The organism is Robiginitalea sp. (assembly GCF_982776155.1).
This window is the reverse complement of record NZ_CEXZKX010000012.1, coordinates 1-52,251: the sequence shown is the minus strand read 5'-3', so window position 1 is coordinate 52,251 and position 52,251 is coordinate 1. Positions and strand designations below refer to the sequence as shown.

Annotated in this window: 58 protein-coding genes and 1 pseudogene; 34 read left to right on the top strand and 25 right to left on the bottom strand. The window is 57.0% G+C overall.

The window, feature by feature from the left end; genetic code table 11:
• Positions 1–380 (top strand): annotated as a pseudogene (locus AC3DKS_RS14455) (hydrolase); the annotation flags it as partial.
• A 32-nt stretch (positions 381–412) separates the two neighbouring features.
• Here AC3DKS_RS14455 and AC3DKS_RS14450 read toward each other — a convergent pair.
• Entirely contained in the window at positions 413–574 is a 162-nt protein-coding gene (locus AC3DKS_RS14450; RefSeq protein ID WP_187289184.1) for a Rieske (2Fe-2S) protein, read from the bottom strand.
• Between AC3DKS_RS14450 and AC3DKS_RS14445 the strand changes: the two genes are divergently transcribed.
• The 5 genes from AC3DKS_RS14445 (at position 569) to AC3DKS_RS14425 (ending at position 2,974) form a co-directional block, all read left to right on the top strand.
• The gene (locus tag AC3DKS_RS14445) at positions 569–832 is read left to right on the top strand and encodes a hypothetical protein (RefSeq protein WP_394330204.1); all 264 of its coding nucleotides are present in this window, start codon (positions 569–571) and stop codon (positions 830–832) included. The two genes, AC3DKS_RS14450 and AC3DKS_RS14445, sit on opposite strands and share 6 nt — an antisense overlap.
• A gap of 151 nt (positions 833–983) precedes the next feature.
• Positions 984–1,457 (top strand): transcription elongation factor GreA, encoded by a 474-nt coding sequence (gene greA, locus AC3DKS_RS14440; protein ID WP_015753622.1) that lies wholly within the window; start codon positions 984–986, stop codon positions 1,455–1,457.
• Between the two features lie 106 nt (positions 1,458–1,563).
• Positions 1,564–1,818: an autorepressor SdpR family transcription factor gene (locus AC3DKS_RS14435; protein WP_474732197.1), complete on the top strand. Its 255-nt coding sequence runs from the start codon at positions 1,564–1,566 to the stop codon at positions 1,816–1,818.
• Between the two features lie 3 nt (positions 1,819–1,821).
• Complete coding sequence (locus tag AC3DKS_RS14430) at positions 1,822–2,472, top strand: SdpI family protein (RefSeq protein WP_015753624.1); 651 nt, start codon at positions 1,822–1,824, stop codon at positions 2,470–2,472.
• A 109-nt stretch (positions 2,473–2,581) separates the two neighbouring features.
• Positions 2,582–2,974 (top strand): HIT family protein, encoded by a 393-nt coding sequence (locus AC3DKS_RS14425; protein WP_272607064.1) that lies wholly within the window; start codon positions 2,582–2,584, stop codon positions 2,972–2,974.
• 128 nt (positions 2,975–3,102) lie between these two features.
• On the opposite strand, the gene AC3DKS_RS14420 is transcribed toward AC3DKS_RS14425, so the two are convergent.
• Together AC3DKS_RS14420 and AC3DKS_RS14415 are read right to left on the bottom strand one after the other, a co-directional pair.
• Entirely contained in the window at positions 3,103–3,453 is a 351-nt protein-coding gene (locus AC3DKS_RS14420) for a hypothetical protein (RefSeq protein ID WP_272607065.1), read from the bottom strand.
• Between the two features lie 2 nt (positions 3,454–3,455).
• The gene (locus AC3DKS_RS14415; protein WP_015753627.1) at positions 3,456–4,604 is read right to left on the bottom strand and encodes a sensor histidine kinase; all 1,149 of its coding nucleotides are present in this window, start codon (positions 4,602–4,604) and stop codon (positions 3,456–3,458) included.
• A 159-nt stretch (positions 4,605–4,763) separates the two neighbouring features.
• On the opposite strand from AC3DKS_RS14415, the gene AC3DKS_RS14410 reads away from it, so the two are divergent.
• The 4 genes from AC3DKS_RS14410 to aat all read left to right on the top strand — a co-directional run bounded on the left by AC3DKS_RS14410 (position 4,764) and on the right by aat (position 8,427).
• Positions 4,764–5,654: a flavin reductase family protein gene (locus AC3DKS_RS14410; protein WP_272607066.1), complete on the top strand. Its 891-nt coding sequence runs from the start codon at positions 4,764–4,766 to the stop codon at positions 5,652–5,654.
• A gap of 190 nt (positions 5,655–5,844) precedes the next feature.
• On the top strand, positions 5,845–6,222 hold the full coding sequence (locus tag AC3DKS_RS14405; RefSeq protein ID WP_015753629.1) for a DUF3127 domain-containing protein: 378 nt from the start codon (positions 5,845–5,847) through the stop codon (positions 6,220–6,222).
• Positions 6,223–6,255: 33 nt separating this feature from the next.
• Positions 6,256–7,635, top strand: a complete 1,380-nt coding sequence (locus AC3DKS_RS14400; protein ID WP_272607067.1) for a short-chain fatty acid transporter — start codon at positions 6,256–6,258, stop codon at positions 7,633–7,635.
• Between the two features lie 111 nt (positions 7,636–7,746).
• Positions 7,747–8,427 carry a leucyl/phenylalanyl-tRNA--protein transferase gene (gene aat / locus AC3DKS_RS14395; protein WP_272607068.1) on the top strand — a complete coding sequence of 227 codons (681 nt, stop codon included), beginning with the start codon at positions 7,747–7,749 and terminating at the stop codon, positions 8,425–8,427.
• Here aat and AC3DKS_RS14390 read toward each other — a convergent pair.
• From AC3DKS_RS14390 to AC3DKS_RS14375, 4 genes are read right to left on the bottom strand one after another with little or no spacing between them, the layout of a single operon-like run.
• Positions 8,392–9,105, bottom strand: a complete 714-nt coding sequence (locus AC3DKS_RS14390; RefSeq protein WP_272607069.1) for a DUF2490 domain-containing protein — start codon at positions 9,103–9,105, stop codon at positions 8,392–8,394. The two genes, aat and AC3DKS_RS14390, sit on opposite strands and share 36 nt — an antisense overlap.
• A 53-nt stretch (positions 9,106–9,158) precedes the next feature.
• Positions 9,159–9,761 carry a hypothetical protein gene (locus tag AC3DKS_RS14385; RefSeq protein WP_272607070.1) on the bottom strand — a complete coding sequence of 201 codons (603 nt, stop codon included), beginning with the start codon at positions 9,759–9,761 and terminating at the stop codon, positions 9,159–9,161.
• Positions 9,748–10,311 (bottom strand): DNA-3-methyladenine glycosylase I, encoded by a 564-nt coding sequence (locus tag AC3DKS_RS14380; protein ID WP_015753634.1) that lies wholly within the window; start codon positions 10,309–10,311, stop codon positions 9,748–9,750. The genes AC3DKS_RS14385 and AC3DKS_RS14380 overlap by 14 nt, the downstream gene beginning before the upstream one ends.
• 40 nt (positions 10,312–10,351) lie before the next feature.
• Positions 10,352–10,708 (bottom strand): hypothetical protein, encoded by a 357-nt coding sequence (locus tag AC3DKS_RS14375; protein WP_041326997.1) that lies wholly within the window; start codon positions 10,706–10,708, stop codon positions 10,352–10,354.
• 168 nt (positions 10,709–10,876) lie between these two features.
• On the opposite strand from AC3DKS_RS14375, the gene AC3DKS_RS14370 reads away from it, so the two are divergent.
• The 5 genes from AC3DKS_RS14370 (at position 10,877) to AC3DKS_RS14350 (ending at position 17,032) form a co-directional block, all read left to right on the top strand.
• Entirely contained in the window at positions 10,877–11,551 is a 675-nt protein-coding gene (locus tag AC3DKS_RS14370; protein ID WP_015753636.1) for a TetR/AcrR family transcriptional regulator, read from the top strand.
• A gap of 13 nt (positions 11,552–11,564) precedes the next feature.
• The gene (locus AC3DKS_RS14365; RefSeq protein WP_474732187.1) at positions 11,565–13,241 is read left to right on the top strand and encodes a peptidase domain-containing ABC transporter; all 1,677 of its coding nucleotides are present in this window, start codon (positions 11,565–11,567) and stop codon (positions 13,239–13,241) included.
• Positions 13,235–14,596: an HlyD family secretion protein gene (locus AC3DKS_RS14360; protein WP_272607072.1), complete on the top strand. Its 1,362-nt coding sequence runs from the start codon at positions 13,235–13,237 to the stop codon at positions 14,594–14,596. Before AC3DKS_RS14365 ends, AC3DKS_RS14360 begins: the two co-directional genes overlap by 7 nt.
• A complete protein-coding gene (locus tag AC3DKS_RS14355; RefSeq protein WP_015753639.1) occupies positions 14,593–16,050 on the top strand; it encodes a TolC family protein in 1,458 nt (485 codons plus the stop codon). Before AC3DKS_RS14360 ends, AC3DKS_RS14355 begins: the two co-directional genes overlap by 4 nt.
• Before the next feature lie 115 nt (positions 16,051–16,165).
• Positions 16,166–17,032, top strand: a complete 867-nt coding sequence (locus AC3DKS_RS14350) for a YitT family protein (RefSeq protein ID WP_015753640.1) — start codon at positions 16,166–16,168, stop codon at positions 17,030–17,032.
• A 50-nt stretch (positions 17,033–17,082) separates the two neighbouring features.
• Here AC3DKS_RS14350 and AC3DKS_RS14345 read toward each other — a convergent pair whose 3' ends face one another.
• The 5 genes from AC3DKS_RS14345 to AC3DKS_RS14325 form a co-directional block, all read right to left on the bottom strand.
• Positions 17,083–17,805, bottom strand: a complete 723-nt coding sequence (locus tag AC3DKS_RS14345) for a TonB family protein (protein ID WP_015753641.1) — start codon at positions 17,803–17,805, stop codon at positions 17,083–17,085.
• A gap of 88 nt (positions 17,806–17,893) precedes the next feature.
• Complete coding sequence (truB, locus tag AC3DKS_RS14340) at positions 17,894–18,604, bottom strand: tRNA pseudouridine(55) synthase TruB (protein ID WP_474732184.1); 711 nt, start codon at positions 18,602–18,604, stop codon at positions 17,894–17,896.
• A 24-nt stretch (positions 18,605–18,628) separates the two neighbouring features.
• A complete protein-coding gene (locus AC3DKS_RS14335; RefSeq protein ID WP_015753643.1) occupies positions 18,629–19,429 on the bottom strand; it encodes an undecaprenyl-diphosphate phosphatase in 801 nt (266 codons plus the stop codon).
• A gap of 5 nt (positions 19,430–19,434) precedes the next feature.
• Complete coding sequence (locus AC3DKS_RS14330; RefSeq protein WP_015753644.1) at positions 19,435–19,707, bottom strand: DUF3098 domain-containing protein; 273 nt, start codon at positions 19,705–19,707, stop codon at positions 19,435–19,437.
• Between the two features lie 18 nt (positions 19,708–19,725).
• Positions 19,726–20,604 carry a cell division protein FtsX gene (locus AC3DKS_RS14325; protein ID WP_015753645.1) on the bottom strand — a complete coding sequence of 293 codons (879 nt, stop codon included), beginning with the start codon at positions 20,602–20,604 and terminating at the stop codon, positions 19,726–19,728.
• Positions 20,605–20,786: 182 nt separating this feature from the next.
• On the opposite strand from AC3DKS_RS14325, the gene leuS reads away from it, so the two are divergent.
• From leuS to AC3DKS_RS14310, 3 genes are all read left to right on the top strand, one after another.
• Positions 20,787–23,624 (top strand): leucine--tRNA ligase, encoded by a 2,838-nt coding sequence (gene leuS / locus AC3DKS_RS14320; protein WP_474732181.1) that lies wholly within the window; start codon positions 20,787–20,789, stop codon positions 23,622–23,624.
• Between the two features lie 171 nt (positions 23,625–23,795).
• Positions 23,796–24,899 carry an alanine dehydrogenase gene (gene ald / locus AC3DKS_RS14315; RefSeq protein WP_272607074.1) on the top strand — a complete coding sequence of 368 codons (1,104 nt, stop codon included), beginning with the start codon at positions 23,796–23,798 and terminating at the stop codon, positions 24,897–24,899.
• A 113-nt stretch (positions 24,900–25,012) separates the two neighbouring features.
• On the top strand, positions 25,013–25,708 hold the full coding sequence (locus tag AC3DKS_RS14310) for a zinc metallopeptidase (protein WP_041326998.1): 696 nt from the start codon (positions 25,013–25,015) through the stop codon (positions 25,706–25,708).
• A gap of 10 nt (positions 25,709–25,718) precedes the next feature.
• Here the strand turns inward: AC3DKS_RS14310 and AC3DKS_RS14305 are convergent, their stop codons facing one another.
• Complete coding sequence (locus AC3DKS_RS14305; protein ID WP_015753650.1) at positions 25,719–26,189, bottom strand: Lrp/AsnC ligand binding domain-containing protein; 471 nt, start codon at positions 26,187–26,189, stop codon at positions 25,719–25,721.
• 80 nt (positions 26,190–26,269) lie between these two features.
• Complete coding sequence (locus AC3DKS_RS14300; protein WP_272607075.1) at positions 26,270–27,643, bottom strand: saccharopine dehydrogenase family protein; 1,374 nt, start codon at positions 27,641–27,643, stop codon at positions 26,270–26,272.
• Between the two features lie 75 nt (positions 27,644–27,718).
• Here AC3DKS_RS14300 and AC3DKS_RS14295 point away from each other — a divergent pair, with 75 nt between their 5' ends.
• Positions 27,719–28,108, top strand: a complete 390-nt coding sequence (locus tag AC3DKS_RS14295) for a DUF423 domain-containing protein (protein WP_015753652.1) — start codon at positions 27,719–27,721, stop codon at positions 28,106–28,108.
• A 65-nt stretch (positions 28,109–28,173) separates the two neighbouring features.
• Positions 28,174–29,790 carry a phosphoenolpyruvate carboxykinase (ATP) gene (gene pckA, locus AC3DKS_RS14290; RefSeq protein ID WP_015753653.1) on the top strand — a complete coding sequence of 539 codons (1,617 nt, stop codon included), beginning with the start codon at positions 28,174–28,176 and terminating at the stop codon, positions 29,788–29,790.
• 128 nt (positions 29,791–29,918) lie between these two features.
• On the opposite strand, the gene AC3DKS_RS14285 is transcribed toward pckA, so the two are convergent.
• The 3 genes from AC3DKS_RS14285 to AC3DKS_RS14275 are packed head-to-tail and all read right to left on the bottom strand — an operon-like array spanning position 29,919 to position 32,993.
• Entirely contained in the window at positions 29,919–30,665 is a 747-nt protein-coding gene (locus tag AC3DKS_RS14285) for a uroporphyrinogen-III synthase (RefSeq protein ID WP_015753654.1), read from the bottom strand.
• A 4-nt stretch (positions 30,666–30,669) separates the two neighbouring features.
• Positions 30,670–31,326 carry a DUF4271 domain-containing protein gene (locus AC3DKS_RS14280; RefSeq protein ID WP_015753655.1) on the bottom strand — a complete coding sequence of 219 codons (657 nt, stop codon included), beginning with the start codon at positions 31,324–31,326 and terminating at the stop codon, positions 30,670–30,672.
• The gene (locus tag AC3DKS_RS14275; RefSeq protein ID WP_272607076.1) at positions 31,326–32,993 is read right to left on the bottom strand and encodes an ArnT family glycosyltransferase; all 1,668 of its coding nucleotides are present in this window, start codon (positions 32,991–32,993) and stop codon (positions 31,326–31,328) included. The genes AC3DKS_RS14280 and AC3DKS_RS14275 overlap by 1 nt, the downstream gene beginning before the upstream one ends.
• Before the next feature lie 127 nt (positions 32,994–33,120).
• On the opposite strand from AC3DKS_RS14275, the gene AC3DKS_RS14270 reads away from it, so the two are divergent.
• The 3 genes from AC3DKS_RS14270 to AC3DKS_RS14260 are packed head-to-tail and all read left to right on the top strand — an operon-like array spanning position 33,121 to position 35,582.
• Positions 33,121–33,849 (top strand): polyprenol monophosphomannose synthase, encoded by a 729-nt coding sequence (locus tag AC3DKS_RS14270; protein WP_041327510.1) that lies wholly within the window; start codon positions 33,121–33,123, stop codon positions 33,847–33,849.
• Positions 33,850–35,184, top strand: a complete 1,335-nt coding sequence (locus tag AC3DKS_RS14265) for a dihydroorotase (RefSeq protein ID WP_272607077.1) — start codon at positions 33,850–33,852, stop codon at positions 35,182–35,184.
• Entirely contained in the window at positions 35,181–35,582 is a 402-nt protein-coding gene (locus AC3DKS_RS14260) for a DUF4296 domain-containing protein (RefSeq protein ID WP_272607078.1), read from the top strand. Before AC3DKS_RS14265 ends, AC3DKS_RS14260 begins: the two co-directional genes overlap by 4 nt.
• On the opposite strand, the gene AC3DKS_RS14255 is transcribed toward AC3DKS_RS14260, so the two are convergent.
• Positions 35,579–36,586: an NAD-dependent epimerase/dehydratase family protein gene (locus AC3DKS_RS14255; RefSeq protein ID WP_272607079.1), complete on the bottom strand. Its 1,008-nt coding sequence runs from the start codon at positions 36,584–36,586 to the stop codon at positions 35,579–35,581. The genes AC3DKS_RS14260 and AC3DKS_RS14255 overlap by 4 nt on opposite strands.
• Positions 36,587–36,678: 92 nt before the next feature.
• Between AC3DKS_RS14255 and tyrS the strand changes: the two genes are divergently transcribed.
• Complete coding sequence (gene tyrS / locus AC3DKS_RS14250; protein WP_015753661.1) at positions 36,679–37,980, top strand: tyrosine--tRNA ligase; 1,302 nt, start codon at positions 36,679–36,681, stop codon at positions 37,978–37,980.
• Positions 37,981–38,047: 67 nt separating this feature from the next.
• On the opposite strand, the gene AC3DKS_RS14245 is transcribed toward tyrS, so the two are convergent.
• From AC3DKS_RS14245 to AC3DKS_RS14235, 3 genes are all read right to left on the bottom strand, one after another.
• The gene (locus AC3DKS_RS14245) at positions 38,048–39,034 is read right to left on the bottom strand and encodes a long-chain-fatty-acid--protein ligase (RefSeq protein ID WP_272607080.1); all 987 of its coding nucleotides are present in this window, start codon (positions 39,032–39,034) and stop codon (positions 38,048–38,050) included.
• A gap of 85 nt (positions 39,035–39,119) precedes the next feature.
• Entirely contained in the window at positions 39,120–39,434 is a 315-nt protein-coding gene (locus tag AC3DKS_RS14240; protein ID WP_272607081.1) for a T9SS type A sorting domain-containing protein, read from the bottom strand.
• Between the two features lie 188 nt (positions 39,435–39,622).
• Positions 39,623–39,952 carry a T9SS type A sorting domain-containing protein gene (locus tag AC3DKS_RS14235; protein ID WP_488072991.1) on the bottom strand — a complete coding sequence of 110 codons (330 nt, stop codon included), beginning with the start codon at positions 39,950–39,952 and terminating at the stop codon, positions 39,623–39,625.
• A 213-nt stretch (positions 39,953–40,165) separates the two neighbouring features.
• Here AC3DKS_RS14235 and AC3DKS_RS14230 point away from each other — a divergent pair, with 213 nt between their 5' ends.
• From AC3DKS_RS14230 to AC3DKS_RS14185, 10 genes are all read left to right on the top strand, one after another.
• Positions 40,166–40,852 (top strand): response regulator transcription factor, encoded by a 687-nt coding sequence (locus AC3DKS_RS14230; protein ID WP_015753665.1) that lies wholly within the window; start codon positions 40,166–40,168, stop codon positions 40,850–40,852.
• Positions 40,852–41,919: a sensor histidine kinase gene (locus AC3DKS_RS14225; RefSeq protein WP_272607082.1), complete on the top strand. Its 1,068-nt coding sequence runs from the start codon at positions 40,852–40,854 to the stop codon at positions 41,917–41,919. The genes AC3DKS_RS14230 and AC3DKS_RS14225 overlap by 1 nt, the downstream gene beginning before the upstream one ends.
• 53 nt (positions 41,920–41,972) lie before the next feature.
• Positions 41,973–42,650, top strand: coding sequence for a tRNA (guanosine(46)-N7)-methyltransferase TrmB (gene trmB / locus AC3DKS_RS14220; RefSeq protein ID WP_272607083.1), 678 nt, complete (start codon positions 41,973–41,975; stop codon positions 42,648–42,650).
• On the top strand, positions 42,647–43,276 hold the full coding sequence (locus tag AC3DKS_RS14215) for a LysE family translocator (RefSeq protein ID WP_041326999.1): 630 nt from the start codon (positions 42,647–42,649) through the stop codon (positions 43,274–43,276). The genes trmB and AC3DKS_RS14215 overlap by 4 nt, the downstream gene beginning before the upstream one ends.
• Positions 43,277–43,280: 4 nt before the next feature.
• Positions 43,281–43,613: an MGMT family protein gene (locus AC3DKS_RS14210; RefSeq protein WP_015753669.1), complete on the top strand. Its 333-nt coding sequence runs from the start codon at positions 43,281–43,283 to the stop codon at positions 43,611–43,613.
• A 139-nt stretch (positions 43,614–43,752) separates the two neighbouring features.
• On the top strand, positions 43,753–44,901 hold the full coding sequence (locus tag AC3DKS_RS14205) for an Mrp/NBP35 family ATP-binding protein (RefSeq protein ID WP_272607084.1): 1,149 nt from the start codon (positions 43,753–43,755) through the stop codon (positions 44,899–44,901).
• A gap of 2 nt (positions 44,902–44,903) precedes the next feature.
• On the top strand, positions 44,904–45,143 hold the full coding sequence (locus AC3DKS_RS14200; protein ID WP_015753671.1) for a NifU family protein: 240 nt from the start codon (positions 44,904–44,906) through the stop codon (positions 45,141–45,143).
• On the top strand, positions 45,140–46,201 hold the full coding sequence (locus AC3DKS_RS14195; RefSeq protein ID WP_015753672.1) for an NAD(P)/FAD-dependent oxidoreductase: 1,062 nt from the start codon (positions 45,140–45,142) through the stop codon (positions 46,199–46,201). The genes AC3DKS_RS14200 and AC3DKS_RS14195 overlap by 4 nt, the downstream gene beginning before the upstream one ends.
• A 15-nt stretch (positions 46,202–46,216) precedes the next feature.
• Entirely contained in the window at positions 46,217–46,546 is a 330-nt protein-coding gene (locus tag AC3DKS_RS14190; RefSeq protein WP_272607085.1) for a 2Fe-2S iron-sulfur cluster-binding family protein, read from the top strand.
• 109 nt (positions 46,547–46,655) lie between these two features.
• A complete protein-coding gene (locus tag AC3DKS_RS14185; protein WP_272607086.1) occupies positions 46,656–48,893 on the top strand; it encodes a penicillin acylase family protein in 2,238 nt (745 codons plus the stop codon).
• Between the two features lie 2 nt (positions 48,894–48,895).
• On the opposite strand, the gene AC3DKS_RS14180 is transcribed toward AC3DKS_RS14185, so the two are convergent.
• The 4 genes from AC3DKS_RS14180 to AC3DKS_RS14165 form a co-directional block, all read right to left on the bottom strand.
• A complete protein-coding gene (locus AC3DKS_RS14180; protein WP_015753675.1) occupies positions 48,896–49,540 on the bottom strand; it encodes a hypothetical protein in 645 nt (214 codons plus the stop codon).
• Between the two features lie 87 nt (positions 49,541–49,627).
• Positions 49,628–50,689 carry a dipeptidase gene (locus tag AC3DKS_RS14175; RefSeq protein WP_015753676.1) on the bottom strand — a complete coding sequence of 354 codons (1,062 nt, stop codon included), beginning with the start codon at positions 50,687–50,689 and terminating at the stop codon, positions 49,628–49,630.
• Positions 50,690–50,691: 2 nt separating this feature from the next.
• Complete coding sequence (locus AC3DKS_RS14170; RefSeq protein WP_272607087.1) at positions 50,692–51,825, bottom strand: D-TA family PLP-dependent enzyme; 1,134 nt, start codon at positions 51,823–51,825, stop codon at positions 50,692–50,694.
• A 22-nt stretch (positions 51,826–51,847) separates the two neighbouring features.
• Positions 51,848–52,251 (bottom strand): RidA family protein (locus AC3DKS_RS14165; RefSeq protein WP_474732166.1); only part of this gene is annotated, 404 nt, incomplete at its 5' end.

Here is a 52,251-nt window from a genome sequence, read left to right as displayed (position 1 = left end):
AACTCGCCCTGCACGCCGAATTCCAGGGGGCCATTGGGGTGGTGCTCAACAAACCCGTGCCGGACCGCGTCGTGGCGCAGGTGAAGCGCAAGGTGGACATTCCCGTGGTAGTAACAGTGGTTTCTGCGGATGAGGACTTTCCCGCAAGGATCCGTGCCGGCGTGGATATCCTCAACGTGTCGGGGGCGGAGAACACCCCGGCGATCATTCGGAAAATCCGCCGGTTCGATCCGGATATCGCCATTATCGGCACCGGGGGCAAAACGGAACAAACCATCCGGGAGACCCTGGAGGCCGGGGCGAATGCCATCTCCTATACGCCCCCCTCCACGGCCGAGTTATTTAAGGAGGTGATGCAGCGGTATCGCGCCGGAGGGTAGTAAACCGGAGGGTAGTAAAGTCGATTAGCCGGTCAGTTGCTGACGGTGACGACATCCCCGCTTCGGGTTGCCCGGTATTCGAGCAGGTTGTAGTAGCGTGCCCCGTCGTCGGGGGGGTCAAACATCTGCCCGGTGAAGAGGCTGTAGGTGTAGTCTTCACAGGGGCAGACGGCGTTCTGCCCGTCGATTTGCATGGTGGAACACCCGTTGGGCGGATGGTTCGGGCAGCTGGCTTCAAAGGCGCGCATTTGGTCAAAGCCCGTATTCATCACAAAAAAGCCGCGGATACCCGCGCCCGCATTTCCGATATATACCGGGTTTCCCGTACTGGTAAGCGGGCTGTAGAGCGGGAGGTTGAGGTTCATCTCAAAGCGGAACCCCAGCTCCTGCAGGTTCGGGTTCCGGTTGCCTGCGTCGTTGCTGCATGCCAGGAGCAAAACGGACAGGAATAGCTTGTAAATTAAGCGGCTAGGGCGCATCGGGTTCGGGCTTCTGGCACAAAAATCAGTAAAAAATCCCTATATTTGCGTTAAATCCTCTCTAAATAACCTGTACGCAGCACAGGTTTTGCAGGGGATTTTCTCTTTATAAAATCCGGATGATATGAGTAAGGTATCCTATTATACGCCCGAAGGGATGAAGAAGCTGAAGGACGAGTTGAATCATCTGCGCGACGTGGAGCGGCCGAAAGCCTCCCAGGCCATAGCCGAAGCCCGCGACAAGGGCGACCTGTCCGAGAATGCCGAATACGATGCAGCCAAGGAGGCCCAGGGCCTGCTGGAGATGAAAATAGCCAAATTGGAAGAGGTGGTGGCAAATGCCCGACTGATTGATGAATCCCAGTTGGACACCTCCAAAGTCCTGGTCCTCTCCACCGTGAAACTGCGGAACCAGCAAAACGGCCAGGAACTCAGCTATACGCTGGTGGCCGAAAGCGAAGCCGACCTGAAGGCGGGAAAAATCTCCGTTACCTCTCCGATTGGCAAGGGCCTGTTGGGAAAGAAAGTGGGGGATACCGCTGAGATCCAGGTCCCGAACGGCACCTTGAAGTTCGATGTGCTCGAGATTACCCGTTAATTTATAACGCGCCTTCGGCCCGGGCACTCCCGGGTCCGAACCACCGAAACCTGACCCATTTGCACAATTGAAATAATAATTAGATATTTATCTAAATATATAATTATTGAATACCCTTTTTAAATCGCTGAACGACCCCACCCGGCGGGAAATCCTGCAACTGCTCAAGGAGCGCGACCTGAGTGCAGGGGAAATTGCGGACCAGTTCAATATCTCGAAACCCAGCATTTCCCACCACCTGGACCTCCTCAAGCGGGCGGGCCTGGTTTCCAGCAGGCGCCAGGGGCAGTTTATGCTATACTCACTGAATACCACCATTGTCGAGGACCTGTTGCAGTGGGTCCTGGACCTAAAAAAATAAACGATGAAAACTTCCCTGCGAACCGAATGGCCCATACTTCTGATTGTGGCCGCACCTTTTATTTACCTCGCCCTGCAATGGAATCAGCTGCCCGAGCGGGTGCCCCTGCACTGGAATATCCGCGGGGAAATCGACCGGTGGGGAGATAAATCCGAGTTGTGGCTGATACCGATTCTGACTACCGGGCTGGTCTATCTGATATTCCTGGCCGTACCGGCCATCGACCCCAAGAATAAAATCCGGGAGATGGGCGTGAAGTACACCCAACTGAAATATATCGTCACGGTCTGTATGGCGGCTCTGGCGGTGGTCATCATCCATATGACCCGGACGGAAGGCACCCTATCGCCCGCCCCGCTCCTGGCGGTAATCGGACTGCTTTTTGCGTTCCTGGGCAACTATTTCAAAACCGTCCGGCCGAATTACTTTATCGGGATCCGGACCCCGTGGACCCTGGAACACCCCGAAATCTGGAACAAGACACACCGCCTGGGCGGGGTGCTTTGGTTAATCGGCGGCCTGCTGATAGTGCTTGTGGCCGCCCTGGCAAACGGACCCTGGCTCATGTACCTGTTCTTTGGGGTGACATCCGTTATCGTCCTGGTGCCCCTGGTCTATTCCTACCTGCTTTACCGGAAACTGGACCTGGGCTGAAAGGGCCTGGAGGCAACGCCATGGCCTGCCCTTCAGGGTGCCGGCGCTGGAACGCCCACCCTTATACGCCCGGATTTTTCGTATCTTGGCGGGACAAAACCAACATCACATGCCCAGTATATTTACGCGGATCATCCGGGGCGAATTACCCAGCTACCAGGTAGCCGAGGATGAGGCCCACCTGGCCTTTCTCGATGTCAACCCGAACAGCCGGGGACATACGCTTTGCGTCCCCAAACAGGAAGTGGACAAGCTTACCGACCTGGACGCCGAGGCCTATGAAGCGTTGATGCGGTTTTCCCGCAAAGTAGCCCTGGGGATCGAAGCGGCCATCCCCTGTAAACGCGTGGGGCTCACCGTCATCGGCCTGGAGGTCCCGCACGTACACGTCCACTTGATCCCCCTCAACAGCATGGCGGATGCGACCTTTGGAAAAAAGGATAAGCTAACCGAATCGGAATTTGAGGAAACGGCAGCAGCCATTCGCCGCCAGATCGGTTAGTTGAAAGAAGGCTCCCCGGGCTTGGAAACCGCCCGCCCGGCTTCAGGTCTGGCCCCCCGGGCTTTAAAACAGATTCCCCAGGCATCAGGAAAAGCCCTTCCAGGGAATAGCCAGGCCCTGCCAAAGGATCAGAACAGGCCTTCCACATACATATACACCAGGGCGCCTACCAGGCAAATCCCCAGCAATACAAAGACGTAGAACGACGATTTGAAATGGATACGGGCCCGCTCCGGGCGGACCGCTTTTTCGTAGTATTCCACGCTCCTGTCAATATCCTCCGTCCATTTTACCGGGTAAATCACATTTTTACAGGTGTTACATTCCAGTTCCCGCGTGACTTCCGGGCTGATGCGGTGATACAGCCACCCAAATCGGTGTTTTTGGTAAAACCGCAGGGTCATATCCTGGTTAAAACACTCCGGGCAGTTGTTGCTCAGAGGCGCTTCCTTGATAACTACTTGCTCTTGTTTTCCCATAGCTAATTCTTTATGCGCAGCGAGATTTGCATTACGGTGCCTTCCTTGCCGGAAGACAGCACTTTCACTTTCCCCTGGTGGTACTCCTCTACAATCCTGCGCACCAGGGAAAGTCCGAGGCCCCAACCGCGTTTTTTACTGGTAACCCCCGGGTCGAAGATTGTATTCCAGCGGGTTTTCGGGATGCCGTGGCCTGAATCGGTGATGAGTACATGCACCAGGGGCGGGTCCGGGGCGATCTCCAGGGAGATGTCCCCCTTGCCCTTCATGGCATCGATACCGTTTTTTACAATATTCTCAATGGTCCAGTGATACAGCGAGCGATTCAACAGCACCGGCAGGGATTCCGCCCGGGAGTGGAAGCTGAACCGGACCAGTTTGGAACTCCGCACCCGCAGGTAATCAAACGCGTTGCGCGTTTCTTCCACAATGTCGAGCGTCTCCAGGCGGGGGGTCGAGCCGATCTGGGAAAACCGCTCGGTAATGGTTTGAAGCCGGCCGATGTCCTTCTCGATCTCCGCGGTAATCTTCGGGTTGAGTTCCTCGGACTTCAGCAACTCGTTCCAACCCAGCAGGGAGGTCAGGGGGGTCCCTATCTGATGGGCAGTTTCCTTGGCCATGCCCGCCCAGAGTTTATTCTGTTCCGATGCCTTATTGGTCTTGAAAAAGAAGAAAATAACCGCGCCGAACAGGAAGATGATCAGGAGCAGGGCCACCGGGTAATATTTCAGCTTGTTGAGTACCTCGGAATTCCCGTAGTAAAGCGTGGCGAGCAACTCGCCTTCGTACTCGATGCGGATGGGCGTGTTTTCCGACCGGAATGTCGCAATCCGGCCCGCGATTTCCTCCTCGTCTTCCGGGGAGACGTCCGGCATGTTGTTGATCCGGTAGGAACCGTCCGAATTGACGAGGATCATCGGCGTACTCGTATTGTTCTGGAACACCCGCAGGTGCAGGTTTCCGAGTTCTTGCTCTTCCGAAAGCCGCAGGAGTTCGGATTGGGCCGTGGCCCATATCTCCATCTTGTTGCGCTCTTCTTCTTTGAATTTCCTGAAAAAGCTATTTGTGTTCCAAAGGATCAGGCTGACGATCACAAAGGACGTGATCAGCAGGATGGCGTTCAGGATTTTCTTTGGCGGATTGAATCGCATGCCCCCTTGGCGGATTTTTTTTGGTTTTCCGGGCAGTCTGCCGGTTGGCAACTCCACGCGGACCATTCGGTTAAATATAACTCAATTTGGGCGGAAATGTTGTGGCGGGATCCCGGAGCGGGATTGCACATTCGATGTAATTTTACCTACCTTTGCCCCATGACCTCAGGCACCCTGTCACTCTTGCCGGAAGACTTGGAAACACGGGAGTTACACGCGTTTTTACTCGGTGCGGTAGCCCCGCGTCCCATCGCCTTTGCAAGCACGGTGGATGCCGGGGGAACCCCCAACCTGGCGCCGTTCAGTTATTTCAATGTTTTCGGGACCAACCCGCCGGTGCTCATCTTTTCGCCGGCCAGGCGCGTCCGGGACAATACGGTAAAACACACGTTGCTGAATGCCGAAAAGACCCGGGAGGTGGTCGTCAATATGGTGTCCTATGAAATGGTACAGCAGATGTCCCTGGCGAGCACGGAATACCCGGAAGGGGTGAACGAATTTGAAAAGGCGGGGTTTGGCATGGTGCCTTCCGATTTGGTGAAACCCTACCGGGTGGCCGAAGCCCCGGCCCAGTTTGAGTGCCGGGTAACCCGGATCATGCCGTTGGGTGAAGGGGGAGGCTCCGGGAACCTGATATTCTGCGAGGTGGTCAAAATCCACCTGAAAAAAAATATATTGTCCCCTCCGGGATTGCCCGATCCCAAGAAAATGGACCTGGTGGCCCGTTTGGGGGGAAACTGGTACAGCCGGGCAGCTGCCGGGCTTTTTGAAGTCCCGAAGCCGCTGTCGAGCCTCGGCATAGGGGTAGACGCCATCCCGGAACCCATACGGCTCAGCAAGGTGCTGACCGGCAACGACCTCGGAAGGCTTGGCAACGTGGAAAAACTGCCGGATACCGCCGAGGTCAGCGCCTTTGTTTCCGCGGACGTCAACGCCCGGAAAGTAATCAGCGCCCGGGATACCGAGGCGCTGCACCGCAGGGCACAGCAATACCTGGAAGGCGGGGACGTGCATACCGCGTGGAAGTTGTTGTTGGCTGGACTGGAATGAAGCAGGCAGGGCTGGAATAGACGCAGGCAGGGCTGGAATAGGTTCAGGCAAAGCTGCAACAGGCAAAGCTGCCACAGGGACGGACTAGGTTATAACAGGTGTAAGCAGGGACATAAAGCGGAAGAATACCGGGTTTGGTACCCGGCCCATTAAATCGAATAGAAATTTACAATTAATACAAGCGAGACGCATGGAGATTCAAGGAACCATCAAAGTAATCGAGGAAACCAAAACATACGGAAGCAATGGCTTCCGCAAGCGGGAAATGGTAGTAACCACGGACGAACAGTACCCGCAGCACCTGCTGGTGGAATTTGTACAGGACAAGACCAACCTGCTGGACAAGTTCCAGGTAGGCCAGCAAGTCAAGGTAAGCATCGACCTGCGCGGTCGGGAATGGGTAAGCCCGCAGGGCGATACCAAGTATTTCAATTCCATCCAGGGCTGGCGCATCGAGAACCTTCAGGAAGCGACCCCGGGCGATGACATTCCCCCGGTACCCCCGGCCGATGCCTTTGAGCCGGCGGACAACCTCAAGGAAGAGGATTACGACGACCTGCCGTTTTAAGGGATATCGGCGCCGGGCCCACCCGGCACAACCATGTCAGTTACCCGGACAATAGAGGCTCTTTTCAGGCGGTTTTTACCGTCCCCCTTCGCCATTGCTGTTATCCTCAGCCTGCTGGCGCTTTTTTTGGGAGGAGTGTTTGGGGTTTACCCGGACGGGACCAACAACTGGGCGGGAACGCTCAGGGCCTGGGAATCCGGGCTATGGAACCGCAACCTGCTCGTATTTGCCTACCAGATGATGCTCATCCTGGTATTGGGCCATGTCCTGGTACTCAGCGCGCCTGCCGAAAAGTTGCTATCCGCCCTGACCGCCCGGGCAGGCAATGCGGCCGGGGCCGCCCTGCTGGTGGCCTCCACCACGATGCTCGTTTCCTTCTTCAACTGGGGCCTTGGCCTGATCTTCGGGGCCCTGCTCGCCCGAAAGGTGGGGGAACACGCCCGGGACAGGGGCATCCCGATCAATTATCCGCTTATTGGTGCCTGCGGGTATCTCGGGCTGATGGTCTGGCACGGGGGTATCAGCGGTTCTGCCCCCATCAAAGCCAGTGAACCCGGACATATCCACAACCTGCTGGAGGGCATCCTGCCCGACGCATCCCTGGCGGCCCTTCCCGGCAGCATCCCAACCTCGGAGACGGTTTTCGGCCCCTGGAACCTCGGTATTTTCCTGGTGGTCTGGCTGGTTGTCAGCGGTCTGGCATACTGGCTGGGACGCACCACCCGGACAGGCCCTGTGGAACTGCCTCAGAGCGTACCCGAAGCGGAAACCGAGTCGGACCCACAACAGGACGGGGACCGGGCAGACCGATCCCCGTGGCTGAGTCGTTTATTTGCGGCACTCGTTTTGGCTGCATTCCTGCTGCAATACCTGCCGCAGCTCAGGCAACTAAACCTGACCCCGGACATGCTGAATTTCTTTATGTTCGGGCTTGCCCTGCTCCTGCACGGCAACTTTCGGAATTTCCTGAGGGCAGTTGAAACGGCCATCGGTGATACGGCTGGGATCCTCATCCAGTTCCCGCTCTATTTCGGGATCATGGGCATCATGACGGAGTCCGGGCTTATCCATCGTGTTTCGGACTTTTTTATCGCTGTCAGCACCCAGCGGAGTTTCCCGTTGTTCACGTTTTTCAGCGCCGGACTGGTGAATCTGTTTGTCCCCAGCGGGGGCGGACAATGGGCAGTACAGGGGCCCATCATCCTTCAGGCGGCCCTGGAATTGAAAGTGCCGCTGGAAAAGGCTTTGATGGCCCTGGCATACGGGGACCAGCTGACGAATATGCTCCAGCCATTCTGGGCCCTGCCCTTACTCGGGATCACCCGGTTGAAGGCCCGGGAAATCCTGCCTTTTACCCTCCTGTTTATGTGTGCTGCCGGTGGCATCTACCTGGCCGGGCTGTTGATTTGGTGAGGGATTGTACCTTTGCAAGGAGTAATAAAGGGCCCTTTTGTACCGGTTCTTGCTTGTTGCATGGGCGGGCTCAAAAACCCCATTTATTTAAACCCAAACTCCCTGGTAAAAATGCCCCCATCCCACGCACCTGTCCCGTATCTGGGTAATGCCCTGGTATTTCCCCCGGCCCGCAGCGCCGGCCCGGACGGGCTTCTGGCCATGGGGGGCGACCTGAAACCGGAGCGGCTCATGCTGGCATACCGTTCGGGGATTTTCCCCTGGTTTAGCGATGATTCCCTGATCCTGTGGTGGAGCCCGGACCCCCGGATGGTCCTGTTTCCGGATGAGCTCCGAATAACCAGGAGCATGCGTCGAATTATAGGGAAGAAAACCTTTCGGATAACCAAAAACCAATGCTTCGCGGAGGTGATATCCGCCTGTGCAGAAACTTCCAGAAAGGGCCAGGACGGTACGTGGATTACCCCGGGGATGGAGGCGGCCTACATCCGCCTTCACGAGGCCGGGAATGCCGTCTCCTATGAAGCCTGGCAGGGAAGCGAACTCGTTGGCGGCCTCTACGGGGTGGACCTGGGGGAAGTATTCTGCGGGGAAAGCATGTTTACGCGCGTATCCAACGCCTCCAAGGTCGCATTTATCCATATGGTAAGGGAGCTGGAGGAGAAGAATTACCGTCTGATAGACTGCCAGGTGCATACGCCCCACCTGGAAAGCCTGGGCGCCCGACTCGTCTCGCGGGCGCAATTCCTGGACCTCCTAAAGGGAGAGGACCAGGGTCATGGTAAAGAATAATTCATGCCCGCCGGTATGCGTAAAGTCCTCCCGCCGGTATTCCGTCCCGAGTTCTGTACGGACGCCATCCGCTGCCAGGTAACCCAGCTCCGCCCCGGCCCGGACATCCCATTCGGCAGACTGCGACCTCGAGACGCTCAGCAACTGCTCCAGGGTGCCTACCCAATACCACTCGCCTACATCGGTTCGCTCCCCTTGCAACGGGCCGTCGAACGCCAGCCGATACCGGAACCTGTGGACGGTCTGATCCGGGAAGATACGCTGTTCGGATCGCAGGCGGTGGCCGATCCGGATGACGCGGGGCCGAAAAGTGCGGTTGTATTGCTGGGTGAGCCTAATTTCGTTGGTACGGTCCGGTTCAAAAGGTTTTCTGAACCGGTATTGTATCCCGAGGCCAACGCTTTGGTTCCCTAAAAAAGCGACCGAAGTGAACAGGGCCAGATCTACTTGGCGGCCCTGGAGCTCGGCGGCCCCGTTCCGTGAATAATACATGCGGTGGCCTGCCGAAACGTTTTGGGAGAATCCCTTGCCGAGGGAGTAATTCAGGTTGATGGCAGGCTCCAGATAGCCGGTAAATTCTCCCTGTCCCCATACCAGCGGGCCAACTGCCAGGAAACCGAGACGGATCGCCAACCGACAAAGTATCCGGGGGGTAAAACGAAGTGGTGGTTTGCTCATGCTGGCGATATCCGTTTATCAGGTATGTTATATGAGATCCAAAGCCGCAACCGTCAATAGAGGACGTGATTGTAATTCGGCGGCAAAGATTCCCGGATGCGCAATAGCCGGCCTTCGCTGTCGTACAGGAGTTCATAGTGGGCCAGTCCGGAATCCTGGCGGGTCTGGATAACGAGTTCGTACCGGATTTCCGGCAAGAGCAGGTTTTGGAAGGCGTTTTTCAGGGTTTGGGAATCCGATTCGAAGGAAGCCCGGGGATACTGCTGCTGTATTTTTCGTACCCGGTACCGGCCGTAGGTTCCTTTGAGGTGGGCCTGAATGGCTTCCAGGGTTTCATTAGGGATATCAACCGACCTGATACGGACTTCTGCATCCTCCAGCTCACCTTCCGGGGTAAACTCAATGCTGTAGTGAAGTCGCCGGTGTTTGAATTTCATTTCAAAACTGCTGCGGGCCGAGTCGATTTCCTTGTAGTACCTCAGGCGCCTGACACCTTCCAGGTAAGGTTCCATCACCTCTCGGGCCGACTCCGGGAACTGGGCTTTTCGGATACGGAATTCGCGCTCCTGTTTTTGTTGGGCGCTGGCGGGGGCAAGAGCTAGCAGCAGGATGAAAACGAAAGCCTGAAGCCTTCCGGATGAATTAAACCTGGTCATATCGGAAACATGTTACTTCGTGGTCGTTAACCATGCCGGTAGCCTGCATGTGCGCGTACACCACCGTGGAGCCCACGAATTTAAACCCCCTGCTTTTGAGGTCCTTGCTCAACTTGTCGGAAAGGGGGGTGGTAGCCGGGGCTTCCTTGTAGTTTTTTACCGCGTTGCGAATGGTCTTGCCATCCGTAAAGCCCCAGATATACTCGCTGAAACTCCCGAATTCTTCCTGGACCTCCATAAAGGCCCGGGCGTTGGAAACGGCTGCGCGGACCTTCAGGCGGTTCCGGATAATACCCGGGTCGGCCAGCAATTCGGCGATTTTGTCTTCACCGTAAAAAGCAATCCGCCGGTAGTCGAACGCGTCGAACACCCGGCGGAAATGCGCTCTTTTTTTCAGGACCGTAATCCAGCTGAGCCCTGCCTGGAAGGTCTCCAGGGTCAGGAATTCAAACAGTTTTCGGTCGTCCCTTACCGGTACGCCCCATTCTTCATCGTGGTAGGTAACGTAGAGCGGATCGCCCAGGCACCAACCACATCGGTGTTTCTCCATATGTGCAAGAAACGGAAAAAACGGGTACCGGTCAACGGGGTCATGAACGGGATAGCTCCCCGGCTTCCATGGCCTGGTCCAGTCGGGCTTCCACCCGGGGCATGAAGCGGAAGAACTTCCCTCCGTCTGCCCGCTCAAGGGTCACCCAGGTTTCGCCGTTGCGGCTGGTCTGCCCAACCACGACGACTTCCATGCCCTGGAGCCGGTTGAAATCGGCAATCGCCCCACGTTTGATAATGAAATTTTTACGGGGAAAGTCAATGTGGTCATAGCCGTGGGCATCGGCCTGGCCGAGGACCAGTGTACTGCCTTCCCGGACGTCTGATTGTTGTGCCTGGGCCGAAAACCCAGCAAAAAGCAGCGCCGCAATTGTCAATATGAAATTTTTAGCTCTCATAAAATGGACATTTAGGATTATCAAAGTTAATTATTGCGAATATATTAAAATGATAGTAATACTATCGTTAAATAATAGTTAAACCCATATTTGTTGAGAGTTTTACTATTATATTTGAACAAAATTTGGATAGTAGCGGATGGTTATCTTTGATATAAGAATCGCAATATGGATGCGTTAATCCGGAATATGGAAGTGTCGATCAACCCGGGACTGTATTTGAAAGACCCGCAGACTACCCGTTTGGGAAAGCGTATGGTGAGCTACGGAATCGCGATGATCTCCGAGATGGGAGTGGAAAAGTTCAATTTCCGGAAACTCGGGCAGGAAATCGGGTCGAATGAAAGCTCTGTCTACCGGTATTTTGAGAACAAACATAAATTTTTAATCTACCTCTGCTCCTGGTACTGGGGTTGGCTGGAACTCCGACTCGTTCAGGAAACACATGCCATTTCGGATCCGTCCAGCCGGCTGGAGCACGCCATCGATACGCTCACCCGCCCGGTGGTTACCGATGCCTCCTATGAACATATCGATGAGGTGGCCCTCCACCAGATTGTGGTCAATGAGTATTCGAAACCCTTCCTGACCCGGGAGGTGGACCAGCAGAACCGGGACGGGTACTTTGAGATTTACAAACGCCTTGTGCACAGGCTGGCCGATATGATCCGGGCAGTTAACCCAGAGTATCCCTATTCGGTTTCCCTGTCCAGTTCGGTTATTGAGGGATCGCTGCATCAATTTTTCCTCGAGCAGCACTTCCCCTCCCTCACCGAACTCGAGGGGGTGCGCAACCATACGCGATTTTTCATTCACCTGGTAACCAACACAATCCGAAAATAACCTACCCCCAACCATGGCAAAAGCGATTATGACTACCTGGCAGCGCCTGATGGGGCTCCTGAACCTTGAGAAGAAAGACATCCTGCAGGTATTCTACTACGCAATCTTCGCGGGCCTTGTCAATTTGTCCCTGCCGCTTGGAATCCAGGCAATCATCAACCTGATACAGGGGGCCCAGGTGAGCACTTCCTGGATTGTACTGGTAATTCTCGTTACCCTGGGGGTGGTCTTTGTCGGCGTCCTCCAGCTGATGCAGATCCGAATCATCGAGAATTTGCAGCAAAAGATATTTACCCGTTCCTCGTTTGAATTTGCCTTTCGGTTCCCGAAGATCCTGATGAGCGAGCTGACCCATTTTTACCCGCCGGAACTGGCCAATCGTTTTTTTGATACGCTAACCGTTCAGAAATCGCTTTCCAAGATCTTGATCGATTTCCCGGCGGCCCTGCTCCAGATTCTCCTGGGCCTGCTGCTGCTTTCCTTCTACCACCCGTTTTTCATCGCCTACGGCATTTTACTGCTCCTGCTGATCTATGCGGTATTTAAGTTAACGGCAAAAAAGGGGCTGGAGACCAGTTTGGAGGAATCCAAGCACAAGTACCGGGTGGCCCACTGGATCCAGGAAGTGGCCCGGAGCATCGTAAGCTTTAAACTATCCGGGAAAACCTCCCTGGCCGTCGATAAGAACGACCATTTGGTAACCCGTTACCTGAAGGCCCGGGAGAGCCATTTCCGGGTGCTGGTATTGCAGTTTATCCAGATGATCGGCTTTAAAGTCCTGGTCACGGCGGGGTTACTCATTATCGGCGGTTTGCTCGTCCTGAACCAGCAGATGAATATCGGCCAGTTTGTCGCTGCGGAGATTATCATCCTGCTGGTCATCACCTCGGTTGAAAAGCTCATTCTCGGCCTGGAATCCGCATACGACCTGCTCACGTCCCTGGAAAAACTCGGGCAGGTGGTGGACAAGGAACTCGAGCCCCTGGAAGGGGAGACCCCGCTGGATGAATCTGAAACCCTGGATGTAGAACTCCGGGAGATTACCTACCACTCTGCGGACGAGCAGAAAACGATCATCGATCACTTTTCCGTTCAAATACCCCCCGGGAGTCGCATCGTGATCAAGGGCCCGTCCGGCTCGGGCAAGACCACGTTGCTTCGGCTCATAACCGGGATATTGCGGCCGGATTCGGGGCAGATTTTTGCCAACGGGATTTCCCTGGACAGCATGCTGCTGAACCATTACCGCTCGCAGCTCGGGCAGTGCCTGCCCGAGGAAACGCCCTTTGAAGGCACTTTGCTCGAAAACCTGACCTTTGGCAACCCGAACATCCCCATGGAGGAGGTGTACCGGGCCCTGGAACAAATCCGGTTGCTCTCGTTTGTCAAGGCGCTTCCCCAGGGCCTCAAAACGGTCATCTATCCGGAAGGACGGCAATTCCCCTATGTGGTTGCCCGGAAAATCGTGCTGGCAAGGAGTATCCTGAACCGGCCAAAACTCCTTGCGCTCAAGGACCCCCTGGATCAGTTTGAACCCGGGGAAGCCAGTGAAATCATGGATTTCCTGACCGATAATGACAATCCCTGGTCCCTGGTAGTGGTTAGTTCCAACGACCGTTGGGAAGAGCAGTGCGCCCGTGTTCTGGAGATGGACTCCGGCAGATTAATCAAAGACTCCGGCCCATGTTGAATATCACGAAGAACAGACTGAACCGGGACGTGGACCTGCGGCAATTCGAGTCGGGGCGACTGGTGATCCACCAGCGGTACTACAAACATTTTAATCGCTTCCTGCTGGCCTTTGCAGGTATTGCGGTGATCATCCTGTTTTTGCCCTGGACACAGACCGTCAGCGGGACGGGGTACCTCACCACGCTGCGGCCCGACCAGCGGCCCCAGACGGTGCAATCTCCCATCCCCGGACGGATCGAGAAATGGCATGTCCGGGAAGGGGACTTTGTCCTTGCAGGCGATACGATCCTGGTCATGTCGGAAGTCAAAGACGAATACTTCGACCCGCAGCTCGTAGACCGCACGCGTCAGCAGATCGATGCGAAAAGCCGGTCGGTGGGCTCCTATCAGGAGAAGGTACGGGCACTGGAGAACCAGGTAGCCGCCCTGGGCCAGGAGCAGGCCCTGAAACTCGAACAGACGCGGAATAAGCTCATGCAGGCCCGGTTAAAAGTCAAGAGCGACAGTATTGACCTGGAGGCTGCCCGTACAGGGATTTCCATTGCCCAGCGGCAGTACGACCGGACCAGTACCCTCGAGGAGGAAGGTCTCAAGGCAGTCACGGATGTGGAAGAGAAACGGCTCAAGCTCCAGGAGGCGCAGGCGAAGCTCATATCGGCGGAAAACAAGTTGCTGGCGAGCAAGAATGAGGTGTTGAACGCCCGGATGGAGGTGGGGCGCATTCAGGCCGAGTATCAGGACAAGGTCGCCAAAGCGCAAAGCGAGCTATTTACGGCCCAGTCGGCACAATTCGATACGGAGGCCCAGGTGACCAAATTGGAGAATCAGTTCACGAATTACGAGCGGCGGCGCGAATTGAACGTGATCCGCGCGCCCCAGGCAGGGTACGTCAACAAAGCGCTGCAGGCCGGGATCGGCCAGACCTTCAAGGAGGGCGAACAGTTGGTGAGCATCATGCCGGCGTCCGTAGACCTGGCGGTGGAAGCCTACATTTCCCCCATCGACCTGCCGCTCATCCACGTGGGCGAGAAGTTCCGGATCCAGTTTGACGGCTGGCCGGCCATCGTGTTCAGCGGGTGGCCCAATATCTCCTTCGGGACCTACGGGGGGGTTGTTGTGGCCATCGAAACCTATATCAGCCCAAATGGCAAGTACCGCGTATTGATAGCCCCGGACCCGGACGACCACCCCTGGCCGGACAAGATCCGCGTCGGGTCCGGGGCGAACAGTCTGGCATTGCTCGAAGATGTACCCATCTGGTTTGAAGTCTGGCGGCAACTCAACGGATTCCCGCCAAACTACTACACCCCGGAGCGGTCGGCGGCGGGATTAAGCGGAAAAAACCAGCCATGAAGATACCGGTGATTCTCATCGCGTGCATCTGCTGCCTGGCGGGGCTTCAGGCCCAACCAGGCAACCTCCCCGAACGGGCCGGCAACCCGGAAGGCCAATCGGACACCCTGGTTTTGGGGTTCCGGGAATTCATTGCGCAGGTCAAACAGTTCCACCCGCTGGCCCGTCAGGCGCGGCTCGTACTGGACGCGGGGGAAGCCGGTTTGTTGCAGGCCCGCGGTGGCTTCGATCCGAAACTCGAGGTAGACCTCGAGCGGAAAGAGTTCAAGGGCACCGAATACTACGACCGCCTGAACGCCACTTTTAAGATTCCCACCTGGTACGGCGTGGAATTCAAGGGGCAGTTTTCCGAGAATGACGGGGCCTTCCTGAACCCGGACGAGGCCCTGCCGGACGCGGGGTTGTACAGCGCCGGGGTTTCCGTATCGGTTGGCCGGGGTATCTGGATGGATAAAAGGATGGCGGTGCTGAAGAAGGCCCGGCTCTACCGCCAACAGAGCCAGGCAGATCTGGAGCTCCTGGTAAACGCCCTGCTTTTTGAGGCCTCCCTGGCGTATTTTGACTGGTTGCAGGCCTATCAGGATCTCGCCGTTTTTGAAGGGTTTGTGCGGAATGCCCGGGTGCGGCTGGAAGGCATCCGCCAAAGTGCCCTGGCCGGGGACCGGCCTACCATCGACACGGTGGAGGCGCGCATCGCCTTTGCCAACCGGCGCCTCAGCCTGGAACAGGCCCGGGTTCGCACGACACAGGCCGCCCTGGAGGTGTCTACCTATTTGTGGCTGGAAGACGACCTGCCCGTGGAACTCCAACCCTGGGTGGTTCCCGAGGTCAATCCGGCACTGTCCGTAGACCGGGCCCTGGGACTGGACCTGGAATTGGGCGAAGACTGGATTTCCGCCGAACACCCGAAGCTGCGCTCCCTCCAGTATAAATTGGAGGCCCTCGATGTGGAGCGCCAATTGAAGGCCAGCCGGTTGCTCCCCGAGATTGACCTGGAATACAACTTCCTGACCGAGACGCCCGAATTGCTGAACTCCTTCGATACGGGTCAGTACAAAGGGGGCCTCAGTTTCCGGATGCCGCTGTTCCTCCGGAAGGAACGGGGGGAACTCAAACTGGCCAAAATCCGGTTTCGGGATACGGAACTCGAAAGGCTCAGCACCCAGGTGGGGATTCGGAACAAGGTTTTGGGTATCTTTACCGAGTTGGAGTCCTTTGAGACCCAGAACAGCCTGATCCGGGATATTGTCAGGGACTACGATCAGCTGCTTCGCGCCGAGGAGCGGAAGTTTGAATTCGGAGAGAGTTCCGTGTTCCTGATCAACTCCCGGGAACGGGCCCTGATCGACGCCCGCCTGAAATCGAATGAAGTGGGCAACAAGTTCCTTTCTGCCAAGGCGAAGCTCTTCCAGGCACTGGCGCTGGGGCAGGAGGAGGTTGGGGAACAACCCTGAGAAGGCATCGAGCAGCGCGCCAGCGGATACTCCGGGTTGCAGAAAAGACCCGCCGTGTATCCATATAACGGCCAGCCAGTGTAAATTCGCGACGCAGTCCAAACCCGCAACCGCCATGAAACAACGCAGCCGCACCGCCCGGAATATCCTGATAGACACCTTTTACATCGTGCTGGGGATTGCCTCGGCCGCCTTTGGCCTGGAAAGTTTCCTGTTGCCCAACCGGTTTATCGACGGGGGCGCCACGGGGATCTCCCTGTTGATCTCCAGCGTGGCGGACGCACCCCTGGCCCTGCTCATCGTTTTGGTAAATATCCCATTCCTGGTCTTCGGATACCGGGTGGTGGGACGGGGTTTTGTGCTGCGGGCCGCCCTGGCCATCCTGGGCCTGGCCGTCTCCCTGACCCTGTTCGAGTACCCGGAAGTGACGGACGACCCGTTGCTCGTTTCCGTGTTTGGCGGTTTTTTCCTCGGGGCGGGGATCGGCCTGTCCATCCGGGGAGGCGGCGTGCTGGACGGCACCGAAGTCCTGGCCATCTACCTGAGTAAGAAACTGCGGGTGAAAATCGGGGATGTAATCGTGATGATCAATATCGTGATTTTTGTCGCGGCCGCCTACCTGCTCTCCCTGGAAGCGGCCCTCTATTCGATGCTCACCTACCTGGCGGCATCCAAAACGCTCGATTTTGTGGTAGACGGGGTGGAGGAATATCACGGGGTGACGATCATTTCGGAGAAAAGCGACGCAATCCGCGAAATGCTTATCGAGAAACTCGGGCGCGGGGTGACCCTGTTACCCGCCCGGGGCGGTTACCGGGTTAGCGGAGGCCACCGGAGCTACGAGGCGGTGTTTTCGGTGATCACGCGATTGGAAATCAGCAGGTTGTATCGTGAACTGGATGAAATTGACCCCGGGGCCTTTGTGGTGATGCACCGTATTAGCGATACGCGGGGCGGGATGATCAAGAAACGCCGGCTCTAGCTTGTTGCCGGAGGGTCTGCGGCGGGGCCGATCCGGGCCTGCAAGCGAACTTATTTGCTGATAAAGAGATAGGTAATCGAGCCCTTCTGCCCGTCCCGGGTGGCCGGGCTGAAACGCGCCCGTTGCGCATAGGCGATCGCATTCTCCACCAGGCAGCCATTCGATGTGGAGGAACTGTTCGCGTTGAAGTGTGCATCGGTGACATACCCCTGGCGGTCCACTTCGATGTTGACCACCACTTTACCCCCTTCGATACAGGTGTAGATGGGGGGCGGCAACTCATAGGCATTGCGGTCTACCAGGGAATAGGAGATGGAAGTCCGCTTGTCCTTCAGGTAATTCGTGTACTCTTTTTTTACAGCCTCCTTTTCCCCCAGCAACTCCCGGGAAGCTTCCCGTTTTTGTGCGAGTTCCCTGAGGTGATCCGAAAATGCTGCGTTGTCTTCCGAAAGGTCGGAACCGGGGTCTGAGTCGGAGAGTTCCTGGCGCTCCTCGAGGATTTCCTGAAGGGTTTTCAGGGGTTCGGGATTGCCGAAACTGGGTTTCGCCGTCTCGTTAAAGGCCATGTGGCTTTCGACGTCGGCCTGCTGGGTCTCCTCCACCTCCTGCTCTTCCTCCACCAGGGTCTCCAGGTCTTCCTCGGAAAGGCTCATCTCGATTACGTACTCCTCGGCCTGTACGCTGCCCAGATGTATGTTGAACAGGGTCAATACCACGATTCCCAGCGTAAAGCCGGTAATGAGAAGCGATAATTGACTGCGGTTCAACTGCATAATCCTAATAACCCTTATTTCTGTATTTTATTTCATGCCGGCGCCGGATACTGCGGCCGCCGATGTTGTCCATGTGCCGTGTAACGGGTCAGACATCGAAGCCCTTTTCCCGAAATGCTTCCCGGAATGCGTCCGGGGTATGGGCTTTATTTACGGAATACGGACCCGTTTTGGTTCTTTTCAATGCAGAAAGATACGCCCCGGAACCCAGAAATTGCCCGAAATCATGGGCCAGGGAGCGGATATAGGTGCCTTTGCTGCAGGTGACGCGGAAATCCACTTCGGGCAGCGCAATCCGGGTCAGCTCAAAGGCATCGATCCGGACCACGCGGGTAGGGATATCCACTTGCTGGCCTTGCCTGGCGTACTCATAGAGCCGCTTGCCGTCTTTTTTAATCGCTGAAAAAACAGGGGGTTGTTGCCGGATTTCACCGGTAAAGGCCCGGGTTGCCTCCAAAAGGGCCTCCGGGGTAATATGTTCGGTGGGGTAGGTGCCTTCCGGGGGGGTCTCCAGGTCGTAGGACGCCGTGACTGCGCCCAATCGGATGGTCCCGGTATACTCCTTGGGCAGGCCCTGCAGGCCGGCAATTTGTTTCGTGGCCTTCCCCGTGCAGATCAACAGCAGGCCTGTGGCGAGCGGGTCCAGGGTCCCGGCGTGCCCCACCTTGATTTTCTTGAGGGAAAAAGCGCGCCGGAGCGTCCATTTAACAGCGTTCAGCGCCTGGAATGACGACCATTCGTACGGTTTGTCGATCAGCAGGACCTGACCGCTTAGGTAGGATTCTTTGCTAAATTCCAATTGTAGTTCTTTGGGGGTGCCGGGTTAACCGGCGAGCCAGGTTCCCAACCCGATGGCCAGGAGACCTGCCAGCAGGCAATATACGGCAAAATAGGTTAGTTTGCTGTTGCGGACCAGGCGGATCATCCAGGTGCATGCCAGCAGGCCCGAGAGGAACGCTGCCGCAAAACCGGCCGCAACGGGCACGGTATTCCCGCTTTCGAACACAAGGCCGCCGTCCAGGAGGTCCTTGGCGATTTTGCCCAGGATCAGGGGGACCACCATCAGGAAGGAAAAACGGGCAGCCTTCGATTTATCGACCCCCAGCAGGACGCTGGTGGCGATCGTGGCCCCGCTCCGCGAGATGCCGGGGAGCAGTGCCACGGCCTGCGCGATGCCGATTACAAAGGAATTGACGTATGAAACGGGCCGCTGGGTCTGCCGGGCCCTGTCTGCCAGGAAGAGGAGCAAGGCCGTAATCAGCAGCATACAGCCGACAAAGACGATGCTGCCCCCGAAAAACATTTCGAGTTGTTCCTCCAGAAAGAAACCGATCAGTGCAGCCGGGACCATGGACAGCACAATTTTCGCCGAAAACCGCGTGGCCTCGTTGTCGCGGAACTGGAAGAGCCCGCCCAGGATTTCAGCTACGTCCCGGCGATAGACCACCAGGGTGCTGAGGGCCGTGGCAAAATGCAGTACCACCGTAAAAAGCAGGCTTTCTTCAGGCAGGGAGTCGTCGCCCAGGAGGGCCTTGCCGAGTTCCAGGTGGCCGCTGGATGATACGGGGAGGAATTCGGTGAGTCCCTGGATAATCCCGAGCAGGATGGCATCGATGAGCTCCAAGGATCCTAGCTGGATTTTTTCTTGTGGGGGTTCGCGAGAATCGCATAGACCTGAATCCCCAACCCGATCAGGACCAGGGTAGGCGCCAGGCGGATACGCCGGAAACTGAAGATTTCCGGGTTAAAGACGTTCGGGTCGTCGCTGCCCCCGCCCGCCATCAGGATATAGCCGAGGGCGATAAAGCCGAGGCCGACAGCCATGAGTATGTAGTTTCGCTTCTGGAATATAAACTCCCGCTTGGGCTTCTGGCTTTCCGGGGATTTGTGTTTTTTACTCATGCGACAAAGGTAATGAACCTAATAATATAAATCGTCCGTCCGCAGGTTCAGGAAGCGCTGCGTGGCAAAAAAGGTGCTGATTCCGGCAATGAATATGCCGAGCAGGAAAACGACCCCAAAGAGCAACCCGATTTGCGGGAGGTCGTCCAGCAGTCCCAGTTCCGGGAAGTTGCCGTCCAGGTAAACCAGCAGGCCGTAGAGTGCCAAAAGTGCCAGGCAGGCTCCGATCATCCCGAGTTTGACACTGGTGGCGATAAACGGCCGGCGGATAAAAGCCTTGGTGGCTCCCACCATTTGCATCGTCTTGATGATAAACCGGCGGGAATAGATCGAAAGCCGGATGGAGGAGTTGATGAGCAGCACGGCGATCAGCGTGAAAACCGCCGAGGCCACCAGGATGCCCAGCCCGATCCGCTGGACGTTTTCACTCAGCAATTCGATGGTGGGCCGGTCGTAGCTCACTTCTTCCACAAAAGATTTTTCCCCGATGACCCCGGCGATGGAATCGACCTGTACCGGGGAGACAAACGCGGCGTTCAGCTGGACGTCAATGGAGTTTTTTAAGGGGTTGTACCCGAGGAATTCCATAAAATTCTCGCCGATCTCCTCGCTGTGCAATTCGGCGGCTTCCTCCTTGGATACGTATACGGCCGATTTGGTGTAGTCCGCCATCACCAGGCTTTTTTGGAGCTGGTCAATTTCCACCTGTTTGGCGGAATCCCGGAAAAACACGGAAATCGTGATCTGTTCCTTGAAATGGTCGCCGAGTTTCTGGGTGTTGAGCACCAGCAGCCCGAGTATTCCCAGGAGGAAGAGCACGAGACCGATGCTCAGAGTCACCGAAAAATAAGAGGATATCAGCTTCCGTTTCTGGTAGCGTTCAAAAGACTTGCTCATAGCGCTTGCTCAATGAATACCGGAACCGGCGGGCAGTTGTATCGGACGGGTTCCGGCAGGTCCGGACCCGGCGCCAGGCCCTGGCCCAATTCACCGTAAAAATAGGAAAGTAAACGGATTCCCCTTATTTTTGCGCAAATTAATGACCGGGGGTTCCGCCCCGGTTGGTTTACCCCTGAGACATGCAGTACAATTTTAAGGAAATCGAGTCCCGGTGGCAGCAATATTGGGCCGATAACCAGACGTTTCAAGCGGAGTTCCCTTCCGATAATCCCAAGTTCTATGCGCTGACGATGTTCCCGTATCCCTCGGGCGCGGGATTGCATGTCGGCCACCCGCTGGGCTACATCGCCTGCGACATCTATTCGCGTTTCAAAAGGCACCAGGGTTACAACGTACTACAGCCCATGGGGTATGATTCCTTTGGGTTGCCGGCCGAACAATACGCCATCCAGACCGGCCAGCACCCGGCCATCACCACGGAGGCGAATATCGCCCGTTACAGGGAGCAGTTGGATGCCCTGGGATTCTCCTACGACTGGAGCCGCGAGGTGCGGACTTCGAACCCGGGGTACTACCGGTGGACCCAGTGGGTCTTTATGCAGCTTTTCGATTCCTGGTACGACCGGGAGACCGATAAGGCACGGCCCATCCGGGAGCTTGTCGATCGCTTTGAATCCGGGGGGAACGCCGCCGTGGATGCGGTATGCGATGCGGACACACCGGATTTTTCCGCGTCCGACTGGCAGGGTTTTGACCGGGCGGACCAACAGCGCATGCTGTTGAAGTACCGGCTTACCTACCTGGCCGAGGCAGAGGTAAACTGGTGCCCGGAATTGGGGACGGTACTCGCCAATGACGAAGTGGTCAACGGGGTATCCGAACGGGGGGGCTTCCCGGTGGTGCGCAAAAAGATGACCCAGTGGATGATGCGGATTACCGCCTATGCCCAGCGGCTGCTGGACGGGTTGGACGAAATTGACTGGCCCCAGCCCCTGAAGGATGCCCAGACAAACTGGATCGGCCGCTCGGTCGGGGCTTCGGTGATTTTTAAAACCGTGCCAAACGCCCATCAGGCCGAATCCTTCGACATTGAGGTATTCACCACCCGGCCCGATACGATCTTCGGGGTGAGCTTTATGACGCTGGCGCCCGAGCACGAGCTGGTGGGACGGATCACCACCCCGGAGCAGCAGGAGGAAGTGCAGGCGTATATCGAAGCCACTTCCCGCCGTTCGGAACGCGACCGCATGGCGGATGTGAAAACCGTATCCGGGGCCTTTACCGGGGCCTATGCGGCCCATCCCCTCACCGGGGAGCCCGTGCCGGTCTGGATCGGGGATTACGTGCTGGCAGGATACGGTACCGGGGCGGTGATGTCGGTGCCTTGCGGGGACCAGCGGGACTACGATTTTGCGAAACATTTCGAGCTGCCCATCCCGAATATCTTTGAGGGGGTGTCCCTGGAAGAGGGGGCTTATGAAGAGAAGGACGGGGTGGTGATTGCCCAATCCGGTTTTATCAGCGGCCTGGGGCGGGAAGCCGCCACCCGGAAGGTGGTCGACGCCCTGGAGGAAAAAGGCCTGGGCAGAGGGACCATCAACTACCGCCTGCGCGACGCGGTATTCAGCCGGCAGCGATACTGGGGGGAACCATTCCCCGTATACTACGACGCAGACGGGTTGCCCCGCCTGTTGCCGGAGCACTGCCTCCCTCTGGAACTGCCCGAAGTGGAAAAATACCTGCCCACGGAAACCGGGGAACCCCCACTGGGGAACGCCACCCGATGGGCCTGGGATACCGAAAAGGAAGCCGTGGTGGAGAATTCCCGGATAGACCGCAAAACCGTGTTCCCGCTGGAATTAAACACCATGCCGGGTTGGGCGGGAAGTTCCCAGTACTTCAACCGGTACATGGACCCGGGCAACGACCAGGCCCTGGTCTCTGAAGAAGCTATCGGCTATTGGGAGGACGTGGACCTGTACATAGGCGGAAGCGAACACGCCACGGGCCACCTGCTGTACTCGCGGTTCTGGCAAAAATTTATGTTCGATCGCGGCTGGGTGCCCAAAGACGAATATGCCCAAAAGCTGATCAACCAGGGGATGATCCTCGGCACGAGTGCGCTGATGTACCGCAAAAGCGGCACGCAGACATATCTCAGCAAAGGACTGGCGGATCGTGAAGCGACAGATGCCATACGCGTGGACGTCGGTCTGGTGAATGCATCCGATGCGCTGGACCTGGCTGGCCTGAAAGAGTGGCAGCCCCAATATGAAGACGCGGAATTTGTTGGGGAAGACGGGGAATTCTACGTGGATCGAGAAGTTGAGAAAATGTCCAAGTCCAAGTACAATGTCGTCAACCCGGACGAGATCTGCGAGGAGTACGGGGCGGATGCGCTGCGGATGTACGAGATGTTCCTCGGGCCCCTGGAACAGTCCAAACCCTGGAACACGGCCGGCCTTAGCGGGGTGTATGGTTTTCTGAAAAAATTCTGGCGCCTTTTCCACCAGGGGCCGGACCGCACCTTTGAGGTATTGGATGACACGCCCTCCGCGGCAGACCTGAAAACGCTGCACAAGACCATCAAAAAGGTAACCGAGGACATCGAGGCCTTCTCCTTCAACACGTCCGTCTCCACGTTTATGATTTGCGCCAACGAACTAACCGCGAGCAACTGCCGGTCTCGCGCCGTGCTGGAACCGCTGGTGGTGCTCATTGAGCCCTACGCGCCCCACATGGCCGAGGAACTCTGGCATCAATTGGGGCACTCGGAATCCGTGGCGCGGGAACCCTATCCGGTTTACGACGAGAAGTACCTGATAGAGAGCAGCAAGGAATACCCCATTTCCTTCAACGGTAAAATGCGCTTCACCCTGGAACTCCCCCTGGATATGAGCAAGGAGGAAATCGAAAAGACCGTGCTGGCCAACGAAAAAACCCGGCAGCAACTCGCGGGCCGGACCCCCAAAAAGGTCATCGTCGTGCCCGGCAAAATTGTCAACATCGTCGGATAGGGGTGTGTCGTTAATAATATTTAATAAATAGTTGTTACCCCCAAAAAAATAGGGGGTCAACATGAAAAACACTTGCTTTTTGACAGGCCAACCCCCTTGTTTTGTCGAAAAATTGGTTTGCATTCAATTTTTTACTACATCTTTGTTGTATAGCAACCAATCAAGCGACAAATGATTATCGGGATCCCAAAAGAGATTAAAAACAACGAGAGCCGGGTCGGGATGACGCCGGCCGGCGTCATGGAACTGGTCCACAACGGGCATACGGTACACGTGCAATCGGGTGCCGGGGCGGGAAGCGGTTTCTCGGACGATGATTACAAAAAAGTCGGGGCGCATATCCTGGATACCATCGGTCAGGTGTATACCCTGAGCGAGATGATCGTCAAGGTCAAGGAGCCTATCCGGGAGGAATACGACATGGTGCAGAAGGGCCAGGTGGTTTTCACCTATTTCCACTTCGCCTCCAGCCAGCGGCTCACCCAGGCGATGATCGACAGCCGGGCCGTTTGTATTGCCTATGAGACCGTCGAGGATTCGGACGGGACGCTGCCGCTGCTCACGCCCATGTCCGAGGTGGCCGGGCGGATGGCCATCCAGCAGGGGGCCAAATACCTGGAGAAGCCCAAGAAGGGACGCGGCGTGCTTCTGGGCGGGGTGCCCGGGGTGCCCCCGGGGCGGGTTCTCGTGCTCGGCGCCGGTACCGTGGGGATCCAGGCGGCCAAAATGGCAGCAGGCCTCGGGGCCCACGTAACCATGCTCGATATCAACATGAAACGGCTGCGGTACGTCAACGACGTAATGCCCAGCCATGTGGTCACCGAATATTCCAATGAATACAACATCCGCAAGCATATCCGGACGCACGACCTCATCGTGGGCGGCGTCCTCCTCAAGGGGGCCCGGGCCCCGAAGCTCATCACCCGGGACATGCTTCGCTGCATGCGGCCGGGGACGGTCATTGTGGACGTGGCCGTAGACCAGGGAGGCTGTGTGGAGACTACCCGGCCCACTACCCACGAGAACCCGGAATATATTGTCGACGACGTGGTGCATTACTGCGTCGCGAACATGCCGGGAGCGGTGCCCTATACGTCCACCCTGGCGTTGACCAACGTTACCCTCCCCTATGTGCTGAACCTGGCCAACAAAGGCTGGGAGGCCGCCTGTGCCGCCGATCCATCCCTGAAAAAGGGTCTGAATATCGTGGACGGGCAGGTAGTTTATTCGGAAATCAGCGAGGCCTTCGACCTGAGTGCCCGTGTCCTGGTCTGACAGTACATTCTGTCAGTTTTAACCCATTTGGAACTGCAATGCGCGGATCCGGCCGGTATGGCCGGATTTTTGCTGTAGAAGTAATACATTTAGAACATTAAAGTTACAAGACCATGATGGGATATTATATACTGATCGGCGCCATTGCCCTGGTGAGCTGGCTGGTCAGCAATAAATTGAAATCAAAATTCCGCCATTATTCCAAGGTGCAATTGCGCAATGGGATGAGCGGGGCCGAAATTGCGGAAAAGATGCTGGCGGACCACGGTATCCGGGATGTTAAGGTGGTGAGCGCTTCCGGGATGCTCACCGACCACTACAACCCGAGGAATAAGACGGTGAACCTGAGCGAGGGCGTCTATAGCCAGCGAAATGCTGCCGCTGCCGCAGTAGCCGCCCACGAATGCGGACACGCCGTCCAGCATGCCCAGGCCTATGAGTGGCTGACGTTGCGTTCCCGCCTGGTCCCCGTGGTGAGTATCACTTCCGGGCTGTCCATGTGGGTGGTGTTTGGCGGGTTGATCCTGGGGGCCGCTTCGGGTGCCGGGATGGGCTTTTACATCGCCGTGGCGGGCCTGATTATGATGGGCCTGGCTACGCTGTTCAGCTTTATCACCCTCCCTGTGGAATACGATGCCAGTAACCGCGCACTCGCCTGGCTGAAACAAAAAAACATGGTTACCCCGGACGAGTACAAAGGATCCGAAGATGCCCTAAAATGGGCGGCGCGAACCTACCTGGTCGCAGCCATCGGTTCCCTGGCCACCCTGGTCTATTGGGGGCTGCAGGTATTTGGCGGAAGGGATTGAGGTATTACGGTCAGATACTGATCTGACGGTCGATTTGCTGATCCAGCGAAATGAAGGTCTCCGTTCGGGACACCCCTTCAATTTGCTGGATTTTTTTATTCAGCAGGTGCATGAGGTGTTCGTTGTCGCGGCAGAGTACCTTGATGAGGATGGACCAGTTGCCGGTGGTGTAATGGCATTCGAGCACTTCCGGGATTTTTTCGAGTTCCCGTACCGCATAGGGGTTGCTCATGGCCTTGTCCAGGAAAATGCCGATGTACGCCATGGTGGTATAGCCCAGCACCCGGGGGTTGATAACGAACTTGGAACCGGTGAGCAGGCCGGATTTTTCGAGTTTGCGAAGGCGCTGGTGGATGGCGGCACCCGAAATCCCGATATTCCGTGCAATTTCGAGTATGGGTTTCCGGGCATCCTCCATCAGGTATCTGAGGATTTTCTTGTCGATCCCGTCGATATGCAGGTTCCCATTGGTAGATTTCATGCGCCTACAGGTGTTGGAACCTTAAAGATACCATAATTATACAGAGTGCATGTGTCCAATCGCGGGTGGGGCACCCGGCCTCAACTCGCCACCGAATCCGGATTGTATCCCAAATAGGGGACATCGTACTCCCGGAAGGCGATGCCGTTTGCCGCCAGTTCTGCCAGTACGGGCTCGTAAATACCGGGGTCTTTCGGGATCTGCACCCCGGGGGTATCATAGGTGCCCTCCAGGATCAGCAGGGTGGCCATCGCCACGGGCAGCCCGACGGTCTTGGACATGGCTGTCAGGCGTTTGTTTTCCCCGAGCACCACCATATTCGAGTCGAGTTGGTGATTCCTGCCATCCAGCTGGTAGCCAAATTTATGGTACATGACGATCATATCCCGGTCGTCGGGCCCCAGCGTCCAGCTGGCCTCCAGGATTTCCTGCAGGATCTGGGCCGGCGTTGCATTCTCCAGGGTGATGGTTCGGTCCCGGTCAAAGAGGTGGATCTCCAGCAGCTTGCCCCAGATGATATCGTCCTGATCGATTTTCAGGTAGTGCCGGAGTTTGAGTTCCACCGAATCCGTAGGGGAATAGGGAAGGAACAGGTTCGTAAAATCCCGGTAGGACATCCCCCGGGAATTTTCAATCCGGTAGCTGTCGTCGGTCATGCCGAGCTGCACAAAGATGTTCCACGCGCGGGAGAACCCCACCCGCCGCATGGTCCCCCGGTAGAGCGTGAGGGCATCCTGCAGGCCGTAATCTTCCCGGTAGCTGAGGGAGTCCCGGTTTGCGTAGGCCTCGAATGTGCCGTACCCTTCGATTTCAAGAAATTCGGTCCGCCGGAAAAGTTTGTGGTACGGGATGTACTTGTAGGTGCCTTCCTGCTTGAATTTGGCCGCACCCCCCTGGCCTGCCACTACCACATTTCGGGGATTCCAGGTAAATTTGTAGTTCCAGAGGTTTGTATCGCTCTGGGGGGAGACCAACCCGCCGGTAAAAGATTCGAACAGGAGGATTTTGCCCCCCCGGGATTTGATCCGGTCGATGACTTGCATGGCGCTCATGTGGTCGATGCCGGGGTCCAGGCCAATCTCGTTCATAAAAACGAGGCCTTTTTTGCGAACTTCGGAATCCAGTTCCCGCATTTGCGGGCTGATATACGAGGCGGTGACCAGGTGCTTCCCGAATTCCAGGCAATCCCGGGCAATGTCGATATGCAGGGCGGCCGGAAGCATGGAAATAACGATATCAGACGCGCCGACCGCTTTGCGGCGCGCTTCCGCCCGGGCGATGTCCAGGGAGACTATTTCGGTTCTGGGATGATCGCTTACCGCTTTGGGGAGCTGATCGGGGTGTTTATCGGCAATCACCAGCCGGAGGTCTTTTTCGCCAGACTTGCCGAGGAGGTAATGCAGCAGGTAGGATGAGGATTTGCCAGCCCCAACCACCAGGATTTGTTTTGACATGAGAATCTGTTTGGTGTTTGAGAAATACGAAGGTATCAAATTGTTACATTTGTAAAAAAATAGCGAGGTATAGTTGTGAACAAAACAATTGTTATTGCCGGGGCGGCCCTGGGACTCACTGGTGTAGCCCTGGGCGCCCTGGGCGCGCACGCACTCCGGGAGCAGTTGGAACCCGTCGCCCTGGAGAGTTTTCAGACGGGTGTCCGGTACCAAATGTACCACGCCCTCTTTCTCTTGTTTCTCGGGGTGGAGCGCACCCTGGGGGAAGGAACGCGAAAATGGACTTTCCGGTTTATCCTGGGCGGCACCCTCTGCTTTTCATTTTCGATCTACCTGCTGAGCACTTCGGGGATCACCGGCTGGGATTTCAGTTCCATCGGCTGGGTAACCCCGGTAGGGGGGCTCCTCCTCCTTACAGGCTGGGGATTACTGCTTTACCGAGTTTTCCGGTTAACCGGCAGATAAGTTTTCTGCCCTTAGCCGGGCACCTTACATTTGCAATGAATTAAACTAACATAAATTCAATTTCTATGAGTACATCCACCTCGCAGACGAAATCGATTTCGTTGAAAGCGTACGGAATTACCTCAGACACGGTACACTATCAATTGCCGGCAGACGAATTGCACCGAATCACCATTGAAAAAGGCATGGGACGGGAAGCGGATTCCGGAGCGCTTGCAGTGGAAACAGGCGAGTTTACGGGCCGCTCCCCCAAGGACCGCTTTATCGTAAAAGACGACATCACCGCGGACCGGGTATGGTGGGGGGATATCAATATTCCGTTTGAACCTGCGGCCTTTGACCGGCTCTACGACAAAGTAGTCAGTTACCTGAGCGACCGGGAGGTGTATGTGCGGGATTGTTTTGCATGCGCGGACCCGGAATACCGGATGGGAATCCGCGTGGTCAACGAGTACCCGTGGTCCAACCTTTTTGTATACAACATGTTTATCCGACCGGAGGCCGGGGAACTCAAGGGGTTCGACCCGGAGTGGACGGTAATCAATGCCCCTGGTTTTAAGGCCGACCCGGCGGTGGACGGGACGCGGCAGCACAATTTTGCCATCCTGAATTTCAGCCGCAAGGTGGCGTTGATCGGCGGAACAGGGTATACCGGGGAAATCAAGAAGGGAATTTTTTCGGCATTGAATTTTATCCTCCCGGTTTTCCGGGATACGCTGCCCATGCACTGCTCGGCAAACGTGGGGGAATCCGGGGAAACTGCCATCTTTTTTGGCCTGTCCGGCACGGGAAAGACCACCCTGTCAACGGATCCCACGCGGAAGCTCATCGGGGATGACGAGCACGGATGGACCCCGGACAACAAGATCTTTAATTTTGAAGGGGGTTGTTATGCCAAGGTCATCAACCTCTCTTCGGAAAGCGAGCCCGAAATCTACCAGGCCATCCGGAAAGGGGCCATCCTGGAGAACGTCCGGCTCAACCCGGACGGTGAGGTCGATTACTCGGATACGAGCATTACCCAGAACACCCGCGTGAGCTATCCGATTCACCACATTGAGAACCGGCAGGAACCCTCTGTGGGAAAGAATCCCCGGCACATCTTTTTCCTGACCGCCGATGCCTTTGGGGTCATCCCGCCCATCTCCCGGCTCACACCGGCCCAGGCTGCCTACCATTTTATATCGGGTTATACGGCCAAGGTGGCGGGTACCGAAGCGGGTGTGGACGAACCGGTCCCTTCGTTTTCCGCCTGTTTCGGGGCACCTTTTATGCCGCTGCACCCAACGGTGTATGCCGAGATGCTCAGCCGGAAGATGCAGGAGGCCGGCACAAATGTCTGGTTGGTGAATACCGGCTGGACAGGTGGGCCATACGGGGTTGGTAGCCGGATGAAGCTCAAGTATACCCGGGCGATGATCCACGCGGCCCTGAGTGGCCAGTTGGGGCTGTACACCTATGATACCTACCACATTCACTCCGTATTTGGGGTAGCCCAGCCGCGTAAGTGCCCGGGGGTGCCCACGGAGGTCCTGAGTCCGCGGGCTACCTGGAACGACGATAAAGCCTATTACACGATGGCCTTCAAGCTCACAAATGCCTTCCGGGAAAACTTCAAGAAATTTGAGCAGTACGCCACAGAGGAAATCCGCCGGGGCGGGCCGCAGCGATACGCATTTTGACCCTTCCTCCGCCCGGGAGGCAGGAAGGCGGTGCCTGCCGCTTCCCAATGAGAAATCACTGCAATAAAAAAAGGCTGCCAAAACCGGCAGCCTTTATTGTTTCGGGGTATTGCTGAATACAGCCCGGCTTATTTCTTGTTGACGTCGTTGATATACTTCTGGAGGGCCATCGTCATGGACGGGGTTTCGGGCGTCGGGGCCTTGATGTCGATGCGGAGCCCTGCGTCCGTGGCGGCATTGATGGTGGAGTTGCCGAAGACAGCGATCCGGGTGTTGTTCTGTTCAAAGTCCGGGAAGTTCTTCAGCAGGGATTCAATGCCCGACGGGCTGAAGAACACCAGGATGTCGTAGTAGACATTCCTCAGGTCCGACAGGTCGCTGATTACGGTGCGGTAAAAGATGCCGCGGGTCCAGTTGATGCCGGCCTGGTCCAGGGTTTCCGGCACCTGGGGCTTAAGCACATCCGAAGAGGGCAGCAGGTACACCTCGTCCTTGTATTTCTTGAAAAGCGGGAGCAGGTCTACGAAATTGCGCTTCCCGACATAGATTTTCCGCTTGCGGTAAACCACGTATTTCTGGAGGTAATAAGCCACCGCCTCGGACTGGCAGAAGTACTTCATAGTATCCGGCACCTTAAAGCGCATTTCCTCTGCAATCCGGAAAAAATGGTCTACGGAATTCCGGCTTGTCAGGATGATGGCCGTGTACTTGGAAATATCGATCTTTTGCTGTCGGACGGCTTTGGCATCTACCCCTTCCACATGGATAAACGGTCTGAAATCTACTTTAACTTTTTCCTTTTCAATGAGCCTGGAATACGGGCTATTCTCCATTTTTGGTTCCGGTTGTGAAACCAGAATCGTCTTTACCTTCATAGAATCAAGCTTTTAGCAATCCTGAGATGATTAGAAAGGGGGAAATTTCAAGTGCGCAAAGGTACAAAATAAAATAGAAAAACTGCGATGCTATTACCTTTTGATGGATTTTCAGCACGGAGATCCAACCGATGGCATTAATGGTTATTAACAGGAATAATCCGATGCCTGCAACCACCTGGGACTGGGGGGTCAGGTAGGTGAGCAGCAGGTTGGCGGCAAATAGTATCAGGGCGCTGTAATTCAGATAACTCAGCTTGCTGAAGACCATGGATGCCGCCAGTTGCTCCGACTCAAACAGGTAGCCAGCAAGGAGTTGCGCCCCGACTTTCAGCAGCGTAAAAACCAGGAGGCCCCCGAGGATCACCGGGAAGATGAAGCGGGTACCCCACCGCATTTCCCCATCGAAGGCCAACCCGGCCAGGTAGGCAAACAGGGCCAGGTTCAGGAGTTGGAACACACACATGGCGATGTGGAAACCGCTCAGCAGGCGCCCCTTTTTGTTGTAGAGCACCACGTATTTATTGTTAAAGGGCAGGATGATAAAATTCTCGAAGCGGCTGTAGAACATACTGCGGGCGAATACCAGGGCAATCAGCCCGAGGAGGAGCAGGGCCGTGATCCAGTCATTCGACGCGATATACCGTTCGACAGGTTCCATCAGCGATCGACTTTTTGGCTGTTCCCATTGAGGCCGAATACCAGGCCCGGCACCCCGGCAACCGCGCGGATATATGTAGGTGCTTCCCCCTTGTGGTCCTGATACCGGAACCGGAACGATACGCTGTCGGCCGGCGCCAGCATCTCGGGGAGGCTGTTGGTGTCATCCGGCCGGACACCGACGATGGACTGGGTTTCCTTATAGGGATCCATCAGGGCGATCCCGAATTTGAGCCCGGCCAGGGGAACCGGCCGGGCGTATGGGTTGTATAACCAGAAAGTCCCGGTGTCCCCGGGGCGATAGGCGTTTTCCGGCCGCGTCCCCGCCTCGAGTTTGCGGTAAGAGTTAAACGGGTCCAGGAAGGTGCCGTATTTTTTTTCGCCTGCCTGGTCGATGTAGTAATAGGGCGTCTCCCGGTCGATTACCCGGACAAAAAATACCCGCCGGCCCTGTACCCGGGCTTCGGAATCGTCGATGGAGTACTGGTTCTTCCGGTAATAGGCGTTGTTCAGGCTAAAGGCCGTCTCCCCGGAGTAAAAACGGTACATGGAAGCCTGGCGGTAGGAGTTTTCGAACACCACCGGGTTCCCGTCGGCCACTTCCTGCAGGCTGGCCACCCAGGCTTTGTTCCCGTGGGCTTCAAAAGGCACCGGGAACAGGGGTTCATAGGCCAGGCCGATACGGAGGAAAAGCAGTACGGCGATGTTGGCGATGGAGGCCCGGGCGACCCATTTGCCTGTGGCCGGGTGTGTCAACAGGGTTTCCCCTACCAGAACGGCCATCGGGATGCAGGCGGCGATGAGCCACTGGGTCTGTATGCGCCGCTGGAAACTGGAGAAGAGGAAGAACAGGAAGATTCCCCAGGCCACGAATTTCAGGGAGCGGCGAAACGTATCGGTGGGTCGGTATTTCCAAAGGCTCAGGTAGGCCCATGGAAAGGTCAGGCCGAACAGGGCGATGAGGTTTAAAAAATACCCGGCGGTAAATTTCGAAAAGCTGTACGGTTGGTTGGGCCGCTCAAAGAGGTGGTAGCGCACGGAGACGAATTCCTGCTCGTAGAGCCAGTAGAGGTGCGGAAAGTAGGCCAGCAGGGAAACCGCCAGGGCGAGCCAGGCATACCCGGACCTCAGGAGCTTCAGGTTGGATAGAAGCACAAAGAGTATCACCAGGGCCGCGTGGTACTTACTGTACATCAGGGCGGCCATCACGAGCCCCAGGCCCACTGCAGGGACCATTCCCGGACTTCTCAGGAAATACCGGTAGGCCAGCAGGAAGAGGGCCGTAAAGAACAGCAGGGGGGTATCCGGCAGGCTCAGAAAGCCGTAGGCGTGCAACAGCGTAATGGAGAGAAACCAAAGCAGCACCCGGGCGGGGTTTTCGCGTTTCCCGGGGGCATCGATGAGCAACCAGAGGAGGAACAGGGTCCCGATACCCATCAACACGCTGACCACCCGTACGCCGAGTTCCCCGGGGATCAGGTTGCTTCCCAAGGCAATCATCCAGGCCACCATGGGCGGGTGGTCGAAATACCCCCAGGAGATATTTTGGGCATAGTACCAGTAATAGGCCTCGTCGTAAAGCAATTCGGTAAAAGCGGCCTGTACCAGATTGAGGAGGAGCAGGCACCCTAGAAAAGCCGGCACTAGCCTGGGAGTCGTTTGGTTCATCGGCATGGAGGTTCGGCCAAAGTTACAAAATATGGGCAACGGCCCCGGCGGGCCGAACCCACAAAATTCCGGCCGTGTTGTCCCCGCGCCTCTAAAATTGGTATTTTTGCCCAAAACCCGGGATTCCATGACTGACGGGCTGGTGATTATCCCCACCTACAACGAAATAGAGAATGTCGAAGCGATCGTCCGGGCTGTATTCGGTCTGCCGAAGCCTTACGATGTGCTGATCGTGGACGATGCTTCCCCGGACGGTACGGCCGGTAAAGTCCGCGAAATGCAAGCCGAGTTCCCGGGGCGTCTGCACCTGGAAGAGCGGCAGGGAAAAGCGGGCCTGGGAACAGCCTATATCCACGGATTTAAATGGGCCCTCAAAAGGGACTACGCCTATATCTTTGAGATGGATGCGGATTTTTCCCACCGTCCCGGGGACCTGCCCCGCCTGCATCGGGCCTGCCTGGACGGTGCGGATATGGCCATTGGCTCCCGGTATAAAAAGGGGGTGAATGTGGTGAACTGGCCGCTCCACCGGGTACTGCTGTCTTACGGGGCTTCCTTCTACGTCAAATTGATCACCGGGATGAAAGTGGACGACCCCACGGCAGGGTTTATCTGTTACCACCGCCGGGTACTCGAAGCCATCGACCTGGACCAGGTGCGTTTTGTCGGATACGCCTTCCAGATAGAGATGAAGTTCCGCGCATACCTGCGGAAATTCCAAATTCAGGAAGTGTCTATCGTGTTTACGGACCGGGAGCGCGGACAGTCCAAAATGAGCAAGACCATCGTCTGGGAAGCCGTGTTCGGCGTGATCAGCATGAAGGTCCGGAGCCTGTTTAGAAAGAACGGATTATAGATGAAGAAATACCTCCTTACCAACGTCCGCATGGTCAACGAAGGCCGGATCACCGAGGGTGACCTGCTGATCCACGGACCCTATATCGAACGCATCGGCCCGCAGATCACTGCCGGGGGAGCTACGATTATCGACATGCGGGGTGCGTGGCTGCTGCCCGGCCTGATCGACGACCAGGTGCATTTTCGCGAACCCGGCCTGACCCATAAGGGGGACATCGCCACGGAGAGCCGCGCCGCGGTAGCCGGGGGGATCACTTCTTTTATGGAACAGCCCAATACGGTGCCCCAGACCACCACCCTGGAAAAACTCGAGGAAAAGTTTGCCCTTGCCCGGGCCTCCTCCCATGCCAATTACAGCTTCCTATTCGGGGGTACGAACGACAACCTGGAGGAACTCAAGCGGCTCGACCCGAAAAGCTGTTCGGGCGTCAAGTTATTCCTGGGGTCTTCTACCGGGAATATGCTCGTGGACGACGAAAAAGTGCTGGAACAGATCTTCCGCAATACGGACATGGTCATTTCCGCCCATTGCGAGGACGAAGAGACGATCCGCAAAAACCTTGCGTATTACAAGGAGCAATACGGGGACGACATCCCTGTGGAACTCCACCCGATCATCCGCAGCGAAGAGGCCTGCTACCTCTCATCCTCGCGGGCGATTGAGCTCGCCAGGAAAACCGGGGCCCGCCTGCATGTCTTCCACCTGTCCACCGGGCGCGAAACCGACCTGTTCCGCAACGACATCCCGCTCTCGGAGAAGCAGATCACGGCCGAGGTGTGCATCCACCACCTCTGGTTTTCCTCCGACGATTACCGGGACAAGGGCACGCTGATCAAATGGAACCCCGCAGTCAAATCGACCCAGGACCGCTCCCGGTTATGGGAAGCCCTGCTGGACGACCGCATCGATATCATTGCCACCGACCACGCGCCCCATACGCTGGAAGAAAAGAAAAACCCGTATACCTCCGCCCCATCCGGGGGGCCGCTCGTACAGCACGCTCTGCCGGCCCTGATGGAGAAAGTCCTGGACGGCAGTATTTCGATCGGGAAGGTGGTGGAAAAAATGTGCCACAACCCGGCCATCCTGTTCGATATCGACCGCAGGGGCTACCTGCGCGAAGGGTATTACGCCGACCTGGTGGCCGTTGCAGAAGACGACCCCTGGCGGGTAGGCCCGGCCAATATCCTGTACAAATGCGGCTGGTCGCCCTTTGAGGGTCAGCCATTCCGGACCCGGGTAATGTATACGTTCGTGAATGGGCACCCGGCCTATGAATTGGGCAGGGTTTCTGAAAAGCGAAACGCCAGAAGACTTACATTCAACCGATGATGCGCTACCTCTTTCCCATCTTATTGTTGATCTTGTTGCCCGGCTGCAGGCAGGAACTTGTCGAGAAACCCGATAACCTGATACCTCCGGAGCGCATGAGTGCCATCCTCTACGACCTGGCCATCATGGAAGCCATTGACGGGACCTACCGGGGAACCCTGGATCGAAACGGGATCGAGCCCGTTACCTGGGTCTATGAAAAACACGGGGTGGACAGCCTGCAATTTGCCAAAAGCGATTTCTACTATGCCTCCCGGCCCGCAGCCTATGAACGCATCTACCAGGAAGTGGCCGACCGCCTGTCGCGGGAACGCGACAGTATCGGGGAGGTAATCCGGAAGGGCAATGAGGCGGGCAGGGAAGCCGTTTCCGGGAAGTCTGCGAAGGATTCCCTTTAACTATTGGCCGTTTCGCGGTAATGCCTGCCGCAAATTTCCAGGATATCCCGGATGTCAGTGAACTGAAAGTCCCCGAGGGTTTTCAGGATTTTCCCGTTGTCGAATTGCTTCGGGTTCCTGAATGATCGGATTTGCGCCCCGGTGAGCCTGCGCTTACGCCCGAAAATATGCGACGCCAGCCAATCCAGTGGCCTCAGGAAGTTCATCTGCCAGTATTTCAGGGGTTTCTCAGGTGCCCGGACCTCCAGCACCCCGGCGATTTGACCAAGGATCTCCCGATAGGAGAGGTTGTTGCCCACCAACAGGTATCGGTTGTTGAAATGCCCGCCGTCCATGAGCAATATCATGGCGCGGACTACATCGCCGACCCCGACAAAGCCCGTACCTCCGGGGGGATAGTAGCGCAGGCCATTCCCTGCTGCAGCAATCAGGCGCCCGCTGCCCGAGTCGTAGGATCCGGGACCCAGGACCACCCCGGGGTTGACGATGGCAACCTCTAGGCCTTCCTGCCCGCCCCGCCAGGCCTCCATCTCCGCCAGGTATTTACTGGTGGCATAGACGTTCGTGCGCTGCGGGTCCCAGGGGTCTTCCTCCTTGCCGGATCCCAACTTGCTCCCAATGGTGGCAATTGAGCTGACGTGGCAGAGCTGTTTGATCCCGAGCCCCAGGCAGCAGTTTACCACATTGCGGGTCCCCTCGAAGTTTGTTTTCAGGAGATGGTTCCGGTCCGACGGGTCGAAGGAGATCAGCCCGGCACAGTGGTAGACGCGGCTGGCCCCGGCCAGGGCGGCTTCCAGGGCCGGCAGGTCCGAGAGTTCCGCTTCCACCCATTGGATGGCGTCCCAGGCCATGGCCAGTTCCGGGCCGTACCAGGCAAAGAGCCTGCGTACCCGCTGCAGGTCGCTGCCAGCCCGGTGGATGGCCCGGACCGGGCGCCCGGCCCGGGCCAATTCCATCAGCAAATGACTCCCCACCAGACCCGTTCCGCCAGTCACTAAATCCATGCGCCTAAATTAGGGAATCTGCCCCGATATATCCTTTGATTCACAACGGGAGCGCCCTGTTTTAACTATATTTGCTCCGAAAATTCAGGTACATGGCGACTAACTTTGTAAAGGAATTGGAATGGCGCGGGATGCTCCACGACGTCATGCCGGGTACGGAAGAACATTTGCTCTCCGGCATGCAGGCGGCCTATGTGGGAATCGACCCGACGGCGGACTCGCTCCATATCGGGCACCTGGTAGGGGTGATGATGCTCCGGCATTTCCAGATGGCCGGGCACAAGCCCATTGGCCTGGTAGGGGGAGCTACCGGGATGATCGGGGACCCCTCGGGGAAATCCGCCGAACGAAACCTGCTGGACGAAACGACCCTTAGGATGAACCAGGAAGCCATCAAGATGCAGCTTTCCCGGTTCCTGGACTTTGAAAGCGATGCCGAAAACGCCGCGGTCCTGGTGAACAACTACGACTGGATGAAGGATATCACGTTCCTGGATTTTATCCGGGACGTTGGCAAGCACATCACGGTAAACTACATGATGGCCAAGGACTCCGTCAAGAAACGCGTCTCGGACGAATCCGGCGAGGGCATGTCTTTTACGGAATTTACCTACCAACTCGTCCAGGGGTACGATTTTCTGCACCTGTACCGGAAATACAATTGCACGCTCCAGATGGGGGGCAGCGACCAGTGGGGGAATATTACCACAGGGACCGAGCTGATCCGCCGGATCGACGGGGGGAAGGGGTATGCCCTGACCTGTCCGCTGATCACCAAGGCGGACGGCACGAAATTCGGGAAGACCGAATCCGGGAACGTCTGGCTGGACGCCCATAAGACAAGCCCGTATAAATTCTACCAGTACTGGTTGAACACCTCGGATGAGGATGCCGAGAAATACATCAAGATTTTCACCTTCCTCAGCCGGGAGGAGATCGAAGGGCTGGTGGCGGAACACCGGGAGGCCCCGCATAAAAGGGAGCTGCAACGACGCCTGGCCGAGGAACTCACTACCATGGTCCATTCCCGGCAAGACCTGGAGAACGCCGTGACGGCCAGTTCCATCCTCTTCGGGAAATCGACTGCTGAGTCGCTCCGATCCCTGGGGGAGGAAACATTTATGGAGGTGTTTGAGGGCGTACCGCAATGCCACCTGCCAATCGGCGATATCGAATCGGGACTCGACATGGTGGCGGCCCTGTCGGCCCGCACCGGGTTCCTCAAATCGAACGGGGAGGCGCTGCGGGAACTCAAACAAAATGCCATCTCCGTCAATAAGGCCAAGGTAGACGACTCTTACACGATTACCGAAAAAGACCTGATCAGCGGGAAATTTGTTTTACTTCAGCGGGGCAAGAAGAATTATTTTGTACTCGTAGCCGATACGGACTGAGCCAAAGCAGCATCCCGGGCGCCCCCACCTGCCGCGAAATTGGCAGGATTTGCTTCTTTTTCCCTGCTTACCGGCCGATGGCGAGCAGGTTACAACCCCGGATATCCGAATGGTCGAACCGGCCGAGCACTTCAAAACCCTGGTCATCGGGGAGATGCCTGCCCAGATCCTGGGTGGCGATGAACGAACAGGAATGCCAGTTGGCGAGGTCGATGACATTGATCCCCCCGGTTCTCCCGGGGGTTACCGGGCTCAGCGGATCTTCCGTATCCCGGATTCGCACCTGCATCCAGGGCGGACACTGGAAGACGCCCCGGCCGGAAGAATAGGCCTGGGACAGCAATTCGGTCATCCCGTATTCCGAATGGACCCGCTCAAGCCCCAGGCCCCTGCACAGGCGCCCGTGCAATTCCTGCCGGATCAATTCCTTCCGCCGGCCCTTCATACCCCCGGTCTCCATGACCGTGGTTCCGGAGAGCTCCATCGGATGGGATTCGGCCAGGTCGAGCAGGGCAAAGGAAACCCCGATCAGCAGCACCCGGTCGTGCGCCCGGTCTGCCTCCCGAATCCGGGCGGCAATCCCGTCTGCGTCCCCATTGAGGAAACCGCTGCCTTCCCGGGCACCGGCCCGGATCAAACCCTCTACCATGTATATCAGGGACGAACCGGGACGTTCCTGATACGAGGGCAACAGGGCGAGGATACACCAATCGGAGACAGGGCCGAAAAAATATTCAAATCCCCGGGTATAGGAGGATGCGTAGAGCGACAAATCGGGCACAAAATGCCGGCTGAGCCCGCTGTCGGTGGTGCCGCTGCTTTGGAAAACGACAGTTTCGGTTGCCCCGCGGCGCAGGACTTTATGGCTTTTGAAAAATTCGATCGGGAGGAAGGGGATGTCTTCTGCCTGCGTTACTTCCCCGGGCGTCCGGCCGAGATGGCGGCAGAATTCCCCGTATACCGGCACGGTGCGGAACTGTGCGCGGAACACTTCCAGGGCGGCCTGCTCAAACGCCTCTCTGGAGGTTATCTCAAAGAAATCATATGCTTCCATGGGTTGCCGGCTTGCGGCAAAAATAATACAATTGCCGCTGCGGCATGCGGGGATGACGGGATTCCGGTACCCGGGAAGGGATACGCTAGCGTACCACCAGTTTTTTGGTGGCGTACCGGCCTTTTTGCTCAACCCGGACCATATACACCCCCGGAACCAACAGGTCGATGGCCAGTGCATCTCCGCTGAGCCGCCTTTCCAGTACTACTTTTCCAAAGAGGTCGTAAACGCGGACGGTTTTAGGTGCCGCGGAGTCCGAGTCGATATACACCACATTGGCGGTAGCCGGGTTGGGGTGCAGCCGGATGCGCGCCTCTCCCGATCCCGCGACCGCATCGGTCTGTTGGGCGGCGAGGCCGAATGTTCCCATGAAGAACAGCAGTAGGTAGATTTGCTTCATCAGGATGGTATTGATTTGGGATCAACAGTTTAAATATAAGGGCTCAGGGGCCTATCGGGGATAATTTGTTGTGAAGGGGGCATTTTTGTAGGTAAAGAAAAGGGGCCATGCCGTTCGTCGATAAAAACAGCAATTTTAACGACTGGCTTTCAGGGGGTAAGCTACCGGTGGAGGGAGGGGAATCCGTCTTATTTAACGATCAGTTTGCGGGTGGCGACTTTGTCGCGCTCATATACCTGGATGAGGTATACCCCTGCATCGAGGCCGGTGAGGTTCAGTTCCGAGCCCAGGATGGTCGTCTTCAGGACCGGGGTGCCCAGGACATTGTAGATATGCACGGTCTTGGGGGCATTCGAAGCGGTTACGATCTGTACTTTACCCTGTGTAACGGGGTTCGGGTACAGTTTGAACCCCTCAATATCCCCCCGGTTATTCACCTCCTGGGAGAATCCGGCAGTAACAAAAAGCAGTAAAATAAAGGTGTAAAAGTGCTTCATACTCAGAGGCTCGCAAACCACATGCCACAAAGATAGCAGTTTTGCCCTGCGATTGCCCTGCAGCTTCCCTAAAGATCGAAATTTTTCGACGAAATGCGCTATCCCTGTACACTTTAACACGAAAGGCCGGCGGTATGTTATCGAATTGTTAGCTGTATTAAATTGGCGTTAAGCTACCTTTAAACTAGCGCTTTTGTTATATTTTTGGAACTCGTTCAACCAAACCGCGGCACCATGAAAAATCAGGATATCAAAATTCTACTCGTCGACGACGAACCCGATATTCTGGAAATCCTCAGCTACAACCTCACTTCCGAGGGCTATCAGGTGTATACGGCCAGGAACGGGGCAGAAGGCGTCGAAAAGGCGCGGAAAAAGAATCCCCACCTGATCATACTCGATGTGATGATGCCCGAAATGGACGGCATCGAGGCCTGCGAGATCATCCGCAAGACCAAAGGCCTGCAGGACAGTATCATCGCTTTCCTCACGGCCCGGAATGAAGATTATTCCCAGGTTGCCGGATTCGATGCCGGGGCGGACGACTACATCACCAAGCCCATCAAGCCCAAGGTGTTTATCAGCAAGGTCAAGGCGCTGCTGCGCCGGCTCAAAAATCAGGAAGGCTCCGGGGAGGACATCCTCAAGGTGGGCAAACTGGTCATCAACCGGGAAGAGTACAAGGTGGTCAATAAGGGAGAGGAACTCACATTGCCCCGGAAGGAATTTGAATTGCTGGCGCTGCTGGCCTCCAAGCCGGACAAGGTATTTAAGCGGGAGGTAATCCTGGACAAGGTCTGGGGCCAGGAAGTGGTCGTGGGCGGGCGAACCATCGACGTGCACATCCGGAAGCTCCGCGAGAAAATCGGGGAATCGCATTTCAAGACCGTCAAAGGCGTGGGGTATAAGTTCGTCGAATAATGGCCACCAAGCTCCGCAGGTCCTATCGTTTTTCCCTTCGTTCCGCCTTCTATATTACGTTGTTTCTGATCCTGTCAGCCGGGATCCTCCTCTACCTGACGGATTTGATCGACGCCTATTGGATGGCGTTACCCGTGCTGGCTGTCCTGGTCTTTAGCATTGCGTTCCTGGTGGTCCAGATCCGGGCCGAACGCTTTATCTACCGTCGCATCGAGCAGATCTACGAGGACGTATCCCTTTTGGAATCCACCTCCCTGACCTCCGGGCCCATCACCACGGACCTGCGCACCCTGAACGAAGAGATTGAAAATTTTGCCCGTGCCAAGAAAATTGAGATCGACACGTTGCGGATCCGGGAAGAATACCGGAAGGAATTCCTGGGCAATGTGTCCCACGAGCTGAAAACCCCCCTCTTCACCGTGCAGGGCTACATCCATACGCTGCTGGACGGCGCCCTGGACGACAAAAAGGTTAGGCGCAAGTATTTGAACCGGGCGGCCAAGGGGGTTGAGCGGCTTATCTATATCATCAAGGACCTGGACCTGATTACCAAGCTGGAGGTTGGCGACCTGCACCTGGAATGGGAGACCTTTGACATTGTCGAGCTGATACAGAGCGTGTTCGACCTGCTCGAAATGAAGGCGGCCAAAAAAGAGATCAGCCTCGTTTTTGACATGGAATACACCACTCCCATCTACGTCCGGGCAGACAAGGAGAAAATCCAGCAGGTACTCACCAACCTGGTGGTCAATTCCATCAAATACGGGTATCCCAAGGGGACCACGGAGGTAAGCGTGGAGAACCTGATCAAGAACAAGGTCATTATCCGCGTAACCGACAACGGGGAGGGGATTGCCGAGCAGCACCTGACCCGCCTTTTCGAGCGCTTCTACCGGGTAGACAAAAGCGGCAGCCGGAAAGAGGGGGGCAGCGGCCTGGGCCTGGCCATTGTAAAACACATTATAGAAGCCCACAACGAAAAAATCTACGTGGAGAGCGACGTGGACGTGGGGTCCGAATTCTCCTTTACCCTTGAAAAGGCCAAGGGCAGCCCGGGCCCGGATTGAGGCAGTGTTCTGGCCCCGTTTTCGTAGCTTTGCGCTACCAAACGACCAATTGAGTGGGCAGTAAGAATAAACTGAAGCGCTTCCGCGACAACGAACGATTCTCCAACGTCATCCAACCCGAACGGGAAAACCTGCTGAAAGGGGATTTTGAATACCGGGGCCGCTGGTCCGCGTTTTTCGGCAACGAAAACCCAATTGTGCTGGAACTCGGCTGCGGCAAAGGGGAGTATACCCTGGAATTGGCCCGCCGCAACCCGGGAACCAATTACCTGGGGGTGGACATCAAGGGAGCCAGGATCTGGCGGGGGGCCAAAACCGCCCTGGAAGAACCCCTGCCCAACGCGGGCTTCCTCCGGACGCATATCGAACTGATCGACCGGGTATTTGCCCCCGGGGAAGTGGCTGAAATCTGGATTACGTTTCCGGACCCGCAGATCAAATTCAAACGGACGAAGCACCGGATGACCAACCCGGATTTCCTGCGTCGCTACCGGGATGTGTTGGAGCCGGGCGGCCGGGTGCACCTGAAGACAGACAGCGAGTTCATGCACGGGTATACCCTGGGCTTGCTGCAGGGGCTGGGGATCCCGGTTCTTTATGCCAACCACGATATTTACAAAAACTCCGGCGCACCGGCCGAAGCGACCGGGATCCAGACTTTTTACGAAAAACAGTATCTTGAAAGGGGAAAAGCCATCACCTATCTCGCTTTCAGCCTGGATGCCTTATGACACACATGCTGACCTTGTTTTTTGCCACATTCTCGGCGGCCTTCATGGCTACCGTGCCCCCCGGGTTGCTCAACCTGAACGCCGCAAAGATCAGTGTGGAAAAAGGCAAGTCCAACGGAATCATCTTCAGCCTGGGGGTGTCCACCATGGTAGTGATCCAGGCGTATATCGCCGTGCTCATTTCCAAGTTCCTGTACCGGAACCCCGAGGTCATCGTCTGGCTGCAAAAGGCCGCCCTGGTGGTCTTTGCTTTTTTTGCCATCTACTTTTTCGTCAAGGCGCGAAAGGAAAAAGACCTCCCCCGTCAAATGGTGGAGGTGCGCCGGCGGAACAGTTACCTGAAGGGCATGGTCCTGGCCTCCCTGAATTTTCTCACCATCCCCTATTACAGTGCCCTGAACGCCATGTGGAACGCTTCCGGCTGGATCGACTTCAAATTCTGGGACATCGCGGTTTTTATCCTTTCGGCGGGATGCGGGACGTTTTCGGTCCTCTACCTCTATACCGTGTATTTTACCAAACTGGACTCGCGCACCAATGCATTTTCGAAGAACTCCAACTATGTGCTGGCCGTATTGATGGTAGTTCTGCTGGTCATCACCCTGATCCGCGTCTTTTACACCTGAACCCATGAGCGACCGCGACCCCCATTTTTTTCAGCGCGTTTACGAAGTAGTCCGCCAGGTGCCCTACGGGCGGGTGACTTCCTACGGGGCCATTGCCCGTTATCTCGGAACCGCCCGCAGCGCCCGGGTCGTCGGCTGGGCCATGAACCAGTCGCATGGGATGGAAGACGTGCCTGCCCATCGGGTGGTCAACCGCAACGGGTTGCTTACGGGGAAACACCATTTCGGGGGGACCCGCCTTATGCAGCAGCTCCTGGAAAACGAGGGCGTCCGCGTAGTGGAGAACCAGGTGGTGGATTTCCGGCGCCACTACTGGGACCCGGGAGAAGAACTGTAGGCCCGGGGGAAGAACTGGAGGCCCCGGGGAAGAACTGTAGGCCCGGGCTTTTTCATTGCCTTATTTATAAGGGGTTTGCCTTTTTCGGTTTGGATTCCAAGCCGTATCTTTGTTGTTTAGAATGAATTTGAATAAATCTATGGCTGTTTCACTCGACAAACAAGAAATCCGAAAAGCACTGGAAGGCATCACCGTCCCCGGGGAAGGCGAGAATATGGTGGCAAGCGGGGCCGTCCGGAATATCCAGGTGTTCGGGGATGAAGTGGTCGTGGATATCACGATAAAAAACCCGAGCCTCCAGGCCAGGAAAAAGACAGAAGTGAGTATTCTGCAAACCATCCACCGGGAGGTCTACGAGAAGGCGAAGATCAAAGTAAACGTAACCGTGGATGCCCCGGCCAAAAAGCCGGCCGGCAATACGATTCGGGGCAAAGCGATTCCCGGGATCGACAATATCATCGCCGTGGCCAGCGGCAAAGGGGGCGTGGGAAAATCTACCGTAACGGCCAACCTGGCGGTAACCCTGGCCCAGATGGGGTTCCGGGTAGGCCTGCTGGATGCAGATATCTACGGCCCTTCCATCCCGATTATGTTCGACGTGGCGGGCGAGAAGCCCCTGGCCGTTGAGGTAGCCGGGAAGTCCCGGATGCGCCCGGTTGAGAATTACGGCGTCAAGGTGCTCTCCATCGGCTTCTTTACCGAACCCGACCAGGCGGTGATCTGGCGGGGCCCCATGGCCGCCAAGGCGCTGAACCAAATGATATTCGACGCCCATTGGGGCGAACTGGACTTCCTCCTGGTAGACCTGCCGCCCGGAACGGGGGATATCCACCTGAGCATCATGCAATCCCTCCCGATTACAGGCGCGGTGGTAGTGAGTACCCCCCAGCAGATCGCACTGGCCGATGCCCGCAAGGGGGTGGCCATGTTCCGGCAGGAAGCCATCCGGGTCCCCGTACTGGGACTGGTGGAAAATATGGCGTATTTTACACCGGCAGAACTTCCGGATAACCAGTATTATATATTTGGCCGCCACGGTGCCCGCAACCTGGCCGAAGACCTGGATATCCCATTCCTGGGGGATATCCCGCTGGTACAGGGTATCCGGGAAGCCTCGGATGTCGGCCGGCCGGCAGCCTTGCAGGAGGGGACCCCTACGCGGGAAGCCTTCGAGGAACTCACCCGGCGTACCGTTCGGGAACTCGTCGCTCGCAACGAGTCCCTGCCCCCTACCCGGGCGATTGAGATTACAACCATGGCCGGCTGCGAAGCCGTTAAAAAGAGCTAAACATGACTTCAGAAGAATTAACCTCAAAGATCGAAGCCGCCCTGGAGGAGATCCGTCCGTTTCTCCAGAGCGACGGGGGCGATATTTCACTGGTCGGCATAGAGGACGGCACCCGGGTAAAGGTGCGACTCGAAGGGGCCTGTGTAGGGTGTACCGTGAACCAGATGACTTTAAAGAGCGGTGTGGAAATGACCATTAAAAAACACGCCCCTCAAATCGAACAAGTCATCAATATCTCATGATCCAAACGGATATCCTCATTATCGGTGCTGGCCCCACCGGGCTATTTGCGGTATTCGAGGCCGGCCTGCTGCAGCTTAAATGCCATATTATCGATGCCCTGCCGCAACCCGGGGGGCAGCTGGCCGAAATCTACCCAAAGAAACCCATATACGATATCCCGGGCTTCCCGGAGGTGCTCGCAGGTGACCTCGTCGACAACCTGATGGAACAAATCGAACCGTTCCAACCGGGATTTACCCTGGGGGAGCGGGCCGAAACCATCGAAAAACAGGAAGACGGCAGCTTTATTGTGACCACCAGTGAGGGGACCCGGCACCAGGCGCCCGTAGTGGCCATCGCCGGGGGCCTCGGCAGTTTTGAACCGCGGAAACCCCTGTTGAAAAACCTGGATGAATACGAAGGCAAGGGCCTTACCTACATGATCCGGGACCCGGAAATTTACCGGGGAAAGCAGGTGGTCATCGCCGGGGGCGGCGATTCGGCCCTGGACTGGAGCATCTTCCTGGCGGATATTGCGAGCAGCGTGACCCTGGTGCACCGGCGGAATGAATTCCGGGGCGCCCTGGATTCCGTGGAAAAGGTGCGGGAACTGAAAAACAAGGGCAGGATCCGGTTAATCACGCCTGCCGAAGTGGTACGCCTGGAAGGCTCCGGGAAGTTGGAGGCCGTCGTGGTGCGACGCTCCGCCGAACCGGCTGGAGACACGCGGATTGAGACGGATGCCTTTATCCCGTTGTTCGGCCTTTCTCCCAAATTGGGACCCATTGCCAACTGGGGCCTGGAGATCGAGAAAAATGCCATCCGGGTGGATAATACGCTGGACTATCAGACAAATATCCCCGGCATCTATGCCATTGGGGATGTGAATACCTACCCGGGCAAACTCAAACTCATACTCTGCGGCTTCCACGAAGCCACCCTGATGTGCCAGAGCGCCTACCAGCGGATCCACCCCGATAAACGATATGTCATGAAGTACACGACCGTCGGGGGTGTCCAGGGCTTTGACGGTAGCAAGAAAGAGGCCCCGAAAGCCGTGATACGATCCATAGACTAACCCCCACCCAATAGCATGAGCGATATCAATGTAACGATTACGGACCGGGACGGACAGGTACACGAGGTGACCGCCCCGACGGATATGAACATGAACCTGATGGAACTGGTCCGGGCCTATGAACTGGCACCGGAAGGGACCATCGGGGTATGCGGGGGCATGGCCATGTGCGCATCCTGCCAGTGCTACGTAAAAAGCGACCATCCCCTGCCGCCAAAATCCGACGAGGAGGAAGCGATGCTCTCCGAAGCTTTCTATGTGGAGGAGAACAGCCGGCTGGGCTGCCAAATCCACCTCAGCGAAGGCCTGGACGGCCTGGAAGTGGAGCTGGCCCCTGAGAGCTGAGGCCGGAGCGAGCTGTGGCAGACTCTTCCGGAGTTGGCGTCGGACCCGGCTCCCCAGGGAAGCCAGAGCCCTGTCGATTTTCCGTATCTTCCATCAAAATTTTACTGACATGAGAACAGCATGTATCGGGTTGCTGACCCTGTTGCTGGTATCCTGCAGCCAGGAACCGGCCAACCCGGAAGTGGCCGCATGGGAAGAACAGGCATCCCGTATAACCATCCACCGGGATGATTTCGGCGTGCCCCATGTATACGGGAAAACGGATGCGGATGCCGTCTTCGGGATGCTATACGCCCAATGCGAAGACGACTTTAACCGGGTGGAACGGAACTATATCTGGGCCATTGGAAGGCTGGCCGAAATAGAAGGGGAGGAAGCGCTCTACAGCGACCTGCGCGCCCGGATGTTTATGAGCCGGGAAGAGGCGATCGCCGCCTATGAGAACAGCCCGTCCTGGCTTCGTGACCTCTGTGACGCCTTTGCCGACGGGGTCAATTATTACCTGCATACGCACCCGGAGGTAACCCCGAAACTCCTCACCCGGTTCGAACCCTGGATGCCCATGTATTTCAGCGAGGGCTCCATTGGGGGCGATATCGAACGGGTACGGACCGACCGGATCCGCAATTGGTACGAGGAAGGGGTGGAATTCCCGGAAGCCGCTTTCCGGGAGGCCGGGGGGCAGGAAGCCGGGGAACAGGAGATCCGGGAACGGGAACCCGAACCGGAACCGCAGGGGTCCAACGGGATTGCCATTTCCGGGGAACTCACCGAATCCGGCGATGCCATGTTGCTGATTAATCCGCACACCTCCTTTTACTTCCGGGGCGAGGTACACATGGTCAGCGAGGAAGGCCTCAACGCCTACGGGGCGGTTACCTGGGGGCAATTTTTCATCTACCAGGGATTTAATGAAAAGACGGGATGGATGCATACTTCCACCTATACGGATGTGCTCGACGAGTTTCTGGAAGTCGTGACCCGGGTGGGGGACAGCCTGTATTACCAGTACGGGGAAGAACTGCGCCCGGTGGAGGAGCGGGAGGTGACCCTGGCCTATCGTTCCGGGGACAGCCTGGCCGTACGGAACTTCCCGGTCTACCGGACGCATCATGGCCCCCTGACGCACGTTGCCGACGGCCGGCCCGTGGCCACGGCCATGATGTGGGATCCCGTGAATGCCCTGCAACAGTCCTTCATCCGAACAAAACAGGACGGGTATCAAGGGTTTCGCAAGATGATGGACATCCGGACAAACTCGTCGAACAATACGGTGTATGCGGACGCAGACGGCAACATCGCTTATTTCCACGGGAATTTTATCCCAAGGCGCGACCCCCGGTTCAACTACCGGGAACCCGTGGACGGCAGCGATCCGGCTACGGACTGGCAGGGGTTGCATACGGTGGATGAGAACATCCTGATCCGCAATCCCGCCAATGGCTGGATCCAGAATTGTAATTCCACGCCCTTTACAGCGGCCCTGGAGTACAGCCCGAAACGGGAAGACTATCCGGGCTATATGTCCCGGGACGAGGAAAATTACCGGGGCATTCACGCCATCCAATTATTGAGGGGGCGCAGGGGGTATACGCTGGACAGCCTGATATCCCTGGCCTACGACCCGTACCTGCCCGCCTTTGAAGACCTCATCCCCGGGTTGGTGGCCGCTTATGAGGAACACGCCTCCGATTACCCGGATCTCGCGGGTCCCATCGGGACCTTACGGCAATGGGATTACCGGACTTCTGAAGCGTCTGTGGCTATGACCCTGGGGCATTTCTACGGGGATTTGTACAGCTGGAAGGCCCGGCGCCCGGCGCACATTTCGGAGGGTGACTGGCAGGATATGAGCGGGATGGAATTCGTGAAGTACCTCGGGGCGGACTCCCCGCCTGCGGAACGCCTGGAAGTTTTTCGGGAGGTGATCGAAAAGCTGGAGGGGGATTTTGGCACCTGGGAACTCCCCTGGGGAACGGTCAACCGGTACCAGCGCATTAACGGGGACGTCCGGCAGCCTTTCAACGACAGCCTGCCGAGTATCCCCATCGGGTTTGCCTCCGGGCGGTGGGGCGCCCTGGCCGCTTACGGGGCCCGGTACCACAACGATACCAAAAAAATCTACGGTACCCGCGGGAACAGTTTTGTCGCGGTGGTGGAATTCGGGGAGAAAGTCCGGGCAAAATCCATATTGGCCGGCGGACAGAGCGGCGATCCGGCCTCCCCGCATTTCGACGACCAGGCCGGGATGTACCGGCGGGCGGAATTCAAGGAAGTTCCCTATTATCCGGAGGATGTGATTGAGCGGGCTGCGGAGACGTATCATCCCGGGCAACGGGGCGATTAGGCTTATTCGTCTTTTACGAGGATCAGGCTTGCCTTGGAGCCCGTAGACAACAGCCACTTGTTGGAATAGATCAGCTGGCCCTTGTCGTCGTATACGTCTACCTGTGCGGTGTTCGGGCCGGTAGACCCCTGGTTGAGCGCCTCGAAGTCGATCCGGTTAAAGCCCTTATCCAGCTCCAGGTTGATCCCCTTGAATGTCCCGGTTAGCAGGATATTCGGCTCGGCCACCTCCCCGTCCACCAGGATGCGGACGCGGTCGCCGTCTACGAATTCGTGGTCCCGGCAAACGATGCCGACGAATTTTGACGAGGTTTTCACATCCCCCAGGTACATGTCGCCGAAGTGTTTCCCGGAGCTGCCTTTTTCAGCTTCCCCGATTTTGGGTTTCAGTACCAGGTCGTGGCCGGCTTGCTTCAGGTCCCTGTCGGGCAGCATCCGGACCGGGTTCTTCCGATCGGAGAGGCCCAGGTCGATTTCCGGTTTTTTATCGAGGAGGTTCGGGGCCGGGAGGCCTTCGGGGCTCGCATTGACGTCCTTGTCCGGTTCGGCCGAAATATCCAGCCGCCGGGTTTGCGGGACATCCGTCTGGGCCAGGGCCCCGGTGGCGAAACATACCGCGAGTACGAAGAAGATCAAGAGGCTCCGCATAGCTATAACTGCATAACGTAAAAGTAGCAAATACCTTGCCGGACCGGTATAAATTGCTGTTAAATTCGACAGGCGACCAGCCGGGGCTTACTTCCAGGCCTCTTTGAGGAAGCGGATGGCATTGCCGTGGAAGATGTTCGCCACATCGTCCCGGGTAAACCCTCGTTCCGTGAGCATGGGGACCAGTTGTTGCAGCCCCGCAATCGTATCCAGGTCTGCAGGCCCCTGTTCCTTTCCGAAACCCCCGTCCAGGTCCGTGCCCAGGGCGGCGTGTCGGGTATTTCCCGCCAGGTTGCACAGGTATTCCAGGTGATCTGCAACATGCCGGAGGCCCACATCGGTGTTCTGGGGGTTCGATTGGCCCTTCACCCAACCGGGCACGAGCATCCAGGCATCCAGGGCCGTGCCGATAACAGCCCCCCGTTCGAGCAGGGCGCGAAACTGGTCGTCCGCAAACTGGCGCTGGTCCGGGACGAGTTTCCTGGAATTCGAATGGCTCGCCCAAACGGGCCCCTGAAACATCTCAAGGGCCTCCCAGAACCCGTCATCGCTCAGGTGGGTAACGTCCAGGATCATCCCGAGGCGATCCATCTCTGCCAGTAACTCCCGCCCGGCAGGCCCGAGCCCCCCTTCGGCGTGCGTTCCCCGGGCATAGGTGCCGGGGCCGTAATGGGCCGGCCCCACAATCCGGAGTCCCATGTCGTAGGATCGTTGCAGGAGCCGGGGCTCCACGATGGAGTCGGCACCTTCCAGGCTGAGTACGTACCCGATGGGCCCGCCGGAATCCTCTTGCCAGAGGCGTACGTGTTCGTCCAGGAGCTGCGCCGAGGTGATACATCGCAAGTGGCCCTGCCGCTCCATTTCGCGGTACCAGGCGAGTTGCCCCTGGGTCTGGGCCCAGGCCTGGGCCGGGGAATGCCACCCCGGCAGCGGGTTTCCCGGTTTTACATGGCGCGCAATCAGCGTAGCCACGCAAAGGCCCACGGATCCGCGAATCATTTCCGGGAAGCAGACGGTTCCTTTCCCGCGATCCGGTTTATCGTCCCAACCGGCTTCGCGCCGGCGGATTTCCGAAATGGGCCGCGTCAGGTCCCGGTTCCATTCCATGGCATTCATCGCCAGGTCCAGGTGGATATCGAATAGCAGCATGGTTATATTTTAATTTTGTAGTCCCGGGCAGCAACTTTCCAGGCCTTCCGCACCTGCCGGTCTTCCACCACCAGCAGTTCCGGGTATTTGGCTACAGTCGGGCAGATGTGCATCGGAAACCCGTAAAGGACCTGTCCGATCTCCGGCACAGCGCCTTCCCCGCAATCCAGGACCAGGTGTTCCTCGCTCTGGCCCACCTGTCGGCATCCGGGCAGTTCGGGCAATGCGACACGGGGAAAGTCCATCTCCGGGGCGATGGCTTTGTGGCCCAGGTCCAGGCAGGCTATACCCGGCCGGGGGTGGCTCACCACCCGGGTGAGCAATACGGCCGCTATCTCAAAGGGCATGTCCGGAAAGAGGCTTTGGTAACGGGCGTCCCAGAGCAATGTAGTGCCCGGGCTGAGTTCCACGCCTTCCCGGTAGGCGTGCATTGGGAAGCTCGGCGAGCCTCCCGCAATGATTGCCGGCACGTCCAACCCTTCGGAAACCAACTGGTCCCGCAGTTTGGCGACCCCTTCAAATGCCTTGTCCGCGGCCGCCTGTCGCTCGCTGGTATCGGTCTGGCGGTTGTGGCCGTCGTAGGCGTGCAACCCGCAGGCTTCCAGGTGGGGGTGGGCGGCGATTTTCCGGTACAGGGCCGCAGCCGCCGCTCCCGGAACAATCCCCGTGCGGTCCATTCCCGTATTCAGGTCCAGGTAAAGGCGGATTTGCGCATTGTGGGAGGTGGCCAGTTCCCCCAATGCTTTCAAGGTCTCCTCGTGGTCCACGAGGGCTGCAAACCGCACCCCGGGGTAGGCCGCCTGCAAGCGTAATAATCGTTCCTGGTCCGGGCCGACGGGTTGATAAGCCAGCAGGATATCCCCGGCCCCGAGGCTGCCGAGCAATTCCGCTTCGGCAATGGTTGCGCATTTAAACCGGTCGATACCCCGCTCCCTTTGCATTTGGATGATTTCGGCCGTCTTGTGCGTTTTAATATGGGGCCTGAGGCGGTCGGGGCTCCCCGCGATTCGGATCATCGCGTCGATGTTCCTGCGGATACGCTCGGGATACACCAACAGGGCCGGGGAGGGGACTTCCCGGGCGTTTTGGATTTCGTACCAGGCGGGAGCTGCTGAGCCTGCGGAGTTTGCTGCCATATCTGCGGAGTTTGCTGCCAAATCAGCGGAGTTTAAACACAGCTTCCACTTCCACCGGGATGTTTCCCGGGAGCATCATCCCCACGGCGCTTCGGACCCCCACACCTTTGTCCGGCCCGAAGACCTCCTGCATCAGTTCGCTGAACCCGTTGATTACCAGGGGGTGGTCCGGGAATTCGGGCGTGGCATTGACCATCCCGAGGGTCTTCACCAACCGGTCGATACGGTCTACCGACCCAAAATGGGTCCGGATGGTGGAGAGCATGGTCAGGCCCACCTGCCGGGCGGCGGCCTTAGCCTGGCTGAGGTCCAGGTCGTCTCCCGCCCGGCCGCGCATCAGCGAGCCGTCTTTCTGCATGGGCCCCTGCCCGGATACGTAGAGGAAGCCGTCCAGTTCAAGGACGGGCTTATACAACCCGGCCGGGG

What these genes read in the sequence shown, in the direction of transcription:
- AC3DKS_RS14450 (WP_187289184.1), bottom strand. Translation starts at nt 574, where the DNA reads ATGCAAATCGACGGGCAGAACGCCGTCTGCCCCTGTGAAGACTACACC.
- greA (WP_015753622.1), top strand. Translation starts at nt 984, where the DNA reads ATGAGTAAGGTATCCTATTATACGCCCGAAGGGATGAAGAAGCTGAAG.
- AC3DKS_RS14430 (WP_015753624.1), top strand. Translation starts at nt 1,822, where the DNA reads ATGAAAACTTCCCTGCGAACCGAATGGCCCATACTTCTGATTGTGGCC.
- AC3DKS_RS14425 (WP_272607064.1), top strand. Translation starts at nt 2,582, where the DNA reads ATGCCCAGTATATTTACGCGGATCATCCGGGGCGAATTACCCAGCTAC.
- AC3DKS_RS14420 (WP_272607065.1), bottom strand. Translation starts at nt 3,453, where the DNA reads ATGGGAAAACAAGAGCAAGTAGTTATCAAGGAAGCGCCTCTGAGCAAC.
- AC3DKS_RS14415 (WP_015753627.1), bottom strand. Translation starts at nt 4,604, where the DNA reads ATGCGATTCAATCCGCCAAAGAAAATCCTGAACGCCATCCTGCTGATC.
- AC3DKS_RS14410 (WP_272607066.1), top strand. Translation starts at nt 4,764, where the DNA reads ATGACCTCAGGCACCCTGTCACTCTTGCCGGAAGACTTGGAAACACGG.
- AC3DKS_RS14405 (WP_015753629.1), top strand. Translation starts at nt 5,845, where the DNA reads ATGGAGATTCAAGGAACCATCAAAGTAATCGAGGAAACCAAAACATAC.
- AC3DKS_RS14400 (WP_272607067.1), top strand. Translation starts at nt 6,256, where the DNA reads ATGTCAGTTACCCGGACAATAGAGGCTCTTTTCAGGCGGTTTTTACCG.
- aat (WP_272607068.1), top strand. Translation starts at nt 7,747, where the DNA reads ATGCCCCCATCCCACGCACCTGTCCCGTATCTGGGTAATGCCCTGGTA.
- AC3DKS_RS14390 (WP_272607069.1), bottom strand. Translation starts at nt 9,105, where the DNA reads ATGAGCAAACCACCACTTCGTTTTACCCCCCGGATACTTTGTCGGTTG.
- AC3DKS_RS14385 (WP_272607070.1), bottom strand. Translation starts at nt 9,761, where the DNA reads ATGACCAGGTTTAATTCATCCGGAAGGCTTCAGGCTTTCGTTTTCATC.
- AC3DKS_RS14380 (WP_015753634.1), bottom strand. Translation starts at nt 10,311, where the DNA reads ATGGAGAAACACCGATGTGGTTGGTGCCTGGGCGATCCGCTCTACGTT.
- AC3DKS_RS14375 (WP_041326997.1), bottom strand. Translation starts at nt 10,708, where the DNA reads ATGAGAGCTAAAAATTTCATATTGACAATTGCGGCGCTGCTTTTTGCT.
- AC3DKS_RS14370 (WP_015753636.1), top strand. Translation starts at nt 10,877, where the DNA reads ATGGATGCGTTAATCCGGAATATGGAAGTGTCGATCAACCCGGGACTG.
- AC3DKS_RS14365 (WP_474732187.1), top strand. Translation starts at nt 11,565, where the DNA reads ATGGCAAAAGCGATTATGACTACCTGGCAGCGCCTGATGGGGCTCCTG.
- AC3DKS_RS14360 (WP_272607072.1), top strand. Translation starts at nt 13,235, where the DNA reads ATGTTGAATATCACGAAGAACAGACTGAACCGGGACGTGGACCTGCGG.
- AC3DKS_RS14355 (WP_015753639.1), top strand. Translation starts at nt 14,593, where the DNA reads ATGAAGATACCGGTGATTCTCATCGCGTGCATCTGCTGCCTGGCGGGG.
- AC3DKS_RS14350 (WP_015753640.1), top strand. Translation starts at nt 16,166, where the DNA reads ATGAAACAACGCAGCCGCACCGCCCGGAATATCCTGATAGACACCTTT.
- AC3DKS_RS14345 (WP_015753641.1), bottom strand. Translation starts at nt 17,805, where the DNA reads ATGCAGTTGAACCGCAGTCAATTATCGCTTCTCATTACCGGCTTTACG.
- AC3DKS_RS14330 (WP_015753644.1), bottom strand. Translation starts at nt 19,707, where the DNA reads ATGAGTAAAAAACACAAATCCCCGGAAAGCCAGAAGCCCAAGCGGGAG.
- AC3DKS_RS14325 (WP_015753645.1), bottom strand. Translation starts at nt 20,604, where the DNA reads ATGAGCAAGTCTTTTGAACGCTACCAGAAACGGAAGCTGATATCCTCT.
- leuS (WP_474732181.1), top strand. Translation starts at nt 20,787, where the DNA reads ATGCAGTACAATTTTAAGGAAATCGAGTCCCGGTGGCAGCAATATTGG.
- ald (WP_272607074.1), top strand. Translation starts at nt 23,796, where the DNA reads ATGATTATCGGGATCCCAAAAGAGATTAAAAACAACGAGAGCCGGGTC.
- AC3DKS_RS14310 (WP_041326998.1), top strand. Translation starts at nt 25,013, where the DNA reads ATGATGGGATATTATATACTGATCGGCGCCATTGCCCTGGTGAGCTGG.
- AC3DKS_RS14305 (WP_015753650.1), bottom strand. Translation starts at nt 26,189, where the DNA reads ATGAAATCTACCAATGGGAACCTGCATATCGACGGGATCGACAAGAAA.
- AC3DKS_RS14300 (WP_272607075.1), bottom strand. Translation starts at nt 27,643, where the DNA reads ATGTCAAAACAAATCCTGGTGGTTGGGGCTGGCAAATCCTCATCCTAC.
- pckA (WP_015753653.1), top strand. Translation starts at nt 28,174, where the DNA reads ATGAGTACATCCACCTCGCAGACGAAATCGATTTCGTTGAAAGCGTAC.
- AC3DKS_RS14285 (WP_015753654.1), bottom strand. Translation starts at nt 30,665, where the DNA reads ATGAAGGTAAAGACGATTCTGGTTTCACAACCGGAACCAAAAATGGAG.
- AC3DKS_RS14280 (WP_015753655.1), bottom strand. Translation starts at nt 31,326, where the DNA reads ATGGAACCTGTCGAACGGTATATCGCGTCGAATGACTGGATCACGGCC.
- AC3DKS_RS14275 (WP_272607076.1), bottom strand. Translation starts at nt 32,993, where the DNA reads ATGAACCAAACGACTCCCAGGCTAGTGCCGGCTTTTCTAGGGTGCCTG.
- AC3DKS_RS14270 (WP_041327510.1), top strand. Translation starts at nt 33,121, where the DNA reads ATGACTGACGGGCTGGTGATTATCCCCACCTACAACGAAATAGAGAAT.
- AC3DKS_RS14265 (WP_272607077.1), top strand. Translation starts at nt 33,850, where the DNA reads ATGAAGAAATACCTCCTTACCAACGTCCGCATGGTCAACGAAGGCCGG.
- AC3DKS_RS14260 (WP_272607078.1), top strand. Translation starts at nt 35,181, where the DNA reads ATGATGCGCTACCTCTTTCCCATCTTATTGTTGATCTTGTTGCCCGGC.
- AC3DKS_RS14255 (WP_272607079.1), bottom strand. Translation starts at nt 36,586, where the DNA reads ATGGATTTAGTGACTGGCGGAACGGGTCTGGTGGGGAGTCATTTGCTG.
- tyrS (WP_015753661.1), top strand. Translation starts at nt 36,679, where the DNA reads ATGGCGACTAACTTTGTAAAGGAATTGGAATGGCGCGGGATGCTCCAC.
- AC3DKS_RS14245 (WP_272607080.1), bottom strand. Translation starts at nt 39,034, where the DNA reads ATGGAAGCATATGATTTCTTTGAGATAACCTCCAGAGAGGCGTTTGAG.
- AC3DKS_RS14240 (WP_272607081.1), bottom strand. Translation starts at nt 39,434, where the DNA reads ATGAAGCAAATCTACCTACTGCTGTTCTTCATGGGAACATTCGGCCTC.
- AC3DKS_RS14230 (WP_015753665.1), top strand. Translation starts at nt 40,166, where the DNA reads ATGAAAAATCAGGATATCAAAATTCTACTCGTCGACGACGAACCCGAT.
- AC3DKS_RS14225 (WP_272607082.1), top strand. Translation starts at nt 40,852, where the DNA reads ATGGCCACCAAGCTCCGCAGGTCCTATCGTTTTTCCCTTCGTTCCGCC.
- AC3DKS_RS14215 (WP_041326999.1), top strand. Translation starts at nt 42,647, where the DNA reads ATGACACACATGCTGACCTTGTTTTTTGCCACATTCTCGGCGGCCTTC.
- AC3DKS_RS14210 (WP_015753669.1), top strand. Translation starts at nt 43,281, where the DNA reads ATGAGCGACCGCGACCCCCATTTTTTTCAGCGCGTTTACGAAGTAGTC.
- AC3DKS_RS14205 (WP_272607084.1), top strand. Translation starts at nt 43,753, where the DNA reads ATGGCTGTTTCACTCGACAAACAAGAAATCCGAAAAGCACTGGAAGGC.
- AC3DKS_RS14200 (WP_015753671.1), top strand. Translation starts at nt 44,904, where the DNA reads ATGACTTCAGAAGAATTAACCTCAAAGATCGAAGCCGCCCTGGAGGAG.
- AC3DKS_RS14195 (WP_015753672.1), top strand. Translation starts at nt 45,140, where the DNA reads ATGATCCAAACGGATATCCTCATTATCGGTGCTGGCCCCACCGGGCTA.
- AC3DKS_RS14190 (WP_272607085.1), top strand. Translation starts at nt 46,217, where the DNA reads ATGAGCGATATCAATGTAACGATTACGGACCGGGACGGACAGGTACAC.
- AC3DKS_RS14185 (WP_272607086.1), top strand. Translation starts at nt 46,656, where the DNA reads ATGAGAACAGCATGTATCGGGTTGCTGACCCTGTTGCTGGTATCCTGC.
- AC3DKS_RS14180 (WP_015753675.1), bottom strand. Translation starts at nt 49,540, where the DNA reads ATGCGGAGCCTCTTGATCTTCTTCGTACTCGCGGTATGTTTCGCCACC.
- AC3DKS_RS14175 (WP_015753676.1), bottom strand. Translation starts at nt 50,689, where the DNA reads ATGCTGCTATTCGATATCCACCTGGACCTGGCGATGAATGCCATGGAA.
- AC3DKS_RS14170 (WP_272607087.1), bottom strand. Translation starts at nt 51,825, where the DNA reads ATGGCAGCAAACTCCGCAGGCTCAGCAGCTCCCGCCTGGTACGAAATC.